The sequence below is a fragment of the Methanonatronarchaeum sp. AMET-Sl genome (assembly GCF_029854155.1).
GTDB lineage: Archaea > Halobacteriota > Methanonatronarchaeia > Methanonatronarchaeales > Methanonatronarchaeaceae > Methanonatronarchaeum.
Genome location: NZ_CP122958.1, coordinates 555,001 through 612,671 on the forward strand (window position 1 = coordinate 555,001; position 57,671 = coordinate 612,671).

General features: G+C 35.5%; 54 protein-coding genes, 1 tRNA gene and 1 pseudogene (2 of these 56 only partly in view). 33 read left to right on the forward strand and 23 right to left on the reverse strand.

Annotation, left to right across the window (positions count from 1 at the left end):
* Positions 1-549, forward strand: the 3' portion of a protein-coding gene (locus QEN48_RS02740) for a methyltransferase domain-containing protein (RefSeq protein ID WP_280108879.1). Its footprint begins 63 nt before the window's first position; 549 of the gene's 612 nt are visible here — the last part of the coding sequence; its start codon lies beyond the left edge, outside the window; its stop codon occupies positions 547-549.
* Between the two features lie 59 nt (positions 550-608).
* Here the strand turns inward: QEN48_RS02740 and QEN48_RS02745 are convergent, their stop codons facing one another.
* Positions 609-983: a carboxymuconolactone decarboxylase family protein gene (locus QEN48_RS02745; protein WP_280108880.1), complete on the reverse strand. Its 375-nt coding sequence runs from the start codon at positions 981-983 to the stop codon at positions 609-611.
* Between the two features lie 234 nt (positions 984-1,217).
* Positions 1,218-2,285 (reverse strand): ATP-binding protein, encoded by a 1,068-nt coding sequence (locus QEN48_RS02750; protein ID WP_280108881.1) that lies wholly within the window; start codon positions 2,283-2,285, stop codon positions 1,218-1,220.
* Positions 2,286-2,798: 513 nt separating this feature from the next.
* On the opposite strand from QEN48_RS02750, the gene QEN48_RS02755 reads away from it, so the two are divergent.
* On the forward strand, positions 2,799-3,050 hold the full coding sequence (locus tag QEN48_RS02755; protein WP_280108882.1) for a hypothetical protein: 252 nt from the start codon (positions 2,799-2,801) through the stop codon (positions 3,048-3,050).
* A gap of 130 nt (positions 3,051-3,180) precedes the next feature.
* Here QEN48_RS02755 and QEN48_RS02760 read toward each other — a convergent pair whose 3' ends face one another.
* Together QEN48_RS02760 and QEN48_RS02765 are read right to left on the reverse strand one after the other, a co-directional pair.
* Entirely contained in the window at positions 3,181-3,633 is a 453-nt protein-coding gene (locus tag QEN48_RS02760) for a hypothetical protein (protein WP_280108883.1), read from the reverse strand.
* Positions 3,611-5,140, reverse strand: a complete 1,530-nt coding sequence (locus QEN48_RS02765) for an EVE domain-containing protein (protein WP_280108884.1) — start codon at positions 5,138-5,140, stop codon at positions 3,611-3,613. The genes QEN48_RS02760 and QEN48_RS02765 overlap by 23 nt, the downstream gene beginning before the upstream one ends.
* Before the next feature lie 192 nt (positions 5,141-5,332).
* Between QEN48_RS02765 and QEN48_RS02770 the strand changes: the two genes are divergently transcribed.
* Together QEN48_RS02770 and QEN48_RS02775 are read left to right on the forward strand one after the other, a co-directional pair.
* Positions 5,333-5,674: a tyrosine-type recombinase/integrase gene (locus QEN48_RS02770; RefSeq protein ID WP_280108885.1), complete on the forward strand. Its 342-nt coding sequence runs from the start codon at positions 5,333-5,335 to the stop codon at positions 5,672-5,674.
* Positions 5,671-5,886, forward strand: a complete 216-nt coding sequence (locus QEN48_RS02775; RefSeq protein ID WP_280108886.1) for a tyrosine-type recombinase/integrase — start codon at positions 5,671-5,673, stop codon at positions 5,884-5,886. Before QEN48_RS02770 ends, QEN48_RS02775 begins: the two co-directional genes overlap by 4 nt.
* A 262-nt stretch (positions 5,887-6,148) precedes the next feature.
* On the opposite strand, the gene QEN48_RS02780 is transcribed toward QEN48_RS02775, so the two are convergent.
* Positions 6,149-7,042, reverse strand: a complete 894-nt coding sequence (locus QEN48_RS02780; RefSeq protein WP_280108887.1) for a DpnII family type II restriction endonuclease — start codon at positions 7,040-7,042, stop codon at positions 6,149-6,151.
* A 147-nt stretch (positions 7,043-7,189) separates the two neighbouring features.
* Between QEN48_RS02780 and QEN48_RS02785 the strand changes: the two genes are divergently transcribed.
* Complete coding sequence (locus tag QEN48_RS02785) at positions 7,190-8,281, forward strand: hypothetical protein (protein ID WP_280108888.1); 1,092 nt, start codon at positions 7,190-7,192, stop codon at positions 8,279-8,281.
* Here QEN48_RS02785 and QEN48_RS02790 read toward each other — a convergent pair.
* On the reverse strand, positions 8,267-9,166 hold the full coding sequence (locus QEN48_RS02790) for a DNA adenine methylase (RefSeq protein WP_280108889.1): 900 nt from the start codon (positions 9,164-9,166) through the stop codon (positions 8,267-8,269). The two genes, QEN48_RS02785 and QEN48_RS02790, sit on opposite strands and share 15 nt — an antisense overlap.
* A gap of 106 nt (positions 9,167-9,272) precedes the next feature.
* On the opposite strand from QEN48_RS02790, the gene QEN48_RS02795 reads away from it, so the two are divergent.
* Both QEN48_RS02795 and QEN48_RS02800 read left to right on the forward strand, forming a co-directional pair.
* A complete protein-coding gene (locus tag QEN48_RS02795) occupies positions 9,273-9,518 on the forward strand; it encodes a hypothetical protein (protein WP_280108890.1) in 246 nt (81 codons plus the stop codon).
* A complete protein-coding gene (locus QEN48_RS02800; protein WP_280108891.1) occupies positions 9,482-10,078 on the forward strand; it encodes a hypothetical protein in 597 nt (198 codons plus the stop codon). Before QEN48_RS02795 ends, QEN48_RS02800 begins: the two co-directional genes overlap by 37 nt.
* Before the next feature lie 151 nt (positions 10,079-10,229).
* On the opposite strand, the gene QEN48_RS02805 is transcribed toward QEN48_RS02800, so the two are convergent.
* Entirely contained in the window at positions 10,230-11,303 is a 1,074-nt protein-coding gene (locus QEN48_RS02805) for a hypothetical protein (protein ID WP_280108892.1), read from the reverse strand.
* A gap of 1,114 nt (positions 11,304-12,417) precedes the next feature.
* Between QEN48_RS02805 and QEN48_RS02810 the strand changes: the two genes are divergently transcribed.
* The gene (locus tag QEN48_RS02810) at positions 12,418-12,705 is read left to right on the forward strand and encodes a hypothetical protein (RefSeq protein ID WP_280108893.1); all 288 of its coding nucleotides are present in this window, start codon (positions 12,418-12,420) and stop codon (positions 12,703-12,705) included.
* A gap of 219 nt (positions 12,706-12,924) precedes the next feature.
* Here QEN48_RS02810 and QEN48_RS02815 read toward each other — a convergent pair.
* Positions 12,925-13,149 (reverse strand): annotated as a pseudogene (locus QEN48_RS02815) (type I restriction enzyme endonuclease domain-containing protein); the annotation flags it as partial.
* A 630-nt stretch (positions 13,150-13,779) separates the two neighbouring features.
* On the opposite strand from QEN48_RS02815, the gene QEN48_RS02820 reads away from it, so the two are divergent.
* Entirely contained in the window at positions 13,780-14,262 is a 483-nt protein-coding gene (locus QEN48_RS02820; RefSeq protein ID WP_280108894.1) for a DUF2321 domain-containing protein, read from the forward strand.
* A gap of 26 nt (positions 14,263-14,288) precedes the next feature.
* Here QEN48_RS02820 and QEN48_RS02825 read toward each other — a convergent pair whose 3' ends face one another.
* A complete protein-coding gene (locus QEN48_RS02825; RefSeq protein WP_280108895.1) occupies positions 14,289-15,995 on the reverse strand; it encodes a hypothetical protein in 1,707 nt (568 codons plus the stop codon).
* A gap of 244 nt (positions 15,996-16,239) precedes the next feature.
* On the opposite strand from QEN48_RS02825, the gene QEN48_RS02830 reads away from it, so the two are divergent.
* Positions 16,240-19,698 (forward strand): N-6 DNA methylase, encoded by a 3,459-nt coding sequence (locus QEN48_RS02830; RefSeq protein WP_280108896.1) that lies wholly within the window; start codon positions 16,240-16,242, stop codon positions 19,696-19,698.
* Between the two features lie 22 nt (positions 19,699-19,720).
* Here the strand turns inward: QEN48_RS02830 and QEN48_RS02835 are convergent, their stop codons facing one another.
* Positions 19,721-20,509 (reverse strand): hypothetical protein, encoded by a 789-nt coding sequence (locus QEN48_RS02835; RefSeq protein WP_280108897.1) that lies wholly within the window; start codon positions 20,507-20,509, stop codon positions 19,721-19,723.
* A 395-nt stretch (positions 20,510-20,904) separates the two neighbouring features.
* On the opposite strand from QEN48_RS02835, the gene QEN48_RS02840 reads away from it, so the two are divergent.
* The 7 genes from QEN48_RS02840 to QEN48_RS02870 all read left to right on the forward strand — a co-directional run bounded on the left by QEN48_RS02840 (position 20,905) and on the right by QEN48_RS02870 (position 26,305).
* Positions 20,905-21,273 carry a hypothetical protein gene (locus tag QEN48_RS02840; RefSeq protein ID WP_280108814.1) on the forward strand — a complete coding sequence of 123 codons (369 nt, stop codon included), beginning with the start codon at positions 20,905-20,907 and terminating at the stop codon, positions 21,271-21,273.
* A gap of 3 nt (positions 21,274-21,276) precedes the next feature.
* On the forward strand, positions 21,277-21,867 hold the full coding sequence (locus QEN48_RS02845) for a hypothetical protein (protein ID WP_280108898.1): 591 nt from the start codon (positions 21,277-21,279) through the stop codon (positions 21,865-21,867).
* A gap of 1 nt (position 21,868) precedes the next feature.
* A complete protein-coding gene (locus QEN48_RS02850) occupies positions 21,869-23,479 on the forward strand; it encodes a hypothetical protein (protein ID WP_280108899.1) in 1,611 nt (536 codons plus the stop codon).
* A gap of 45 nt (positions 23,480-23,524) precedes the next feature.
* Complete coding sequence (locus QEN48_RS02855) at positions 23,525-24,022, forward strand: hypothetical protein (protein WP_280108900.1); 498 nt, start codon at positions 23,525-23,527, stop codon at positions 24,020-24,022.
* 9 nt (positions 24,023-24,031) lie between these two features.
* Positions 24,032-24,289: a hypothetical protein gene (locus tag QEN48_RS02860; RefSeq protein WP_280108901.1), complete on the forward strand. Its 258-nt coding sequence runs from the start codon at positions 24,032-24,034 to the stop codon at positions 24,287-24,289.
* Between the two features lie 122 nt (positions 24,290-24,411).
* Positions 24,412-25,155, forward strand: a complete 744-nt coding sequence (locus tag QEN48_RS02865) for a hypothetical protein (protein WP_280108902.1) — start codon at positions 24,412-24,414, stop codon at positions 25,153-25,155.
* Entirely contained in the window at positions 25,145-26,305 is a 1,161-nt protein-coding gene (locus QEN48_RS02870) for a hypothetical protein (protein ID WP_280108903.1), read from the forward strand. Before QEN48_RS02865 ends, QEN48_RS02870 begins: the two co-directional genes overlap by 11 nt.
* Positions 26,306-26,475: 170 nt before the next feature.
* Here QEN48_RS02870 and QEN48_RS02875 read toward each other — a convergent pair whose 3' ends face one another.
* The 4 genes from QEN48_RS02875 to QEN48_RS02890 form a co-directional block, all read right to left on the reverse strand.
* On the reverse strand, positions 26,476-27,675 hold the full coding sequence (locus QEN48_RS02875; RefSeq protein ID WP_280108904.1) for a type IV pilin: 1,200 nt from the start codon (positions 27,673-27,675) through the stop codon (positions 26,476-26,478).
* A gap of 770 nt (positions 27,676-28,445) precedes the next feature.
* Complete coding sequence (locus QEN48_RS02880) at positions 28,446-30,617, reverse strand: PAS domain S-box protein (protein WP_280108905.1); 2,172 nt, start codon at positions 30,615-30,617, stop codon at positions 28,446-28,448.
* A 103-nt stretch (positions 30,618-30,720) separates the two neighbouring features.
* The gene (locus QEN48_RS02885) at positions 30,721-31,134 is read right to left on the reverse strand and encodes a chemotaxis protein CheW (protein WP_280108906.1); all 414 of its coding nucleotides are present in this window, start codon (positions 31,132-31,134) and stop codon (positions 30,721-30,723) included.
* Between the two features lie 18 nt (positions 31,135-31,152).
* Positions 31,153-32,382, reverse strand: coding sequence for a methyl-accepting chemotaxis protein (locus tag QEN48_RS02890; protein ID WP_280108907.1), 1,230 nt, complete (start codon positions 32,380-32,382; stop codon positions 31,153-31,155).
* 1,005 nt (positions 32,383-33,387) lie between these two features.
* Between QEN48_RS02890 and QEN48_RS02895 the strand changes: the two genes are divergently transcribed.
* From QEN48_RS02895 to QEN48_RS02930, 8 genes are all read left to right on the forward strand, one after another.
* Positions 33,388-34,158, forward strand: coding sequence for a HAMP domain-containing sensor histidine kinase (locus QEN48_RS02895; RefSeq protein WP_280108908.1), 771 nt, complete (start codon positions 33,388-33,390; stop codon positions 34,156-34,158).
* A 749-nt stretch (positions 34,159-34,907) separates the two neighbouring features.
* Positions 34,908-36,035 carry an ABC transporter substrate-binding protein gene (locus QEN48_RS02900; RefSeq protein ID WP_280108909.1) on the forward strand — a complete coding sequence of 376 codons (1,128 nt, stop codon included), beginning with the start codon at positions 34,908-34,910 and terminating at the stop codon, positions 36,033-36,035.
* A gap of 15 nt (positions 36,036-36,050) precedes the next feature.
* The gene (locus QEN48_RS02905) at positions 36,051-37,103 is read left to right on the forward strand and encodes an iron ABC transporter permease (protein WP_280108910.1); all 1,053 of its coding nucleotides are present in this window, start codon (positions 36,051-36,053) and stop codon (positions 37,101-37,103) included.
* The gene (locus QEN48_RS02910) at positions 37,100-37,882 is read left to right on the forward strand and encodes an ABC transporter ATP-binding protein (RefSeq protein WP_280108911.1); all 783 of its coding nucleotides are present in this window, start codon (positions 37,100-37,102) and stop codon (positions 37,880-37,882) included. Before QEN48_RS02905 ends, QEN48_RS02910 begins: the two co-directional genes overlap by 4 nt.
* Before the next feature lie 297 nt (positions 37,883-38,179).
* The gene (locus tag QEN48_RS02915; RefSeq protein ID WP_280108912.1) at positions 38,180-38,620 is read left to right on the forward strand and encodes a hypothetical protein; all 441 of its coding nucleotides are present in this window, start codon (positions 38,180-38,182) and stop codon (positions 38,618-38,620) included.
* Between the two features lie 677 nt (positions 38,621-39,297).
* A complete protein-coding gene (locus QEN48_RS02920) occupies positions 39,298-40,050 on the forward strand; it encodes a hypothetical protein (RefSeq protein WP_280108913.1) in 753 nt (250 codons plus the stop codon).
* 275 nt (positions 40,051-40,325) lie between these two features.
* A complete protein-coding gene (locus QEN48_RS02925; protein ID WP_280108914.1) occupies positions 40,326-41,066 on the forward strand; it encodes a hypothetical protein in 741 nt (246 codons plus the stop codon).
* A gap of 159 nt (positions 41,067-41,225) precedes the next feature.
* Positions 41,226-41,588 carry a hypothetical protein gene (locus QEN48_RS02930; RefSeq protein ID WP_280108069.1) on the forward strand — a complete coding sequence of 121 codons (363 nt, stop codon included), beginning with the start codon at positions 41,226-41,228 and terminating at the stop codon, positions 41,586-41,588.
* 13 nt (positions 41,589-41,601) lie between these two features.
* On the opposite strand, the gene QEN48_RS02935 is transcribed toward QEN48_RS02930, so the two are convergent.
* Together QEN48_RS02935 and QEN48_RS02940 are read right to left on the reverse strand one after the other, a co-directional pair.
* Positions 41,602-42,792 (reverse strand): site-specific integrase, encoded by a 1,191-nt coding sequence (locus tag QEN48_RS02935; RefSeq protein ID WP_280108068.1) that lies wholly within the window; start codon positions 42,790-42,792, stop codon positions 41,602-41,604.
* A gap of 242 nt (positions 42,793-43,034) precedes the next feature.
* A tRNA-Thr gene (locus QEN48_RS02940) sits at positions 43,035-43,107 on the reverse strand.
* Positions 43,108-43,307: 200 nt separating this feature from the next.
* Here QEN48_RS02940 and QEN48_RS02945 point away from each other — a divergent pair.
* Genes QEN48_RS02945 through QEN48_RS02955 form a run of 3 tightly spaced genes read left to right on the forward strand, consistent with a single transcriptional unit; the run spans position 43,308 to position 46,913 of the window.
* Entirely contained in the window at positions 43,308-44,483 is a 1,176-nt protein-coding gene (locus tag QEN48_RS02945; protein ID WP_280108915.1) for a thiolase domain-containing protein, read from the forward strand.
* A gap of 16 nt (positions 44,484-44,499) precedes the next feature.
* A complete protein-coding gene (locus tag QEN48_RS02950) occupies positions 44,500-44,934 on the forward strand; it encodes a Zn-ribbon domain-containing OB-fold protein (RefSeq protein ID WP_280108916.1) in 435 nt (144 codons plus the stop codon).
* A gap of 23 nt (positions 44,935-44,957) precedes the next feature.
* On the forward strand, positions 44,958-46,913 hold the full coding sequence (locus tag QEN48_RS02955; protein ID WP_280108917.1) for an enoyl-CoA hydratase-related protein: 1,956 nt from the start codon (positions 44,958-44,960) through the stop codon (positions 46,911-46,913).
* An 88-nt stretch (positions 46,914-47,001) separates the two neighbouring features.
* Here the strand turns inward: QEN48_RS02955 and QEN48_RS02960 are convergent, their stop codons facing one another.
* Positions 47,002-48,081, reverse strand: coding sequence for a nitronate monooxygenase (locus QEN48_RS02960; RefSeq protein ID WP_280108918.1), 1,080 nt, complete (start codon positions 48,079-48,081; stop codon positions 47,002-47,004).
* Positions 48,082-48,335: 254 nt separating this feature from the next.
* Entirely contained in the window at positions 48,336-49,388 is a 1,053-nt protein-coding gene (locus tag QEN48_RS02965) for a class I SAM-dependent methyltransferase family protein (protein WP_280109092.1), read from the reverse strand.
* A 44-nt stretch (positions 49,389-49,432) separates the two neighbouring features.
* Here QEN48_RS02965 and dph5 point away from each other — a divergent pair, with 44 nt between their 5' ends.
* Positions 49,433-50,194: a diphthine synthase gene (gene dph5 / locus QEN48_RS02970; RefSeq protein ID WP_280108919.1), complete on the forward strand. Its 762-nt coding sequence runs from the start codon at positions 49,433-49,435 to the stop codon at positions 50,192-50,194.
* A 48-nt stretch (positions 50,195-50,242) separates the two neighbouring features.
* Here the strand turns inward: dph5 and QEN48_RS02975 are convergent, their stop codons facing one another.
* A complete protein-coding gene (locus QEN48_RS02975) occupies positions 50,243-52,180 on the reverse strand; it encodes a molybdopterin biosynthesis protein (RefSeq protein WP_280108920.1) in 1,938 nt (645 codons plus the stop codon).
* Complete coding sequence (gene glp, locus QEN48_RS02980) at positions 52,173-53,366, reverse strand: gephyrin-like molybdotransferase Glp (RefSeq protein WP_280108921.1); 1,194 nt, start codon at positions 53,364-53,366, stop codon at positions 52,173-52,175. The genes QEN48_RS02975 and glp overlap by 8 nt, the downstream gene beginning before the upstream one ends.
* Before the next feature lie 79 nt (positions 53,367-53,445).
* On the opposite strand from glp, the gene QEN48_RS02985 reads away from it, so the two are divergent.
* From QEN48_RS02985 to QEN48_RS03000, 4 genes are all read left to right on the forward strand, one after another.
* Positions 53,446-53,625, forward strand: a complete 180-nt coding sequence (locus QEN48_RS02985) for a hypothetical protein (RefSeq protein ID WP_347985125.1) — start codon at positions 53,446-53,448, stop codon at positions 53,623-53,625.
* Positions 53,626-53,769: 144 nt separating this feature from the next.
* Positions 53,770-54,477, forward strand: a complete 708-nt coding sequence (locus QEN48_RS02990) for a TOBE domain-containing protein (protein ID WP_280108923.1) — start codon at positions 53,770-53,772, stop codon at positions 54,475-54,477.
* Positions 54,478-54,547: 70 nt separating this feature from the next.
* Complete coding sequence (locus QEN48_RS02995; protein WP_280108924.1) at positions 54,548-55,393, forward strand: shikimate kinase; 846 nt, start codon at positions 54,548-54,550, stop codon at positions 55,391-55,393.
* Complete coding sequence (locus tag QEN48_RS03000) at positions 55,390-55,674, forward strand: chorismate mutase (RefSeq protein ID WP_280108925.1); 285 nt, start codon at positions 55,390-55,392, stop codon at positions 55,672-55,674. Before QEN48_RS02995 ends, QEN48_RS03000 begins: the two co-directional genes overlap by 4 nt.
* 165 nt (positions 55,675-55,839) lie before the next feature.
* Here the strand turns inward: QEN48_RS03000 and QEN48_RS03005 are convergent, their stop codons facing one another.
* The 3 genes in view from QEN48_RS03005 to aroD are tightly spaced (each overlapping or abutting the next) and all read right to left on the reverse strand, a layout consistent with a single transcriptional unit that may run on beyond the window.
* Complete coding sequence (locus tag QEN48_RS03005; RefSeq protein WP_280108926.1) at positions 55,840-56,676, reverse strand: prephenate dehydrogenase/arogenate dehydrogenase family protein; 837 nt, start codon at positions 56,674-56,676, stop codon at positions 55,840-55,842.
* Entirely contained in the window at positions 56,673-57,497 is an 825-nt protein-coding gene (gene aroE / locus QEN48_RS03010) for a shikimate dehydrogenase (RefSeq protein WP_280108927.1), read from the reverse strand. Before aroE ends, QEN48_RS03005 begins: the two co-directional genes overlap by 4 nt.
* On the reverse strand, positions 57,494-57,671 hold the final stretch of the coding sequence (gene aroD / locus QEN48_RS03015) for a type I 3-dehydroquinate dehydratase (protein ID WP_280108928.1). It continues 554 nt past the right edge of the window; the window shows 178 of its 732 coding nt (coding positions 555-732); the start codon falls outside the window, past its right edge; it ends in the stop codon at positions 57,494-57,496. Before aroD ends, aroE begins: the two co-directional genes overlap by 4 nt.

The following is a 57,671-nucleotide window of genomic DNA, read 5'->3' on the forward strand; positions in this document are numbered from 1 at the left end:
ATGTTTTTGTTTGATTGGTTTTTGTTGGGTAGGTGTAGGAGGTTTTTGGTGGGTAGGGCGAGGGGTTGTGTGCTTGAGGTTGGTGTGGGTACTGGCTTGAATTTGCCTTTTTATGGTGGTGAGGTTGAGGTTGTTGGTGTTGATTGTAGTGAGGGTATGTTGGTTGGTGCTTTTGAGAGGTCTAGGGATATTGATTTGGATGTGGATTTGTTTTTGATGTGTGTTGAGTGTCTTGGTTTTAGGGATGGTTGTTTTGATACTGTTGTTTCTAGTTTTGTTTTATGTAATTTTGATCCTGTTCGGGGTTTAAGGGAGATTGAGAGGGTTTGTAAGCCGGGGGGTCGTTTGTTGATGTTGGAGCATGTTCGGCCGGATAATAGGTTTCTTGATTTTTTGTTTCGTTGTGTTAATCCGGTTAGTAAGTTTTTATTGGGTGAGGATTTGCGTAGGGAGCCACTTAAGTATTTAGAGGGGTCTGGTTTTGAGGTTGAGCGTGTTGAGAGATTTGGTTGGGGGTTGTTTATGTATATTGAGTGCTCCCTTGAGTGACCTCCTTCTCTCCCTAAAGAGAAGTAGGGTCTTAGTCTTGAGTGGAGATATTGGAGTCTTTATTTTTCTTGGAGGAGTTTTAATGCGTCTTTGCATGCGGCTACGGCTGGTGCTCCTGCTGTTATGAATATTACTTCCATTAGTTCCATTATTTCTTCTTTTGTTGCGCCGTGGTTTAATGCGCTTTTCATTCTTACTTTTGTACATGGTTCGCATTGTTGAGATGCTACTACTGCTAGTGAGATTAAGTCTTTTGTTTTTGCTGACAGTGCACCATCCTCTAGCAGTCTTTTATTGCACATATTGTATCTCTGGAGGTTTTCTGGGTCTACATCCTCGATTATTTTAAGGATTTCTGGTAAAAAACCCATTTTCCCTTCCATCTCACTCAACATTTCATTTGGATCTTTTTTACCTTCTTTATGTCTTGTCATATTTATCTCCTTATACTAAGGATTGAATGCATAACATAAATTATTTTTTATAGGTTTTTAATACACTATAAAACAGTTTTTATTTACTAATGGATTCAAGGGGGTTTTTATTTGCTTTGAATCAATTATAAACCCCTCTAATATCTCTATATATAGAACTAGAAATAGGTTTTTTGTTTTTTTGTGATTGTTTGTTTAACTTTTCTAGATTTTGTTTCGATGGGTTTTGATTGTTTAGGTTTTGTTTGGGTTTTTGGGTATTTTTAGTTTGAATTTTGTTTGGTTTTCTGTGTTTTTTGTTTGGATATCGATGTTTATGTGTTTTGCTATTTGGTTTATCATGTAGTATCTGACTCCCCAGACGCCGGTTGTGTTTCCTTTGTATGTTTGGCCTGAAAACAGTTTCTGGATGTCTTGATGTAGTTTCTTGCCGTCGTCTTGTATCTCGATTATATTTGTGTCTTTGTTTTGTTTTAGTGTTATTTTGATGTTTTTTGGTTTGGTTGTGTGTAATCGGGTTTTTATTATCTGTTTTATTAATGTTTTTAGGTCTTGTGTTGTCTCTCCGGTTAATGGTTTTTTGGGGAGGTTTTGTTTTATTTTTATGTCTTTGTTGTTTGTTTGTTGGTTTATTTCAATTATAGCTTCTTTTATTGTGTTTGTGATGTCTATCTTGGTTGTGTTGTTGTTTTCTTCGATTTTTTCAAGTTTTTTGGTTAGTTTTAGTGTTTCGTATATTTCGTTACATGTCTTTCTTGCTTCCTCTATGTGTTTTTGTTTTTCTTCAGGGAGGTCTTCTGTTGTAATGAGTTGGAGGTGGCCCCAAGTTGTCTGGTTTTTGCTTGATAGGTCTTGTCGGAGTAAGGTTGATAGGAATTCCTTCCTCCTTTCAGCGCTCCATCTTTTTTTGGTTTCAGATCTTTTTTCAGATTTTAGTTGTTCAAAAGTTGTGTTTAGGTGGCCTATTAAGACGCTTATCAATAAAGATAACAAGAAGAATAGGGATAGGTTTATTAAGGTTATTTCTATGGTTATTAAGAATAGTTCTCCATAATGTAGGATGTAGATTAGGGTTAGGGAGAGTGTTGCTAGGATACTTGGTATTAAATTTAGTGTTCTGATGTAGAACCCGCTTGTTAGTACTAGTGCTACTATTAGGAGGAATAAGGGGTATATTGAGTTAAAAATTAGTATTAAAAAATATATTGCTATGCTTGTTATTAGGAATATTATTGTAGATAGAATGTTTTTTTCGTGGAAGTTAAGGTCCCAAACCCTTTTTAAAAAATACTGACTATTCATGTTGTCTTTCCTTTTTTTGGTTTTTCTATCCGTGTTTTGTTCGGTGGTTATATTTTATCGTAAAAAACTATTTTAAGTGTTTTGGATATTTCTAAAATGTAGTTATTTATTTATACTTGAATTTAAAGTTTAATATGGTTATTTTAATGTAGAAAAAGGAGTAATCTGGACAATAAGTCCTTATGGTTTTTTGTTTTTTTTGGTTTTTATTTGAAGGCTGTATTTATGACATTCTATTCTCACTAAAGAAAAAGAGGATTTATTGCTATACCGAAAACTTTCCTGAGGGTTAAGGATTGTTTTGGTTTCTTTGTGTTATTTATTTGGCTTTTTTTAGGTGTATTATTGTTTTTCTTTGGTGTTTTTTGTAGTTGTTGTTTTTGTGGTGTTTTTGGTTGTACCATGTTATTTTGAGTTTTTTGGGTTGGTATCCATGTTTTTTTGAGATATCTGTTATTATTAAGTCTAGGGGTATTGATTCTTTTTTGTAGATGAAGTTTTCTACGACTATAAATGCCTGTGATTTGGGTTTTGTTGTTTTTGGTTAAGGCTAGTGAGGAACGTTTACCGTTACCGAATAATCCGTATAAGATTTATCGTGTAGAAGTTAATGGGAAGACTTATCCACGGGTGCCGTTACCTAGGTATGTTGCTTTGATGTTAGGGCTGGATCCTGAGTCTATGGTTGATGAATATCAGTTAGAAATTTACGTTGACAGAAAACGAAGGAAAGTAGAGTTTGAGCTAATTGAAGAGAAATATTAATGGTGCTTGTTCAATGGGGATTTACTAAGAAATAGAATTACACTTGGGAGTAGGGTTTCTCATTTTTTAGAAATTCTATTTCCTACCTAGAAACTCTCAAAAAATTTAGTTTAAGTTTTTAACAGTTCTTTTAAATTTCTTGTATATAATCTTCAATCTCATACTGGATTTGTTTTCCGATATCTAATTCAAAAAAATGTAAATCTTGATCTGATATATACTGAAAAGATTGTGGAGGATTGAAATTATCTAACTCTTTGAACGGATCTATCGGAGATGGGAACTCCTTGACCTTTTTTATTTTTATCGCATAAGCAGTATTGGTTCCTTTGAAGTAATTAAAAAATTTTTCTTCAGAAATATACGCCTTATTCTTAACTTTTTCCCATATTTCTTTCGGTTCTCCCTTAAGGATCTTTCCAAATGTAAAATACCCTCTTATTTTTTGTTCATCGGAGTTTGAATATAAATAAATCTTGTTTATATTATTTCGCTTAAATATTTTTCTTCGGAATTCATATTCTTTTTCTCCAGAGAATATGGCTTTTGCGTACTCCGGTTTAATTGATAGTAAAACGTTCATTAATACCCCCTATTTCTTTTATTTTTTGATACTTATTATCTTCTATTTCTTGTATAGATTGAATAGAGCCTCTTACTATCTCTTTTTCTCGCATTTTGTTGAAACTAATAGGTTCTTGTAAATGGAAATGCCATCTAAAAAATATGATTAAAGTTGGTTTTTGTAGTTTTTTTTCTACTTCCTTTTTTTTGTAGACAGTTCGTCTTTTGATGTCATCATAGATTTGATCGAGATTGTTTACGTCTTCTTTAACCTTATTAACGACACCGAGTGAAGTTACCTTTTTTTCATCTTGGGTTCTATAAAATAAAAGCAAATCACCCGGAGCGATTTTCTTTATTTTGCTATGGGATAAATATACTTTTTCAATGACATTTCCTTCGACAATAAACTCGTTAGAAAACTCCTTTAAGGTTTGTTGCCTCCCTCTCCAATTAGTGAATAACCTATCATGGTAATTTGGTTTGATCGGAACTAAAAATTTGTTGCATCCCTTAGTATCTTTGAAATAAGGCCAAAACTTTTCAGAAACTTTAATCGGTTTTTTAGTTTTTAATTTAGTTTTCTTTGGTTCTATGTCTTTTAGATAGATGTCTTCAATCCTTCCATCTTTCCATATTTTTACAGACTCTTTAAAAAATCCAAATTTCGATATTAGTTTTTCCAATCTATCCTTTTCTTTCGTAAAGTGAGTTAGATAAACCTCTTTTAGATTATTTTTTATTGCGTATCTTACTCCTAGCTTAATGAAGAGCTCCCCTATTTTGTTTCCATGCGCAGAAACTTTTAGTGTAGAAAGTTTCAGTCGAGGTTTTTTAGGGAGTTTTGGATCTTCTCCTATTTGTTCCGTTTCTTCTTTGTATATTAGCAAGGCACCGAGTCTATTTTCTTCTTTGTTATTTTTCCAATATACAAAACAGTCTCGACCTTCTTTTTTTATTTTTTTGAACCACTCCTCGAATTCCGGATAATCTTCTTTTAGTGAGTCGAAAAACGGATCATCCAAGTCTAGATTGTAAACTTTAGTTTTTTTAACAGGAATTGGTTTTTTAACCTCTTTCTCGCCTAGTTTTTCATCCAAAAACGAATTTGCTTCCTCGCAAGTTAGAACTCTATCTTCTAGTTCCAGTTTTTCAGAGTTCCTATGTATCCCCTGATCTTCGGTGATAAGATAATTAACACAGTCCTTATAAATCGCAAAGAGTAGATTATAATCAACCTCTTCGTTTTCGTTTTCGGGAGAGCCTACTGCATCTAAGAAGCTTTGAGTATAGGAAGTAGGCGGATCACTAAGCTCTCCATAAGTATCCGCTTTGGACTGGGTTATTTTCTTTCTTTCTTCGTTTCCATCTCTACGGATATCTAGACGTGAGCTAGGGTGAATTAGGGGCTCTACTTTCGGTCTTTGTATTTTATTCATTAGTTCTCGAATCTCTTCTGGAACAATGTGATTGTCTTCACGAGCTATGATAATATTTGTATCCAAGAGAAGCCTTATTTTATTCATAATGCTCTTTTAGGTTTCAATCTATTCCTTCTATTTCTTATCGTTTTCCCTTCTGCTTTTAAGTACCCTCTACGTTTTTAATTATTTTTATAATTTTTGTTAAACCAAAATCTGATAACTATAAATAATATCAAATTCTATGATTCCATTGTTTCCGTTTTCATAGAAAAACGGAAGAAAAAGAGGAATAAAATGAGTAAAACAGGCTATAAAACACAAAACCAACACCAAAAATTACCGAAATACCATAGAGAAACGGAAATACAAAGAATGCTAGAAAAAGCCGACCAAGAAAACCAAAGAGACTACCTAATACTCAAAATACTATGGACCACAGGCCTAAGAGGCAGCGAACTAACAACCCTAAAGAAAAAAGACCTCGAATTCAACGAAAAAAGAATAATAATCAGAGATGGAAAAGGCGGGAAAGATAGGGTCGTACCAATACCCCAAGAAATAAAGAACCTATTAAAAATGTGGACCAACAACCTAAAAAAAACGATAAAGTATTCAAGATCTCCCCCAGAACCTTGAGGAATATAGTTTATAAATACGCAGAAAAATGTGATTCCGAATCCAAACCCCATAAATGGCGACATAGCTTCGCAATTCACTGCCTCAAAAACGGAATGGATCTCAGGACACTACAAAAAATACTGGGCCACAGTTCACTTTCAACCACACAGATATATCTCGATGTAGTGGCCGAAGACATTCAAAAAGAATATGAAAAAATATGGGGTTAAAAACAATTTATAACAAAACTGATGGAACAAAACCTATTTTTTAATTAATTTTTTTTATTTTAGTTTATTTTTTGTTGATTTCGGTTTTAAAAAGGGTTTTTAATTTTAGGGCCTTATTAGGGTGTAAACTTATTTCGGGTTGTAGATGAACATTTAAAAAATAAAGGTACATTCAACCCTGGTTCATTTAAAAAATAAATAACTAATTTTGAACTCATCAAATGCAATAAAAATTAAAAAAATAGACTTAATATACTCGATTTTAGAATGACTGTTGTTTTGTTTGGATTTCTGGGTCTTTCTGTAGTATATTGATAAGATTGTTTTGTAGGAGTTCTAGGTTTAGTATGTAGTCTAGTTCTTTCATTGAGTTTTTGAGTGGGTTTTTCATTTTTTTCCAGGCGTCTCCGTCGGTAATCCAGATTAGGGTTAGGTTTTGTTTTTTTAGGTTTTTGTGTAGGTCTGTGTAGGATCTTGCTATTTCTATTGGTTTGCTGCCTGTGCTGGAGTAGAAGTTTGTTTCTAGGGCTACTATTGGTTCTCCGTTTTCTTTTATTATGAAATCGAATTTTTTATCTGAGTCTATTTTTTTGATTTTTGTTTGTTTTTTGTATGAATAGTTTCCAGCTTTCTCTAGTTCCTGTTCTAATACGTTTTCTATTATTTCTTCGAATATTTTTCCACTTCTGTTTTTACGGGCGTTTGAATCTAAGCCAACCTCTAAACCAAAAATATAGTCATACAAACTATCAATCTGATCAAATAAATCGATTATACCGGTTTTGTCACAGAAATCCACAATCTCCATTATATTAGATTTATCAGGTCCGTTGAAGCTATAACTTGTTATTTCCAGGGTTCTTTCATCCATAATCTTCATGTTGTAATCTCGGACTGCTATAATTAATGGAATAACTTTTGTGATTTTAGGATGTTTTTTTATCAAGTTATGTAGTTTTTGTTTACGTTCGTCTTTTTTCTTTTTTGACAGTACTTGTAACAACATAATCTCATCTTCATATTTCTCAGCCTTCCGCTGGATTTTATTCCAATCTACAAAATAAGAGAAAGTATGATTAGTGCTCTTCAAACAATCAAAAAACACATCAAAGTACTCCTGGAAACTGTCAAACCCAATAAGCTCAAATTTAACCATAACCAAAACCATAAATAAATAACTATAGCAGTCAAAAAACCCTTTCTTTAAACTCAAAAATCCATTAGTTTCTTTCTATTGTTATAAATATCCATTAAATTTATATTTACTGGTTATTGATGTTGCATAGGCTATTAATATTGGTTTATGGTTGAATCAGGAATATTCGTAACACTATATGACAAGGAAACACTAGACCTATATCTTGATAAAGGAGTTTATGGTCAACATATGCCTCCCGAGGATGGACAACCCTCTTCATACAGCAACTACTACAGGGTTTTAGGAGACTACGCATGCTGTCGTGAAAACGACCACGTATTCTTCTTTCTAAAAAGAAAGATCTACTATGGCGGCCAGATAAAAGGCTCCAAAGAAAAAGGAGCGTTCCACATAAACGGACAACACAGCCCCATGGGGAGAAAAGCCAATGCAAAACTAGTTTGGAATGAATCAAAAAGAGAAATATACGAAGAAACCGACACACCCGGAGTATTCAAAGTCAACGACAAAAAAAGATGCCAGCCATTCATAATCACGTTCAAAGACAAACAAAACCTTAAAGGCCGATACATAACCTCAGACAAACTCTACTTCAAACTAGGAGAATACCCCTACCCACTACCCTCAAACAGCATACAAGGAATGGGATTCTGCACAATAACACCAGGCGAAACCCAAACACTACTAAACCTACTAAAAAAACCAACAACAAACAAAAGAAACCCACAAAACAACGAAAACATAAAACTAAACGGAAAACCAACCCCATACAAAACAGAATACACAATTAAAAAAACTAGTGAAGCAGAAATAGAATCACAGCTAGAAGCGGCATTAACTGCAAACCCAAAACTACTACCACCCAAACTACAACCACCCAAAAAAGCAGCCATATGCCGACAAACACCAATCTCCCCCTTCAAACCCAGCCAGATGGATAAAGCCGATATAACAATCTACACAGAAAAACAAATCAGAGACGGAACAATACCAAACACAGTCATAGAACTAAAAAACGATAAAGCAGGAAAACAAGCAGCCGAACAAATAAAAAGATACCACAAATGGCTACACAAAAGACTAGGAAACGAAGCCAACAAAATCGATATCCATATACTAGCAAAAGACTACACAAAAACCTTCAACAACTACCTACCCCCCAAAACACAAAAACAAATACAAAAACACAAACTCACAGACACAAACAACAATCAAGAAACATTAAATATCCGATAACTTCTTCTGACGACGACCCCGCCTCTCACCAGGAGATACATTAGTAGCAATAACCTCATCAACCTCACCCCGGCCAGAAGCATCACAATTAATACTACGACTAACCCCCTTCAAATCAACATAAAAACCAGCGTCCTCATACCTATCACGCATCACACCACTATTACTAACAACCACAAACACATCCATCTCATCAAGCTCCTGCAAAACATCAATCAAACGAACCTGATCATCAAAATCAAAACCATCCGCACTATAATCAGTAAAATTAGCCGTAGCACTCACCGGCTCATACGGAGGATCAAAATAAACAATATCTCCCGACTCTACAACATCAACAACAAAACTAAAATCACGATTAAAAATCCTAGTATCCTGTAACGCCTTACTGGCTTCCAAAACCTCTTGTTCCCTCACCCAATCAGGATTCTTATAACTCCCAATCGGAACATTAAACTCACCACTACTATTAAGCCTGAACAAACCATTAAAACAAGTCCTATTCAAATAAAGCAATAAACCAGCCTCAACCAAAGGATCAAAATCCTCACCCCTCGGCCTCCGATTAAAAAGCTCCCTCTGCTGATAATAATAATTCTTAGCATCAGAATAATCTCTGTCAGGGTCAGGGTCAGACCGAGGATGCTTAAACCCCTTGACGACCTCGATTAACTCTTTTGGGTTATCACGAACCTGCCGATAGAAATTCATAAGCCTAGTATTAGTATCATTAATCGCCCCATCCTTAGGAGATAGTTCAAAGAAAACAGCGCCTCCACCAAAAAAAGGCTCATGATACCTATAGAAGTTAGCCGGAAACCTAGCTAACAAATCATCAAGAATCTCCCTCTTACCACCAGCCCACTTCAAAACAGGAACAACCATCAACAAAAAATACACCCCCAAACCATAAAAAACTTACCATTAAATATAGATTTAATGGATATCTAGGCAACAAAAACAAATACCAACAAAAAAACAACAAACAACAATGCCCAAAAAACGAGACAAAAAAACCGGACAATACAAAAAAACCTACAAAACACAACAATTCATAAAAGCAATCAAAAACACAAAAAACCCAACAACCAAAAAAATAGCCAAACAAGTCGGCTGCTCATACAACACAGCCTACAAAAAACTAAACCAACTACAAAAAAACCAAAAAATAACAAAACAAAAAATCGGAAACACACTAATATGGCAAACAAAAACACAAAACAACACAAAAAAATGAAAAACACAAAACAGCTCCAAAAAATCGGAAATGCACTCCAAAACCTATTCAAAAACGACGAATTCCTATTAAAAGAAGACGCAAACGAGAGAACTATCACTCACAAACTAGCCAGCCACCTACAAAAAGAATTCCAGAAATACACAGTAGACGTAGAATACAACAGAATGAAAAACAGAGAAAATGATGAACGAACAACCAAAAAAATAGAAAGAATAAAACAACAAACCGAGAAACAGGAGGATTGTTGGGGAAAAATAAAACCTGAAGATACCAATGCAAAAACAATCTACCCAGACATAATAGTACACCAAAGAAACACCAATAATAACTTAATAGCAATTGAAATAAAAAAATCAAATAACTCTGACAAAATATGCGATATAGCAAAACTCCAAGGATACAAAAACCAATTCAACTACGACACAACCATATTCCTAAAACTAAAAGTAAACGAAGAAAAAACAAATACCGATTATATAGCAGAAGCCATTGAAATAAAAAAAGAAAACGATGAACAACCAGAAGATATAACTACTCAAATGAAATCAAAAATTTAATCCCTTAAGTTTCTCTCAAAAAATACTTATTACTGTTATAAAGGTAAGCTTTTGAACATTAAAGTACGGATTATATAAATTAAAAACGTTTAATCTATATTTCAAATAATGTTTTAGAGAGTTTTTGAATTTATTTTTTTAAAATTATTTTTTAGGCTATTTCTTCCATTAGTCCGCTTTTTTGTAGTATTTGTTTTAGGTTGTGTAGGTTTTCTGATGCTTGTATGACTTCTTGGACTTTCATGTAGGATGTGAATTTGTTTAGTTCCCCTCCTACTGCTTCTATTTCTTTTTTTAGTTTTTCTAGTTCTTGTTGGTTGGATACTAGTATTAGCTTTTGGAGTGTTGGGTCTGCATTCTTAGCTTTCTGTAGGTTTAGTATTGCTGAGTCTCTGCTGCCGCTTTTGTGTACTTCGAATGCGTATGCTATTCTTCCTAGGTTTGCTATTTTAGTGCTCCATTTTACGTCGATTCGGGCGCCTGGGGCAGCATGATATTCTATGTCTACATCGAATCCTAGTCCATCTCCAATCTCCTGTAAAGTATCTCTTATCTCGTTGTGGTCGAAGTCTTTGATCTTTTTTCCTTCTTTTTCTTTTTTATCTATTTCTTTTTGTAGGTTTGTTTCTTCTGTTATGTAGTAGAGGAAGTAATCTAATTCTAGAAAATCATTTATATCCTGATTTTTCTCTTTTAATGTGTCTTTGAGGTCTTTCATAACTTTTAAGAACTCTTTATATTCTTTATCAGTGAGGGTGGTTTTTGTTAGTGGGAAAGATAGTTTATCGGAGTAGTTTAGCATTTGTAATCCATTTCGTGCTTTACGGTTCCATATAGCTGCTTGGTTCGGGTGATAATATGTTAGTAACTCAGAGACCACACCGGTCCCCATCATCGGGATATTAGTAAGAGCGGTATATTTTTCTTGTAAATCTCCATGTTTATGGAATGCATTTAAAAAAGATGTCCTGATGTCCTCTATGTCTTTCTCCATTATTTTATCAACAATGTAGTCTTTATTAGTCCACATCTGGAAAGCCCATAACTTTCTAACAATCTCCCTAATATCGCCTTCACCAAAATCCATTATACTCTCTTCAGAAAATTTTTCCCTAACCCAGTTTTTCCTAGAATTCCTTTCCTCAACATCATCTACAAGCTCCAACGATTCAGCTTCCTTAAACTCCTCAAACAACTCAACCAAATCCCCAACACCTAAAGACATTCAAACACACCTCAATACAAAACACCCAAACAATCTAAAAATAGATATAATTCCAAAAACACATATAATTAAGTCCCAAACCAACCAAAAAACCTAAATAAAGAAACTTATATCCAACATCTCTATAAAAACTCTAAGGAATATAGTTCATAAATACCTTGGGAAGTGTTATTTTGAATCTAAATCTTTTAAATGGCTACACAGCTTCGCAATCCGCTTTCTCAAAAACAGAATGGGCTTAAGGAAACTACAAAAAAATCCTGGAAAACATCTCACCATCAACACCCAAATATATCTATACGTATTAACCGAAGAGATTCAAAAAATATCAAAAAAATGTGAAATTAAAGAAATAAAAAACATCGAATATAAAGTTCATAATTTATTTTAAAAGTGTTTTCCAAGATCTCTACGACAATATTAGACTAAAAACGCAATCAAAAATGAATATTTTCCGATAAATACTTTGAAATTAAAAAAACAGGTGTTACGAATATTATTGTTAGCAAAAATGAGACATATTCTATTTCAAAAACTTCTATTAAATATAGATATATGTAATCTACAAATAATAAGGAAATGATTGAAGCAACCACTAAATTAAGCTTATACTCAGAGACCGGAGATCCTTTTTCCATAATATCGAGATTAAATGTTCTAAAGAACTGTTGTATTCGAATGAACGGAAGTATTAGTAGGCTTTTAATAAACATTACGAATAAAGGTATTGAAATAAACATTATTATTAGTAAGTGAAAACCAGTTGGTTCTATAATTAATTCTAAAAAATAGTTTTTAACTATAAAAGCGGTCCAAACAGCAATTAAGGTAATTAAAGCCTCTGGTTTTAGCTTAAATGACATGATATTTTCATTTTGAAAATCTTTTTTATTTTTACTAATTTATAAATTAACTAGAAAAATAGTTTTTAAAAATATTATTTTGGAATTTAATGCAAAGTTATTTTTATAAACAATATTTTAAAAAGATATATTAATGGTTGATATAACTGGCGGCACGATTTTTTCTTGGGTTATGAAATTTACAAGGATAAGAAATTTACTCGGTTTCTAGCAGTACTCCCTATCCTAACATTTTTCTACTAATTCCATCTTTGATTGTTGTAACAATATTTTGGGTTTTAATTGATAATTTGGTTAAAAAGATTAAAAAAAGATTAAAGCGGTTTAATAATCCTAATAAAGAAGATATAGTCAAATATCTTCGTAAAGAATTGAATAACTGGATATTAATTGTAAGTGGTATTACACTCCTTATATCACTACTCGCCCTAATTATGGTCTTTATAGAATTTATAAACACAGTTGGTGCAATAAGCTTAATTTTATTAGGAGGATGGATATCATCCTTCACATATGGTATAATAAAAACATTAATTTGAACACTTGATAATCTGAATTAGAATATGCAAGTTTTATCGTTTATAAAAGGTAAAGGTGGATACCTTATTTTTCTGTATATACCTATGGTTGGTTAAAAAAGGGAGAGTTTACAAATGAAATATAGAGAATATTAAGGTTACTATTAATTGAATATGGTTTTTTGTATGTTATTTGTAGTATGCTTGTTATAGTGTGCTTGGGTTTGGGTTTGGGTTAGGTTATGTTTTTCCGTAGAGGTGTTCTGCTTGTTTGACTATTGGTTGGATTAGGGGTTCGTATTCTTTGTGGGGGAATCCTTCGGTTTTTAGTATTTTTTTGACTTCTGATTTCATTTTTGCTTTGATTTCGTTTCTTGATGTCCAGTCTATGTCTGTTTTGTTTTTTAGTCGGTTTTTTATTTTTGTTGCTATTTTGGTTAGTTTTTCTTGGTATATTTCTTTTTTTTGTTTCTTGTTGTATTTCGTTGGCGTAGTTTTTGAGTTCTAGAACTATTATGTTGTTTTGGATTAGGGGTTTTTTATCGGTTTTTGGAGAAGAATGGAGCCGCAGAGAATAGTGATTTTATTTGATGTGACATAAGACTCGCCATAAATTCCTTGTGGATTGTTGTTGAGAAGTCTGTGGAATATTTTATGGGATTGATGTGGGACAGTGTCATCATGGATAGCGTCTTTAAAATAAAGGGTGAAGTAAGGTGAAGAGGGCTATAGGTGTTAAGAAAAATATAAAAGAGTTGTGGGAAGTGCTAATACAAGAAGGTATAATGAAGGCTGGATCACTGTATAGCAGGTCTATTAACTATGTGGTCGAAGTCTTTGATTTTTTTTCTTCTTTTTCTTTTTTATCCATTTCTTATTGCAGCATATTGACAAGGTTTTTTAGCAAACTCACTTAAGAAACTTTTATTTTTGGGTGTTCTTTGATATAGTTTTTATTATACTTAAACTGAGGATATTTGGGATTGTCTTTTGTTAAAATCTGAATATTTAATCTTTTTAACAAAGTTTTTTTTTTAAAAAAAAATAAAATTAAATATTCAAATAATTTTATTTTTCTAAAGTTGGTGTTTATGAATGGGTTATTATGATGTAGCTCAGATCTGTTTAAATGGTCATGTAATTACAGAGAGATCTAAGGGATTTCACCAAGCTACACAGGAGTTTTGTAGTAAGTGTGGAGAACCTACTATTGAAAATTGCCCTAATTGTGATACAAAGATTCGAGGGGAGTATGTGGTTGAAGGAGCGGTATTTTTTTCAGAATATTCGGTGCCAAAATTTTGTCACGGTTGTGGAGAACCTTACCCTTGGACAAAGGAGAAAATACAGGTTGCAAAGAAATATGCGCAGATGTTAGAGAATTTAGATGAAGAAGAGAAACAGACTGTGGAAAAAAATATCGATGACATTATAAAAGACAGTCCTAGAACTAAAATAGCGTCTTTACAATTCAAAAAAAATTTAGATAAAGCTAAAGGAAAAGCAAAAAAAGAACTAAAAGATATAATAGTGGAAATAGCAAGTGAAACAGCCGTTAAACTATTAAAAGGAGAATGATGATTAAAGAATATTTTAAATGTTTATTAATTGTAAAAAACTCCAACTAAAATACATTTTTCATTTTTTTCTCCAATAGGAACTGAGAAAAAATAGAATTTACTTACTATAGTATCTCCATTTCTTAATTTCTCGTTAACCTTATCTTCAAGTTTGCCGATTCTATCATCATCCCATCTTTGTTTTCTTAGACCATTTATAGATCGAGATTCTTCATCCACCCCCCATAAAAATACTTTATTATTAATTTTCTTGGATTCTTTCTCTATATTTTCAATTATGCTTTTACAAGGGTTATCTTTACTTAAATCGTCTCTATCTTTGTATTCTATCAGAATATTCTCTTTTGTTGTTATGGTTTCTTTGTGCCGAGTGTATCCTTGTTGAAGATTTATGATTTGATTTATTCCTGACTTAAAGGGTTTTTCAACCTTTTGAGAAATTATATGTAACAAAACACATCCTAAGACCCAAGATATAGTTTCTCCTTCGATATTTAGTATATTATTATGAAGTTTATTTAAGAAATTTATGTATTCAGGAGAAAGTTGGGTTTTTTCTATGTTTAAAAGGGATACATTATTGATTTCCAATTCTTTTGATGCTATTTTTTCAGACGGATGGAAAATTGAACATTTATTCCCATATACTATATCTCTGAAAATATTTTTAGCAAAATTAATATCAATATCTATGTGTTTATCGGCATATATGACATGGATATCTTGGGGTATACTACCTTTTTTCCTTATTTCTTTCTCTCCTTTTTTTTGGATTTCTACAGCCTTTCTATAATCAGTAATATCATTGAAAAAAGATGAATTATCCTTAGTAATACCCCGGAGTTCTTGATAACGTGTTTTTTGCCTTTCTAACCCATAAATGTACTCTTTAAATTCACTTTTAAAAAAATTAGGGTTTGAATAGTTTTTATTACCCCAGCGTATTTCTTTAATATGGTGTTGATGGTTATTTATTTTCAATTTATTCCCGTTTATTTTAATCTTATCACTTTGAATCCATTTCTTTTCTAATTCATGGTTTGAAAATTCAAATTTACATTCAATACCACTTGTGCCTTCATAAAATGAAATTATTCTTACATTTTTCTTTTGATAATGATACTTTCTTTCAGCCACACCTATAAAATCTCTAAAAGTACTTGATCCAGTATCAGTAAAATGTGAAAACTTTAATTCCCCATTCTTGGCTTCGAAAAGTGCTGCACTTAATATATTATCGATGTCCAAAAATCTCCTTATTAATTCTATTTCCTCTTCTGCTTCTCTAATAGATAAACCTTTTTCAGCCTTTACATGTGTTAATAAAAACGAAGATTTGTAAAGTATGAGCATAGCATATTTACCTTTTTCTCTCTGTCTTTTTTGTAGATGATCGCAAAATTCTCTTAGCAAATCTTCTATTATTCGCTTTTTAACGAGGTCATGTTCCTCCGTTTCCTCACCTAAAATTTGTGTCACCCATTTTCTATGGGCTTCATTCATTTTAGATTCTTGAATATGAGTCGGATACCTCAGTTTACTTTTTATATCTTTTAGTAAATTTTTTATATCTCTTATATCAGAAGACGAAGTAAGATTTTTGTTTTTTATTTCCGAAGCGTGGTTAGGTTTTACCTCCCTATAAAAAAATTTAGCTTCTTTTTTTTCACCATCTCCCGATAATCTATTTTGATGTTGCATATCTTGAAACCACTCTGTTTTTTCAATCAATAGATAATTAATTTTTTGTAACAACCCCAATATATAAAAACGGCCAAAAAAATAGACTTAATACAAGTAAACAATACCGCTAAGTATTTGAATATATTATAAAAACCTATACAAAACATTCTAATTAAAATTATGAGGTGTAGAGTAGTAGGTTAGTCCCTATTAAAATACCACTAAAGAGTATCAAGAATAAACAAAATAATGTAATTAAGATTGGATTTATATGCTGATGGTTGGATTATGAATGGATTGTCAAAATTTCCCTAAGAAAGTTTTTGATTCTTTTTCAGAGATATATGAGGAAATAGATGAATCTGGTGGAGAATTTGATTTTAGATATTCTTTGGCCAAAAGTTTTCTTGAAGGTGTTCTTGGTTGGAAAAGAAAAAAAGGAGAAGGCCATTTCAAAGTTGAAGAAGAAAGAAAAGATATACTAGCATTTGATGACAGTAATCCTCCTTTTCCAGTTTTAATTATAGAAACTAAGAAACCTTCAACTTCCTTAGGAATTAATGAAAAAGAACAACTTGATAGTTATTTTAGAGATGTTGGAAGTGCAAAATATGGTGTTCTAACAAATGGTAAAAGATTTATTTTATTTAATTATGATTCAAGCAAGGATGAATCAAATAAAGAACTAGAAATAGATTTAAAGCAAATAAAGAATTCTGAATTTGAAGAATTATCCGAAGACTATAAAAGTAAATTAAATAAACTACGTTATTTGAGTAGAAATCGATTTATTGGTTTTGAGGACTCAGAATATTTTAGAAATAATGTTAGGGAAATAGATGTTGAGTATAAAAGTGGAGAAAGTAGGGGATATGAATTATTTCTCAATAGCCTTAAGTTGTCTATAGGTAATTTAACCGAATTGATGGAGGAATTTTTTGTCTTTTACTCAGAAATCGAGGAGTATATTGGAGACTTTTTCGATTCCTCATATTCAGAATGGGAAGACTGGAGACAATTCACAGGATCAGAATCTAATCCAAAAGAGACATTTTGTAGAGAAACAGCGTATATAATGATAAACAGAGTTCTTTTTGCTAGAATACTTGAAGACAAAAAAATTGCTACTACCTCTAAATTATCAGGTGAGAGAATAGCTCATAAAATCGAAATTGAGAATGAACCATATCTAGATTCCTTTAAGGATTCAAAGGATGTTATAGAAAAACATTATCCGCATTTATCTGAATTAGGTATTTTTGATTGGTGGTGGGTTCCAGAAACCCAAAAATCAAGAATGTCTTATGAAATAAAGAATGAAATAAATAGTTTATATAATAAATTAGATTATGAATTAGGTCAGTTATTAAAGAAACTGAATCGATTTAATTTTGAAACTGTTAATCGAGATATTCTTGGTCATGTTTACGAAGATTATCTCCCACCACAAAAAAGGAAGGAACTAGGGGAGTTCTATACCCCTGTAGAAATAGTTAAGTATATTCTTGATTCTGTCGGTTATGTAGAGAACAAAAATAATTTAGGACAAAAGAAAATCTTAGATCCTGCTTGTGGGTCAGGTACTTTTTTAGTAGAATCAACAGACCGACTAATAAACCACTATTTAAATAAATTCCAAAAAGGAGAAGAGAAATTCCTCCAACCTGATGAAGCTAAGAAAATCCTTGAAAAAGTTGGAGAAAACATAGTTGGACTTGACATCAATTTTTTCGCTACAAACATAGCTGAACTAAACCTATTATTTAGAACAATAGACTTATATGAAATAACTAAAAAGAAATACAAAAATTACCAAATACCAAGATTCAACATACATTGTACGGATAGTCTAAAAGCATCAAGAAAACTAAGAGAAGCAAAAAAAACACAGTCCACATTTGAAGAATTTGCAAAATACAATGGAAGGGCAAAAGCCTTCATTCAAGATACAAAAGAAGCAGAAAAAATAAAAGAAAACCGAAAATTCGACTATGTTGTGGCTAATCCACCCTATGTAAAAATGCAAAATTTATCTGACATGAAAGAACATTATAGCAAAATATACGATACCACATATAAAAACTATGATATCTATGTCCCATTCATAGAAAAAGGTATAAAATGGCTAAAGGATAAGGGGGATTTAGGGTATATCACTCCTAACAGATTTTTGTTATCCGAATATGGAGAAAAATTAAGGGATTTCCTTTTAGATTACAAAATTTATCAAATTATCGATTTTAAAGAAACAGAGGTTTTTGATGCTTCTACACCATATCCCTGTATTTTAACCCTTAAAAAAACAAAAAAATCTTCAAATAAAATCAAATGTGCAAGAATCTCTAAGAAAGATGAAAGAATAACTACTAAACTCAAAAACTATTCAGGATCCCCATATCATAGAGAAAAAACATTTGATGTTTTTGAGTATGAACAATCTGATTTAGATTCAGGTTTTTGGACTTTAATGCCAGAAAAAGAATTAGAAGTTTTCAATAAAATAACAAACAAATCTCAAATAAAAGTAAAAAATTTTCTTAAAAACAACTTCGTAGGTTTACAAACCAGTGCTGATAAAATATATTTAGGGAGAATAATCTCTGAAAAAAATGAGTTAGCAGAATTTAAACCCAAAGGTGAAAAATCTAAATCTTTTTATATAGAAAAAAAATTACTTAAAAAGGTTTTGAAGGGCAAGGACATCGATAGGTGGATACCTGAGTGGAACGGATTATGGTTAATATTCCCTTACAGACTTGAAGAAACTAAAATGGAAGTTATACCTGAAGAAAAAATGGAAGAAGAATATCCTAAAGCTCTTGAATATTTCAAAAACTACGAATTCAAGTTAAGAAATAGAGCTGGATTGAAAAAAGGTGAAACTTTTTATAAATATCCTTACCGAAAAAATTTAGAAATGTTTGAAGGAAAGAAAGTCTTGGTAGAAGTATTAGCCCAAAAACCATCTTTTGCTGCAGATTTAAATGGAGAATTCTATTTTGTAGGAGGAGGAAACGCTGGCGGCTATGGAATGAACCCTAAAGAAAAACATCTAAAACACCCAGATTCTTTAAGTTTTTATATTGGTCTTTTTAATTCAAAAATAATCGAATTTTATCATAAACATAATAGTGTGATTTTTAATGACAAATATTACTCATTTAGAAAATCTTATACTAATAAAATACCACTAATAAAAGAAGAAAATACTAAAAAAAATTCAGAAATAAAAACAATTTCTAATGAAATTGTTTCAAGTTTAAACGAGAAAAATAAACTTAAAATAAAAGTCAACGATTTTTATAATAATTATAGAACAAATAAAATGGCAAAAAATGAACTAATCGATTTGGCAATCGATGTAAGTTTATCGGATGATGAATATAGGCACCAACCGATGCGTTATAATAAAGAAATGAAAGCTGACAGCCAAATAATTCATCAATTAGTTTTAAAGAGAGGACATAAGATTTCATTTGGTAATGAAGTTATACCAAAATATTTGCTTAAGTTATTGAAGTCTAGAGGAAAAAGAATTTCTAGGTCAAATCTTTTATCACTAAAGATACCTTCCGAAGGAAAAATAAAAGAAATAATGGAGGAGTATAGGTCAGACAAACAGAGAATTGGACAATTGGAAGATAAAGCCGAAAAATTAGAAGAAGAATTAAATGAGATTATTAGTAAAGAAATATATGATTTATCTGATTCAGATTTAGAAGTAATCAATAGTTTTCTAGAAGTTTGGTAAAATTAATTAGTTCTGATTTTTACTATATTTTGATAAAAGCATCAGGGTTGTAAACATCTTTTAAAACTGGGTGTTCCCAACGAATATTCAATCCCCAATACCCTCCCCCCTCCCTATCAGTTATTATGTAATCATATTCTCCCAATAAAAAAGGTATTTTTTGGTTTTTATATTTGAAAAAACGCTTAAGGGCTTCAGAATATTTCCTCAAAGTCTCTCTTTTTTTCATTTGAACACTTGGGTGCTTAAAATCTTCAATTAATTCTGATGGGGTTGGACACAAAACTTGTTCTTCGATTATCTTTTGACTATCATACCCATCATAAGAGCATGCTTCATAAAGTGAGACCCAATTAAATGGTTTATTATTTGCTTCTTCTACGACTATAATGGGGAACAATCTACCTTCACCACATTTATCACAAAAAGGAAAATTTATATCCAATATCTCAAATTCTCGGGCTTTTCTATCAAACAGAGCTATATAATAATCCCCCCAGTCATATTGACTTTTTTCATAATCTATAAGACTTTTATAATCTAGGTTTGTGGTCACATCGAAACGAGCAGGCCCATTATAATCTCCTGAAAAATCAGAATTATCACCAGCGTCTAAGGTTGGTGTGAGACTAAGTTTAGTTTCGAATTTTTTATAAAAAAATAGTTCCGCTTCCAACCCTGCTTTCCAGGTGGAAGGTATATCCTTAGTTTCTAGAAATTCTTTGGCTGATCTAATATTTTCTCCATTAAACTTATAAAAAAGGCGATTTCTTAATAGAAGGTATTTTTGAAAATTCTTTAAATCTTCCATAGCTACAAATGATGTTAAATATATTTTCATACTTAGTTTTTTTCCTTATTCAATAAGATAAATCTCTAAAAGAGTTTAAATACAGCTAAAGGATTAAAAACACCGTTAAAAAATAAAGAAACAAGTAAAAGATAACATTTTAAAATCAGCTCAATTCTAAATAAAAACGTAGAAACCATTGTTTCTGAAGAAAATAAATTAGAAAAATAACTTTTTAAGTATCAATAAAAAGCAATAACTTTTCCAAGCAACTTATTTTAAAAGTTTAATATTTAATTTATTTTTCCGTTAGCTCTATATAATTCATTCTTTCTGCATAAACTTCGTTGTTCTATTTGTTCTTTTGACAGATATTCCCTATTTAGATAGTTTTGTTTGGTGTTGTTATGGGTGTTTTGAATGGGGAGTCTATGTTTAGGAAGATTGGTCTGCAGGAAGCAGTTTTGTTGGCTGTTGTCTTGGTGAGTGGACTGGTGGCCTTCGGTTTAGGCCATTTCGAGATCTATGGCTATTCATTATCCGGTGTTTATGCTGGGTGGATTGTTATAGCCTTGATGATTGCTGGATATGCGTTGAATAAGAAAAGGGGTTGGCATCATTTTGAGGATTGGGAGAAAGGCCTGTTCATAGTCGCCGGCTTACTGTTGATCGGCCTAGAATACATTACGGAGGTTGGTAATACGTTTTATGGCAGTGAGTTATGGGGTACAGTCGGCTTAGCAATAGTTATCATTGCCTATGCGGTTCTGAGTTGGAAGGGATAAAGTATGGAAAGAAAGTTTCTTTTATTCTCCCTCCTACTCTGCGGGTTGATTGTTGCAGGTTCGGGGTCGGTGTATGCTGAAACAGGAACTCAAACGCATCAGGAGCTTGTTTGTGATGATGTTCTGGCTGTCGGTGAGTTTATCACGATTACTGAGGATGGTGAGGTCATTACCGATCTAACCACAATCACAGTTCTAAATAGCTCAGTTGACCTGGATAATAAATCTGTTTCTCTAGAGCTCAGCAGTTCTGAGTTGGTTGACGTTGTCTCAGTTTACATCGATAGTTCAGTTCTTGGTAATGTGAGTGTTGGTGATGTTGTTGTTTCTGGTGACCTTGAAATGGAGTTTGGTGAGCTTGAGGTGGTTTTAGAAGGCAATAACACTGCTTACTATGTTGAGGAGTTGGAGAATAACACGCATGTAGTGTTGTCTATTGAGTTTGATGGTGAATCTAAGGAGGTAGTGGTTATGGGTGGTTCTGGGTTTTTTGGTTGGCTTTCTGGTGATGTCGGTGGTTCTGGTGTTCCTGTTTGGGTTGTGTTGGTTGTGTTGGCTGTTGGGGGGTATATGTATTTAAATAGGGATGGTTAAGTTGCGGAAATCCTTTTTTCTATCCCTCCTCCTAATCTTTCTATTTATTGTGGGTGTGGGTGGTTCGGTTACTGCAGTTGATACTTCAGAAAACGAAACCGGTTTTTTGAGTGATTTTTTTCGGTTGATTACGGGGACGACGGTTCATGAGAGGTATGAGACGACTTATTTGGGTGCTGGATATACTTGGATAATGGATTTTTTCAGCAGTGATGATGATTGTGGTGATGGTGAGTTGAACAGTGTCATGATTTATGATTATGGGATGCAGTTGTCTAAGGATGATAGTTTTATCATCAGTGCTTTTAATAATGAGGTAACGAATACGGAGACGTTTGTTTGGAGTTTAGCTAAATCTGAGTTGCTTAAAGAACTTAATAATGGAAGTAGTTTGGAGGAAGCGCAGGTTAAAACTCAAAGAGTTATAGATGAATACTACAGCAACATAGAATATAACATCCTTCAACAGGTCAACAGCCAAGTTATGTCTATAGAGCATTTGATGGAGGTTAATGCAGAGATTGAAACTATATCCAACTATCCGTTTGAGGCTGAGTGGTATTATGATTATAGTAGTTGGCAGGATGGAAGCACTCAAACAGATACAAGGTATATGGATTTGAATTTGACGAAGTTTTATGATAGGGATGTTGTTTTGTTGAATGGGTCTAGTGTTTCAGTTCTTGATCACGAGCAGAAGGATGTTTCAAGTGTCCCCAACAACCATGGATCTAAAGTTTTCTATGTTTTCCCATACCCAGACAACGAACATGGCGTTGTCTGTGGTGGAGCCGCCAGTTCAAGAGATTCAAAAATATTGGTAAGCAATCCAATCGGTAGTGATGGAGAGGTAATAGACCTTGATATCTGGGAAGACGTATGGAAAGATCTATATTCCACTCATGAAATGATGAAAGACAACATGGAAGTCTACGTACATGAAGTCTACCAAGAATATAGCGACGGACTAAATCTAACTGGGGTTGTGGATCCATATGTTTTGGCGCAGCATTTGAATACATTGCATAATCAGACTGGGTATTATGGATATGCTGGAGCAGAACTAGCCTTACTCGGAATAAACACAACCATAAACGACCGATTCATCATCGAAATACACGAAAGCAATGTTCTGCAAGATAACAGTACCTGGGAAGGCATGTTATTTACAAATGCAGCCCTTCAAAACAATATACTTGAAACAGATAGGACCTATAACACGGAGAATTATTCTGCTCCATTTTATCTAGCAACTGATGAGGGCCTGTTCTGGCTTTATGAAACCAGTTTCGAAATTCTTGAAATCATAGGTTTTGATGGGGAAAGGTTAGAGGAGGTCGAGTTATACAAACCAATCTACCACACAATTAATGCTAGCCAGTTTGAGGATGAGCTTAAACAGATAGCTGAAATCTATGATTTGGTTAGCGATTGGAGTGCTGATAGTGGTGATGGTCAGGTTGATGGCATAACTGTTGGAGATCTTGGGGATTGGCTTAACAGGGATTTAGGTGGGGTGCCGTATTGGTTAATAATTTTAGGTATCGGAGCTTTCGTTTTCATTCGACGGGGTGGTTCTGGAGACAACGATATAATAGTCAGGCGGGAATAAAACATGCCTTCTTCGAACAGAAATGGTTGGTGTTGGGTGGGGGTTTTGTTTTTAATCTCCCTACTATTCCTTTCCTCCTTTCCATTAGTGTCAGCAGAGGAGTTGGAGGTGTCGGAGGGGTCTGTGGTTGAGGTTGATGAGGTAACTAGGGTTCTTGGTTATGAGTATAGTGGTGGTGTGCTTTTTATTGAGTTGGAGAGTGATTTGTCTCAGAGTGTTAAGGTTGTTGATAGTATGTTGGGTGTTGGTGGTGAGGGTGTTACTCAGGTTCCGGTGCAGAGTTTTTTGTTAGAGCGTGGCCATAACGTTATTGAGGTTGAGGTTGTTGAGTTCAGGGGTGATTTTGCTGTTTCTCTATCCACTTCTAGGGCGTTGGTGGTTGTTAGTGGTGACTCAGGTTTTTTGTTGTTTGATGGAGATGCTGATTGGAGTTATGTGCAGGTTGCTGGGGTAAGTGGTTTTTTATCCACACTTGTTTTGTTAGGAGTGTTAGCTTACAGAAAGAAGGGGGAGGAAGATGAAGAAGTATTTCAGAGGTATTGAGGTGTTGTTTTGGCGCCACCGATAATGCCCGTAATCATGGCAGGCCTGGTCCTGATAACTGGTTATCTACGGGATCCAAGGCATTTGGGTTTGTTGTTTTTGGTTTATTGGTTGGTTCCTTTTTTAGCAGGAGCTACGGTTATATCGTTTGAGTTGGGGTTGTTGGATGTTCTGGTTTTCCAACCAATGGATTACTGGATCAACATCGCTGTTGAGCTATCTGTTGGTTTTGTGACTGGGTTTTGGGAATCTTTAACTCCCTGGTGATTTTAGTTGATTGAGTTTATTTGTTTAGTCTGTGGCTGTAGGATACGAGGTTCTTTCTCGTATTCCTTTTATTTATGTAATGGCTGTATGAACGATTTGATTGAGTTATAGGGGTGGTTTGGTTGTCTAGGTTAACTGGATTTAATTTGGGTGTCGGGGAATGGATATCTGGTAACTTATTTAAGTTGATTTTGGTTTTCGTATTAGGGCTGGGTATCCTGTTTTTTGGTTTTGACTGGTTTGGGGTTGAATACCAGATAGCGTACTTTGTTTTTCTGGCTGGCCTAGTTGTTGGTTATCTTCCGATTCGAGAGGCTGTTGATTATTTATATAGTTCTGAGAGGGTTCCGTTGTTGGTGCTGGAGGCCGAGGCCTCAGGTATTGCAGTTTATGAATTATCTCGAGAAAAATTCCAGAGTATCGAGGTTATGGGTGAACTAACAAGTTATCGATGTGGAACCGGAGATCTCTATCTAGCAAGAAAGTATGACCCCGAGTCTAATCGAGCAGTTGGTGTTTGGATGGGCTATATAGATGACCTCGAACTAATGAGATCAAAAGAAGCAATCACAGAACTAAGAACAACATTAACAGAAGAAGCACAAAAAGGCTTAACACAAAGAGTCCGAATCCGATCAATCATCCAAAAATCCCTAAACAAAATTCTAGGACAAATCATCCAAGACATAGAACAAGAAACCATCTTCAAAGGAGAACAAATCGAAAAAACAATCAACGAAGTCTTCCAAGAAACAAAACAAAACTACAAAGAAAATCAAAACCGAGAGGAAATAAAACCAGAAAAAAAAGAAGAAAGGTCATTAGAGAACAAAAAAGAAAACAAGGAGCGGGGAAATGTCGAGTAAGGATAATTTAGCTTGGAGTAGCTTGGAGCTTCAAACTAAAATCAATGAGGACACAGAAACTTTACATAACCACACCGGTCTACTAAACCCAAAAGACAGATACAACAAACTACTCGAATACATATCCAACAACTATAACAACATGCAAAAAGAAACCCCCACACTAACCAACCACCAATACCAAGACCTACGGATCTACCGAGAAATACTAAAAAACCGATCCAGCAGGTATGTAGGCCAGGCATTACAAACCCACAACATCCCAGTAATAAAACGCATAGCCGGTAAACCTCCAGAAGGTAATGACCTCAGCGGATTACGAACCCTACAACTACTTGAAAATAGGTTGCGGCAGGAAATCTATATCTGTTATATTGCAGGGAATATGGGGAGTGGAAAAACAGACTTCGCCATCCTATTAGCCGAACTATACCACACATGGCTAAACGGAAAAGTAGCCAGCAACATCAAATCATTCAAAGAAAAAGATAGGTATTGCAGTGGGATACAAGAACTGGAGACATGGCTAAAATCAGACAAACAAAAAAGAGAAAAACAAAGCAATAAACTCTTCATCTTCGACGAAGCAAGTAGCCATGCCAGTGGATATTCAAAAGACAGTACAAAAGTGGAAAGACAGTTCTCAACCTTACTAAAAAAATTCAGAAAATACAAAGCAAGTTTAATAATAATCGGACACACCGGCAAAGACGTACACCCAGATATCCGGCGTTTACTGAATGATTATATTTTGAAGGTAGGGCGAAAGGAAGCAATCTTCTACAGATCAGTAACTGATGCGAAGGGGCGGGGACAGAGATTCAAATTACAGGGAATCCCTAAAACAAACTATACATTCAACACCTATGAAAACACAGAATGGAAATGGAGAAATCCAGAGATTGATGAAAGGTTGGCGCCGGAGTTCATGCCTGAAATCAAGAGAGCTAAAGAAGTAGTACATCAAATCCAGGAGAAAGGGATTGATGAATACGTAAATAGATATAAAAAGAACTACCACCCAGGCATGGAAGAGGGAACTATCAAAAGCTTCAGAAAAAACAAAATAATAAAAGACTACAAAATCAACAAAAAAATCTATAAATTTGTCCAAGAAGACTTAAGAGACATCTACGGAGTTAACAGCTAAAGAAATTTAGTAGAGAAAATAGAGTTTTTATGTGTATATTTGGGGTGAACGAAGTTTTGAGATATATGTGATCTGTAGGTTATTATTAATAATTTATTATTTCTTATATGCTAGTTATACTACACTTAAAATAACATGATTAAAATTAAGTTCATTTCTAACCTACACTTTCAATTTGATTTTGCTTCAAAAGTACTCCATTCTTCGTTGCCAATAAAGTGTATATAATAATTTCCATCAATTGGTTCTGGTAAATCTTGATTCCAGCTGTATTGGTTGGTAAAGTCTTCTCCATTTATCTCTACTATTTGAGCTCCCCAAGAGTTGACATACCAACTCCAATCTTGTTCTGGTGGGTCCTTTAGTACCCAATAATATTCTCCCTCTCCTTCATGTTCAAAATCAAGCTCTATAGGAGTGTAAATTTCATCTTCGAGCTCAAAAACTGCTATTAGCTCTATATCGTTATTCATTTCAATTGTTATTTCGCTATCTGTTTCTTGAATGTCTCCTGTCCATTCACTGAAAACCCAGCCTTCATCTGGGGTTGTTTCAATAGTTACCTCATCACCTTCTTCAAATATATGTTCGCCTGGTGCAGGGTTGGTAGTTCCTTCTCCCTCAACATCAATCGTCAAAGTATACTCTACAGGATCAGGGTCAGTTTCTTCGAATATTGCTGTTACCGTTTTGTCGCTATCCATGGTTATTGTTATTTCGCTATCTGTTTCTTGAATGTCTCCTGTCCATTCACTGAAAACCCAGCCTTCATCTGGGGTTGTTTCAATAGTTACCTCATCCCCTTCTTCAAATATATGTTCGCCTGGTGCAGGGTTGGTAGTTCCTTCTCCCTCAACTTCGATGTTTAGGCTGTATTCTTTAGTTGGGTCTTTAGGTTCGAGTTGTGTTACTGTTGTTGTCATTACTTGGATTGTTTTTCCTGATGGTTCGTGTATTACTCGGATCTCTATTTGGCTTGTTTGAGGTATCTTGTCTGTGGTTATCTGTATTTTTTCCCCCACCGACCATTTGTTGTCTATCCCATCTAATTTTGATAAGATGGTTGTATGTTGGTTTGATGTTTCTTCTAAATCGGTTATTGTTATCCTTGTGTTTTCTTTTGTTATTGAATCTCCAAATTTGTGGAACAATGTTATTGAGTGTTCTCCATCCCATGTTGCGTCTCTTATTTCAATAGAGGTTAGTGGGGATTTTTCTGAAGGTATTGCACCAAAGACTGCCACTGAAAAAATTCCTGCGAGGATTACTACTATAGATACCATTAAAATTACACCTAGAACTGGGCTAACTCCACCTTGACATCCTAATATCTTTTTTAATTTATCCAGCTCTAGATTGATTAGTGACATTTAGCGTCTAAAATATTCTATACGTTTAAGATATACTTTTGTAAGGTTATTTTTTTAGTTATATGCTTTATGTTTTTTAGTATACCTTTTAGGCATTATGTTTGTTTGAATTTTAGTTTTGTTTTTTGTTGTATGTTTTTGGATGTATGTGGGAGGATAGTATGTTATTTTTTATGGGAATGTTTTTATTATATTGGGTTATAGGTGTTTATTGTTAGGTTATTTAGGGGGGGAGAGGTTTTTTGGTTGGATATTCAGAAGCGTTTTAATTCCTATTGCATTATCCTCTCTCTTTAGCCTTAGCAAAAAATTTATTTATATTTATTAAAAGTGTATTTTTTTTAGGCACTACATCACCCAGTCTCTATTTTTTATGTAATTTTTGGTGGGTTTTTTGTTTGTTTTGTTGTGTAGTGCCTAAGTATAGGGTTTGTTCGGACTAAGGTGATGTAGAGTACAAGTGGTTTTTAGGTGGTTTATTTTTGTTTTTGTTTTTTGGTTGGGGTTTAGTCACTACTTTTTTATAAACGGTGTTGTGGGTTTTGGTTGTTTGGTGGTTAATTGTTAAAACAGTTCATTATTGTGGTTTGGTTGGTTTTTTCTTTTATTTTTTGGAGTATTTGGAGGTATTCTTTGGTTTCTGGTTCGTCTTTACCTATCTTTAAGGTTTTTAGGTGTTTTGTTTTTCATGTTGATTAGTTTTTTATCTTTGGTTATGTCTATTAAGTCTTTGTTTGCGTATTTTAGTGATTATGTTAGTTTTCTTGGTTTTATTGGTTTTTTATGGTTCTGTTTGTTGGATTGTTTTTTGGTTTTTTTAGGATTGTTTTGAATTTTGTTCCTCCTGTGTTGGAGTTTTTGATTTTTAGTTTGCCTTTGTATTTTTCGGTGATTTTTTTGGTTATGTATAGTCCTATGCCTGTGCCTGCGTTTTGTCCTGTTTTGTATCCTTTTTGGGTTATTTTGTTTTTTTGTTTGTCGGGTATTCCTTTGCCGTTGTCTTCTATTGTTATTATGCAGTGGTTTTCTGTTTTTTGTGATTTGATTTGTATTTTGTTTGCTTGGGAGTGTTGTATTGCGTTTTCTATTATGTTTGAGAATAGTTCTTTTAGTAGTGGTCCTCCGAGGACTTGGATGTTTTTTTCTGTATATTCGATTTTGATTCCTTTGTTTTGGGCTTTTTGCTCCATTTTGTTGATTATGTTTTTGAGTATTGGGTTTATGTTGGTTTTTTGTATTTTTTCTTCTATTTTGATTGTTTCTAGGGTTTCAATTTTATTTATTAGTTCTAGGGAGTCTTTAACTGCTTTTTTTGCTTTTTCTAAATATTTATTGGGTTTTTGAGGTATTTCGCAGTTGTTTAGGAGTTCTAGATAGCCTGCTATGGTTTGGGTGTTGTTTCTTATATCATGTTTCAGTAGGCTGTGTAGGAGTTCTTTATGTTTCTCCATTTTTTTGCGTTTGGTGATGTCTAGGGAGGTTCCTACGATTTTCTTCACTTCGTCTTCGATTATTACGGGTGATAGTTTGGTTATCAATGTTTTTTTTCCTGTTGGTAGGTCGTGTTGTTCTTCGTATGTGATGGGTGATTTTTTCTCTACACATTCTCTATATTTTTTTTCCAGTTTTTTTCCCATTTCTCCTAGGGCTTTTGTAGGGGTCTTGCCTATGATTTCTTTGTTTTTTATTCCTGTGGTTTCTTCGTGGTGTGGATTTAATCTTTGAATTATGAATTGATCGTTTTTTATATCTACTAGGAATATGTTGTTTTGTATGTTTTGGAAGATGGTTTTGTATTCAGCTGAAATTTTTTTCAGTTTTTCTTGATTTTTTTTGCATTTGGTGATGTTTCTTGAGGTGACTAAGATGTTGTCGCTATCCGGTAGGATGGTTCCGCTGGCTTCTTTCCAGATATAGGAGCCGTCACTTTTTTTCCATCTAAGTTCGACTTTTTCTTCTAGGTTTTTGGTTTTAAAATTAACGAATTCTTGAAATTTCTGTTTAACCCAATCTCTATCCTCTGGATGGACAAGTTTGAAAACGTCTTTACCTTTAAGTTCACCTTTGTCATACCCTAAACCAATCTCTCCGGCTTGATTTACGAAATGGATGGTTCCTTCGAAATCTATTATATAAATATAGTCGTTGGCTTCTTCAACCATTCTTTCGTATTTCTTCAGCTTTTTCCTTTTTTCTTTTAGTTTTGTTATGTCTAGGGCGGATTCGATAACTTTTTCAATGTTTCCTTCATTATCTTTTAGAGGTATTGCTGTGATTAACCAGTTTTTATCTCCTTCTGTAGGGGATATCTCTCCTTTTTCTATCTTTCCTGATTTTAAGGCTTTTTCAGTTGGACATCCTTTACAGGGTTTTTTCCGTCCGTACCAAGCTTCAAAACATTTCTGGCCTTTCAGTTCTTCTAAATCCATTTCTAGTGCATTTTGGTAGGAGTTGTTGGCCCAGATAAGGTTGTGTTCTGGGTTGTGGAATGCTATATAGTCGGATGTTTGTTCTAGTATTATTGATTGTATTTTCTCTGTTTTTTTCAATTTCTTTTTAGACTGCCAATTGTTATATTCTTGTTTTATGGCTTGGGCTAGTATTTCGTATTGGGTTTTCGGGTTACCTTTCTTTTGAAAATATCTATCAGCCCCTAAATTGAGGGCTTTCATCGCCACCTCTTCACGACCTCTGCCGGTGAATATAATGAATGGGATATCACTATTTCTTTTCTCTCTAATAATCTCTAAAAACTCGAGGCCATTCATGCCAGGCATTTGATAATCAGAAACAATTACATCAAATCTAGAGTTATTTAATCTCTTAAGAGCTTTTTTTGCGGAATTAACAGGTAGAATAGTTATCTGGCTATCTATTTTTTCTAAAAATAACTTGGCTTGTTCTGAGAAACTAGGTTCATCATCTACAAATAGAACTTTCATTTATCTATCACCTAATAAGTTGGTTTTTTATGGAGTTCTGTTTCTGGTTTTTTTGTTTTTTGATAAAAAAGGGAAAAGAGAGTTTTTTCCCTTTTTGTTGTGTTTAGTTTTGTGTTTTTGGTGGTTCTACCCAGATTACGAAGTCTGTTTGTTCTTTTATTACGCCTTTGACGTTTTCTGTTTTTATTGGGTTGTCGATTTCTTCGTTGGTTATTTGTCGTACTTGGTGGACTTCGTCTACTATCCATCCGATGTTGTCGTTGTTGTTTTGGTTTGTGTTTTCGAATACGATTATTCGTTTGCCGTTTTTGTTGTTTTGTAGGTCGAAGACGGTTTTTGGGTTGATTATTGTGGTTGTTTCTCCTCTTAGGTCCATTACTCCTTCTATGTGGTTGGGTGTGTTGGGTATTTGGGTTAGGTCGTCTTTGTCTACTACTTCTGCTACGTGGTTGAGGTCTACGCAGTATTTTTTGTTGTTTAGTTTGAATTCTATGACTTGTGTTTTGTTTTCGTTCATTTTTGATCTTTTTTGGTTTTAGAGTTGGAATTTGTTTATTGTTTTTTTGTTTTTGTCTGCTCTTTCGAGTGTGTCTTGTGCTATGTCGGCTATTTCTTGTATGGCTTCGTTTTGTTCTTCGATTCCGCTGTTTATTTGTTGTATTGCTGCGTTGATTTCTTGGGTTAGTGCTGATGTTTCTTCTGCTAGTTCGCTTACTTCGCTTGTGTTGTGTGCTTGTGTGTCTGTTGCTTCTGCTATTTCGTTTACGCCTTGGTTTATTTCTTGGATCATTTCTTGGATTTCTTCGAGTATGTTTATTACTTCTACTGCTGCGTTTGTGCTTTCTTTTACTTCTTTGTTGGTTTGTTTTAGTCGTTCTGAGTTTCTTTTTGTGTATTCTTGTAGTTCGTTTATTATTTTTTCTATTTCTTGTGCTGATTCTTGTGAGTCTTCTGCTAGTGATTTTACTTCGTTTGCGACTACTGCGAATCCTTGTCCTTTTTCTCCTGCTCTTGCTGCTTCTATGTTTGCGTTTAGGGCTAGTAGGTTGGTTTGTTCTGCTATGTTTGAGATTACGTCTGTTATTTCGCTGACTTCCGCCATCTTCTCTTCGAGTTCACTTATGTTTTCTACGTTTTCGTCTGCGATTTTGTCTAGTTTTTCTAGTTTTTGAACTGCGTCTTCTGCTTTTTCTGCGCCTTCTTGGCTTATTTCGGCTGCGCTGTCTGTTTCGGAGTTTATTTGTTGGGCGGCGGATGTGATTTGTTGTATTGATGATGATAGGTTTGAGATGTTGTTTTTCATTTCTTCGGCTTTTGTGCTTTGGTTTTGCACGCCGTTTGTTATCTGGTTTGTTGAGGAGTTTATTTCGTCTATTGAGCTGGCGAGCTCTTCTGTTGAGGCACTCATGCTCTCACTATGTTGACTGAATTCTCTAGCTCCTTTCTGAGCTTTTTTTATCGCTTTTTTCACTTTGTTCATTGCTTTGTTGAAGTCTTCCTCAAACTCTTTGTTTATCTTATGTTGTTCTTTAACTTCGTCAATATCTGTTTCAGGTTCAGGTATCTCCAGTCTGGCGGTAAGGTCAAGATCTCCAAAACTATCAAATGTTTTAACAAGCTCCTCCTGTAGTTGTTTCCATTGCTCTTCTTTAGCCCTTAAAACCTCAACCTCATTCCTCAAATCATCTAATTCATCAGTATAACCATCTTCATCTGCACTTGACTCGATATCCACTTCTTCCATAACTTCAGAACCATCAGACATAAAAAAACACTCCAAAATGGGTTATTAGGTTAGTTAACTGGCCAATAAATCTCAAACCAGCTAAACTACACCCAAAAAGTAGCTATACTGAATATATAAATTAAATGAGTGGTTATCAAAAATGAAAAGTAGGGAAAAGTTTTTTAAATGATTATGAAGTGACTGACTGTTTTGTGTTTGATTTTGGTTTTGCTTTATTTTCTTTGGAGTTTTTGGTTGTTTTTTGTTGTATGTTTTTGGATGTATGTGAAGGATAGTATGTTATTTTTTATGGGAATGTTTTTATAGTATTGGGTTATAGGTGTTTATCGTTAGGTTATTTAGGGGGGAGAGGGATTTTCTGGCTGGATACCCAGAAGCTTTTCAATTCCTGGCATTATTCTCTCTCCTTTTTTTAGCCTTATCAAAATCTATCTACAGCATTTTTTAGGCACTACGCCACCCAACCTCTACTGTTTTATGTAATTTTTGGTGGGTTTTGTGGTTTTTTTGGTCGGAATGAAAACTAGAGGATAAGGTTGTTTATATTTTATTTATCTCTTTTTTACTTTTTTTATATGTTGGATTAATATATTGGATGGGGTTTTTCAGATGTTTTTAGTTCATAAAGATATTGTTCTCAAGTGTTCTCCGTAAGTTTGATGTTGGTTGTTTTGTTATTTTTAGTAGAGTGGTTTGTCTGTGTTGGGGGGTGTGGAGTTTCTCTATGGTTGTTTTATGTTAATTTGAATGAGGTTTGCAAAGATGGGTTTTTCTGGTTTTTTGGATGATGTTAGTGGTTTTTTGATTGTTTTGGTTGGAGTAGTGTTACTTTTTCTCAAGTTATTTTTTCATTTGTTTTATTTGAGTCATGAGGGGTTTTTTGAGTTATTTTTGGCTTTGTTACCTTTTGTTTTTCCTGTTGTTATTATTTATATGGGTTGGTTTTTACATAGGCATTTTTCTGGTGAGTATTGTTTTAGGATTTTTATTTTTACTTTTGTTGTTTTAGTGTTAGTTGTCTTGATGACTTTGGTTAATTTATTGTATATTGTTGTTCGTGGTGGTGTGTTGCATGAGCCTTTTGTTGCTATTATTAATAATGCGTCTGCAGGGGCTTTATTGGGGTTATTTATTGGGTATTTTTATGTACAGGTTCTTCGGGAAAGAGATAAGAATCGGTTGTTGGAGTTGACTTTGACACATGATTTTAAGAATAAATCTCAGGTGGTATTAGGGCAACTATCGCTTTTAAAGGAGGAGGTTAATCAAGGTAGTAAGAAACGTGTCGATAAAGTGTTAAAAAATATGAGCGATTTATTCGATCTGTCGGATAAAATCCGGCTACATCTCAAAGATCAATATAGAACCCATATAACCTCTCTAGATGAACTAAGAAGGAAAGTAAGAGGTATTGTTGAAGAAAAAACCAAGGATGGTATAGAGATATTTTTTGAAGATAAAACAAAAAGCAATACTGAAATAATGGCTGGACCCCTAATTGAAGAGATAATTCTTGAAATCATTGATAACGCCATAACCCATGGGAACGCAAGCAAAATAACGATTAGGTTAAATGAAGATCTTGAAAAGATTAAGTTGGTTATATCAGATGATGGAGAAGGAATAAAACATAAAGAAAAGATATTTCAAAAAGAATATACCACAAAAACCAGTAGCCATGGATTAGGACTACCCCTAGCTCAAAAAGTAATAAAAGACTACAATGGCGACATAAAAATCCATGATAATGAACAAGGAGGAACCGATGTCAACATATACCTAACAAAACTATAACGCATGACGATGCATAGAAAATCTATTGTTTTCTCCGTTTAATAGCCATCTTTAGTTTTAATTAAGGATTTTGGCTTTATTTAGGCATTAAATCGATTTAACGTTATTGATTGGGTACTGAATATAATGGTATTTCTGGCAGAGTTTTATTTATAGTGTTAGTTCTTTATGTCTGGGTTTTTTGAATGGAAAATTTTTTGGACCGGTTTTAAGAATAGTTTGTTGAATCTTTTGAATCATTTTATACTAAAATAGCTATTCTCCTATTAATTTGATGTATATTTGGTTTAGGTTTAGGCACTACATAAATCCGTTTTAATAAGAATTTGATATACTTTCTGTTGTAACTGGACTTGGGAAGAGGATTTTTTGGATTGTTGGTGTTTATTCAAATTTTTTCGTTATTTATGTAATTATTCTTTTTCCCACACCCTCCGTAAACTAGTTTTAGGAGTGGTTTTAGTTTGTCTTGATTGTTTTTAGTCACTACATTTTTTCAGGTTCTTGGGGAGAGGTTTAAAAAAAGGATATGTGTTTTTGTGTTTGAGTTGCTTCTTTGTCGTTTTCTGTTGTCGTTTCCTGGGTGCATAGCCCTATGTGGGGAGGGTTGGTGTGGTTTTTGTATTGGTTGTTTTTTATTTATATTTGCTTGTTTTTATATCGAAAACCTTTAAGTGTTATTTTTTTATTTATATTAACACATATTAGCATGGAAATTATATTCGTGATACTATTGGGTTGGGTTTTTGATGAAAGGTAATGAGATTTCGAGGAGGAAATTTATTAAATTAACGGGTGGGCTAGCTTTAGCATCGACAGTACCAGGTTGTCTCAAGGAAATTGATTTTAGTGGGGATGAGGTTTCGTTTACGGATTTATCCGGGAGGGAAGTAAGTGTTGAGGCACCTGTTGATAGAATCGTTTCTACGTATAATTTTGATGAGTTAGTGGCTGTTGGTGGTGAGGGGGTTTTTGATAAGACAGTTGGCCATTCAGAATATTGGGATAGGTTCAGTCCTAGTGTTTGGGATAAATATACGAACAAATTTCCACAGTTAGAGGAAATACCAAATGTTGGTTATAGAGATGATGTTGATGTAGAACACGTGATATCTCTTGATCCAGATGTTGTGATTACCTCTAAAGGCCATTATGGGTCTTATACGAATATTTATAATCGTATTAGCAATGCGGGTATACCTGTTGTGGCCTTAAATTATCACGAGGAAAGTATAGAGGATAGGAAAAAAAGCACGGAGTTATTAGGGGTTATTTTAGGTAAAGAAGATAGAGCTCAGAAATTATGGGAATATTGTGAAGAGAGATATAATGAAGTTTTCAGTCGTTTAGAGACAATAAATAACTCAAAACCAAGAGTTTATCTCGAATGTAGATTCATGGACTACAGCGATGATATAGGAACTACTTATGGAGATACTAATTGGGGCGCCATGATCAAACAATGTAGAGGAGAAAACATAGCAGCAGGGAAGGGAGAAAACCCAACACTGAGTGAGGAATATATCCTTAAAATGAATCCTGAAGTATTCATCGTTGAAGGAGTTAATTGGACTGATGCATTAGGATATACCCCTGATTTAGAGGAAAGGGATGTACTAGATAACATAGAGGAGACGTATTTCAATAGAAGTGGCTGGAGAGATTTAACAGCCTGGAAAGAAAGAAATTACCACGCTATACATCACGCATTTTTCCGAAGCATATCTGACTTTATTGGCTATCAATTTATCGCAAAAGTATGCTATCCCTCAGAGTTTAAAGATATTAATCCAGAGAAATCGTGGAAAGAATTCCATAATGAGTTTTTACCAATTGACTATTCAGGAAGCTGGCTCATAGACTCAGAAACTGCATAATAACAGAGTGATCAAATGGAAAACGAAGAAAACGTAGATATAAACTCAGTTTACAGCGAAATAACAGGTAAAAAAACAATAATAACATCTGCATTACTGTTAATATGCATCTTTGTTTTCCTAATCGATATTGCAATAGGTTCCGCAGGGCTATCAATTGAAGAAGTAATACTAGCAATATTCCACCAAAGCACAGACATAAACAACATTATAGTTTGGGAAGTAAGACTCCCGATGACAATAGCCGCCCTACTGGTTGGAGCCAGTCTAAGCATAGCGGGAGCAGAGATGCAGACAATACTTGACAACCCCCTAGCAAGCCCATTTACATTAGGATTGGCCGCAGGAGCTGGATTTGGTGCTGCCTTAGCCATCGTGATGGGGGCAGACCAACTACCAATAGTACAAGGGTCATTTGTAACTTTAAACGCCTTCTTTTTCGCCTTAATCGCAAGTTTAGCCATATACTACATCGCCAAACTCAAGAAAGCAACCAAAGAAATGATGATACTTGCAGGAATAGCAATTCTCTTCCTATTCGAATCAGGCATATCACTTCAACAGTACTTAGCAACAGAAGATGCCTTACAAGAAATAGTTTTCTGGTTAATGGGCAGCCTGCAGAGAGTTAGCTGGATAGACATAGGAATATTAATCTTAGTATTAATACCAACCACAGCATGGCTCACAAAAAAAGGATGGAAACTCACAACACTCAAACTAGGAGACGAAAGAGCAAAAGGCCTTGGAATCAACGTAGAAAGCTTAAGACTAAAAACAATGATAGTAGTCTCACTTTTAACAGCAGTCGCAGTAAGCTTTACAGGAATAATAGGATTCATAGGTCTTGTAGGACCACATATCGCAAGAATGCTCGTAGGAGAAAACCAAAAGTTCTTTCTAATCGCCTCAGCATTAGCAGGATCAATACTACTCATATCAGCCTCAATAGGATCCAAACTAGTAATAGAAGGAGTAATCTTCCCAATAGGAATACTAACCTCAATAATAGGAGTACCATTCTTCTTAGCATTAATACTAAGCCAAAAAGGAGGATACTGGAGATGAACAAAATAGAAATAGAAAACCTACATTTCAACTATTCATCTAAAAAAATCCTAAAAAACATAACATTAAAAGCAGAACTTGGAGAACTAACCGGATTAATAGGTCCGAACGGAGCAGGTAAATCCACATTACTCAAATGCATCGCTGGAATCCTAAAACCAAAAAAAGGAAAAATCAAAATAAAAGGCAAAAACATCCACGAAATCAGCAAAAAAGAACTCTCACAAATTTTAAGCTACCAACCACAAAACCAAAACACCAGCGCAGCACTACCAGTACTAGAAGCAGTATTACTAGGAAAAGTACACACACTATCATGGAACATATCGCAACAAGACCTACAAGAAGCCTGGAACATACTCCAAAAACTCGAAATAGAACACCTAGCAGAAAAAAACCTAAACGAACTCAGTGGCGGCCAACAACAAATGATAAACATGGCACAATCAATGATAGGAACCCCAGACACCTACCTACTAGACGAACCAACTTCAAACCTAGACCTACCAAACCAACTAAAAGTAATGGAAATAATAAAAAAAATCACACACAACGAAAACATAACAACAATAATAACATCCCATGACCTCAACCAAATCTCCAGATACGCAGACAACCTAATAATCCTAAAAAACGGAGAAATATACTCAACAGGAAAACCCAAAAACGTAATAACCAAAAAAATGATGAACTCAGTATACAACGTCAAATCAAAAATAGAAATAGACGAAGAAAACAAACCAAAAATCACACCCCTAAAAGCCTTAAAAAAAGGATAAAACGATAAAAATATCTAAAAAACCTCAAATATACCATCTAACGTGGAGTTTTGGTTGGTTTTTATTAATTTTGGTTTATAGTGCCTAAGTATGGGGTTAGTTAAGACTAAGGTGATGTAGATTACAAGTGGTTTTTAGGTGGTTTATTTTTGGTTTTGTTTATTTTGGTTGAGGTTTAGGCACTCTTTTTTTGTGAAGGGTGTTTTGGGTTTTGGTTGTTTTTTTTATTTAGTTTAGTTTTTGTCAAGTTATATTGGTTTAAGTATCTTTAGGTTGTATTGTGTTTTGGTGGGTGGTATGAGAGTTGCCGGTATTATCCGGCTTCCTGATAGAGATCCTGAGAATCATCAGGTTGATGTTATTCAGGATAGATATGGTGAGGCTGATCTTGAGCTCTACATAGAGTTTGAACAACCTGGCTTCACAGAGACGGCTTATGATCAATTGAAAGAGGATATTTGTGATTTCGATGTTATTGCTGTTCCCCGTATAGAAAATATCCTTTGGTCACCTAAAAAACTGAAAGACCTAATTAGGCTATCCAACAAACACCATACCAGGATAGAGATAATAGATGAATCAAGTTCTGGTGATGACGACAGGGTGAAACAAGAATATATATTATGTTCAATAGCACTATTCATCCAAAAAGAACGTAAAAACAAACTTACAGTAAACATAATTAAAAACTGGATAGAAGACTCAGCCACAACCAGGAAACAAGAAAACCTAAAATAAAACAACCAAGAACTTTGATGGGGACTCTATTAGGGTTGATGTTAAGTTAGGTTCTGGTATGGAGCTCGGTTGTTTATTCAAAAACTTTTTTTTGGTGATGGTTATTTTGTTTTCTTAACTCCATATTTCTTGATTTTCTTTTTGTAGGTATTTGGCCACTGTATCTATATGGATTTGAGTGGTGGGTAGTGATTTTTAACCTATTATCTTTAAAAGGAAAAATTTTATTAGATGTATTCTGGAGGAGTATGTTTTTAGATTTTGTTTCTGTAAAGGCGGTTGTTTTTTTAGTTTCTCTGTCTTATGGGGGCCGGGGTTTTTAGATATTTTTTAGATAGTTAGTGGGCCTTTGTTTTTGGGGTTTTGGTTGTTTGGTGGTTAATTGTTAAAACAGTTTATTATTGTGGTTTGGTTGGTTTTTTCTTTTATTTTTTGGAGTATTTGGAGGTATATATTTGGTTTCTGGTTCGTCTTTCCCTATCTTTAAGTTTTTAGGTGTTTTGTTTTTCATGTTGATTAGTTCTTTATCTTTAGTTATGTCTATTAAGTCTTTGTTTGCGTATTTTAGTGATTATGTTAATTTTCTTGGTTTTATTGGGGTTTTAAAATCCATTTATTTTCTTTTTTGCATAATTTTGTTTGTTTTTTATTTGTTTTTGTTGTGTGGTGCCTAGTGTATGGTGTTTGTTAGAACTAAAACGATTCATGGTATTGATTATGCGTATTTGGTTAAGTCTGTGAGGGAGGGTGGATCTGTTAGGCAGGTTCATTTAAAGTATTTGGGGCGGGCTGACCTCTATAATGAGAGGGAGCGGGAGGAGATTGTTGAGATGTATGAGTCAGGCGATCTATCTGAAGCCGAATACATAAAAAAGAGGGTTGTTGAAATAGAGGAAGGTGCAGAGGAGGTTCATGGTTTATGTGGGTTGGATGTGGTTGGGGTTGAGGAGAGGTTGTTTGGGGTTTTTGATGAGTTTATTTATGGCCGGCCGACTGATTTTAGGGGTGTTTTTGATACGAATGAGGTGGAGGAGATTCATAGGGCTACTGGAGTTAAAGAGGAGTTTTTGGGTGGTTCGGAGATCGCAACCTTCAAGTCTTCAGGTGGTATGACCTGGCTTGAGATTAATCCGGAGGTTTGGGGTGGGTTGTCTGGGGAGCAGCAGGATTTGGTTTTGAGGCATGAGGCATTACATCTGGAGACCAGTGGGCATGGCCGTAGGTTTAAGAGGAGGGCTAGGGAGATTGGGGCTCCTCTTAGTTTGAAGGAGGTTTTGGGTGAACCTGTGGAGTTGCAGGCAAAAACTGAGGATGAATGGCGGTATAAGACAATTAAGAAGTTTGATAGTCCAGAAGAAGCTCATAGGTATGTTGATGAGAACAAGGATAGGTTGTTGATTGAGTTTGATAAACTACGGTTAGAGAGATAACCCAGCTATCTTTTTATCTCAATTATTAGAGGTGGATGATTGTTTTTTTTGGAGTTTGTAAGTCTTTTTTTGGTTTTTAGGCACTACAGATTAATTGGAAAAGTTGTTATCTTTTTTTAGTCACTACATTTCTTAGTTTATTTTTTTTTGTTTTCGATATAGGGTTGTTTAGTTTCTATTTGTTCTATGATTGGGTTTTTGTATGTGGGGTTAATTGAAGATAGTGAGGTTTAGTTCCAAAGTTTTTTCAATCTGATATTATATTATTTTTGTATATGAAACGAAATTTAGTTATTGGTGTTTTTTTGGTGTTTTTAATTGTTGTTTCTGCGGGTGCTGTTGCTGCAATCCCAGCAGCAGACAACTCACAAGCAAATGAAAATAACCAGGCACCAGATACACCAGATATGGATAAAGAAGCACCGGGCCAGTCAGATAGCCATCCGCTTGATGATCCTGAACATCCAGGTAATGTAAACCAGAATGCAATTGAAAACGTACCGGATCATGTTGATGTAGTTTTACCTTTCACTGTAGTGATTGAAGGAACTTACATGATTGATGGTGCAACTGTAGATTACGAGCAAACAGCAGATGAAATAGAATTTGTAGTGGATATTACAGATGAAGAAGCAATGACTGGACAAGGACAAGACAGAATTCCTGTTGCTCTGTTCTTTGCAGATGGTGAAAACGATATTGTAGCTCAAATCCATAACAACGATGGGGTAAACCATGATTTCGATGTTGGTGAATGGCTATTTGATACAGGTGTAGAGGAATGGCATGATGAGGGTGTAGAGAAGGTAACAGATAACGATTATATAACAGTTGAAGGGGACTCAACAGAAGATAGTGAATTCACAATAACAGTAGACAAGGATGCAGAGTTCTTACCAGACGGTGAATTTGGGTGGGCTGTAAGCCTTATAGTTGACAATACAGTTCCAGAGGATGCAGAGTTTGTTGATGGCTGGACAAGTATTGAGAATCCTGTTGAATCGGTGATACTGTAAATAAAGCTGCAGGAAACTTTTGATTTGGTTTCCTTATTTCCTTTCTTTTTTATTTTTTTTGGTTTTTAGGCACTACTTTTTTAAGTTTGTTTTTTTATTAGTTTCGGGTATCTCTCTTGTTTGTTTTTATATGGGTTGTGGTTGTTATGTTGTTTTATTATGAAATCTATGTATTGTTGTAGGTATTGTGGTAGGTTGCAGGTTGTTTCTGTGTTTAGGGATGAGGTTAGGGAGTTGAAGAAGAGTGATTCGAATTTTAGGGTTGTTTATAGGGAGGATACTTGTGATTTGGTTTTTGAGGGTTTTGAGGTTGAGGAGTATTTTTGGGGTTTGTGTTGTGATTTGAGGGCTCGTTTTGGTAGTGAGGTTGAGATGGAGGGTTTGAATATGTATTTTGATTCGTTGGAGTGTGGGGAGGGTGTTGTTTTGTCTTTCCGTGAATGGGTTTTTAGTAATGGTGGTTATGAGAAGGATGGTGTTGTTTATCTTCCTGGAGAGGGAGAGGGTGGGGGAGAGGATTGAGGTTTTCCTCTCTTTATTTTTTTGTTAGTTGTTGGATTAGTTTTGGGTGTATTTTTCCGTTTTGTTCGTAGTTTTGTATCATTTGGATTAGTTCGTTTTTGTTGTTTTGTTGTTTTTGTTGTTTTTCTGCTTTTTCGAGTTTTTTTAGTGCTTCTTGGTTTAGTGCTTTTCCGCAGTAGTTGCAGGCGTTGGCGTTGTGGGGGTTGGTGTTTGTGCAGGTTGGGCATTTTTGTGGTGCTAGTTTTGATTTTTCTGTGTTGTTTTTGGTTTTGATTCCGTGGATTTGTGCGTATGCTCCGTCGATGTCTCTTCCGGATAGGTGGATGTATCTTGCTGGCATGTCGGATCCTTGTACCCATCCGAACCATTCGCACATTTGTGCGTCTGTGAATTTGTTTGCTAGGTATGTGGCTCTTGAATGTCGGAAGTGGTGTGGGTTTACTGGTTTGTTTATATCTGTTTTTTGTTTTGTTGTTTGTAGGCTTTTGGATAGGTTTCTGTAGGTGCATTTTTGGCCGTGGCGTGGGTTTCCTATGTTTACCCAGAGTGGTTGTTTGTTTTGTGGGTTTGGGTGTATATCTATCCAGGTTCTTAGGTGGGGTACTGTTTGTATTAGGGGGAGTCTTCTTTGGCCTGTTTTTCCGTCTATTGTTATTTTTTTGCCGTAGGGGTGTTCTTCTATGTGTCCTATTGTTAGGTCTATTAGTTCTCCGATTCTTGCTCCTGTTTCCCATAGTATGCTTATGAGTGCTTTTGTTCTGGGGTGTGTTGCTGCTTCTAGTAGTTTGTGGATGTCTTGTTCTGTGAGTATTTTTTCTGGTAGTTTTTTGGTTTTGTTGTATTTTAGTTCTATCCAGTTGACTGTGTCTGGGTAGTCTTCTTCGTTGTTGAGCCATTTGTAGAATCGTCTGATTATTACTTTGTATGTTCTTTTGGTTGATTCTGCGTAGTTTTTTGAGTTTATTTCTGCTACTAGGTCTTTTATGTCGTTTTTGGTTGCTTCATCGAAGTTTGTGTTCATTATTTCTCCGATTATTTTGGTTGTGTTGAGTAGTTTTAGGATTCTTGCTTCTGAGTAGTCCATTATTCGTAGGTCTCTGTAGAATTCTTGTATTAGTTCTTTGTTGTGTGGTGTCAGTTTTTCGTGTGTTTGGATGTTGTTTAGTTCGTTTTTTATGTCTCTTTTAAAGTTTTTAGTTGGCATTTCAAACCTCGGTGCCTTTTATTTGTTAAAAATAGAAGGATAGTGGTTTTTGTAAGGCATCTGTATTTTATCGATGGTTTGAACCTAACATTACTGTAGGGAGTTGTCCGAAAGTGTTGTTGTTTTGTGGGTTTTTTGGCTGGTTTTTGGTGGTTTTGTTGGCTTTTTTCTTTAATCGGTGTTTTTGAGGAGGTATATAAGGTTTGTGGCTATAGAAGGAGGGATATGAACCTTAAAGATTAAGCCCCGGGCGGGATTCGAACCCGCGATCTACGGTTTACAAGACCGTCGCTTTGCCGGCTAAGCCACCGGGGCGTTTATAGAATTAGGTTTAGTAGTTGGTTAAGTACTATTTTGTTGAGGTTTGTTGAATTTATATTTTTTGTTTTTCTTAGTTGAGTGGTTTCGATGGTTTTTTTGTTAGAGGTTGGTTTTTTTTGGTTTAATGCAGTGTCATTTAAATGGGTTTGAATACTATCTATATCTGATTTATTTTGATAAGTGGGGTTTTTTGATTGGATAGAAAGGTTGGTGTTGTTGCGTCGGGACAATCGGATTTTGGGATTCGTAAGGATGTGGATATTAGGGAGTTGGCGGCTGAGTCGTTTATTGAGGCATTGGATTCTGAGGGTGATTTGTCTAGGGGTGATATAGAGTTTGCGTCGGTTGGGTCGTTTGGTTCTGGTATTTATAATGAAGAGTTTTTGCCGGCTCCTCTTGTTTGTGAATATCTTGGTTTAAATCCGATTGGGGCTCAGAGGACTGAAGCTGCTTGTGCGACCGGTATGTCAGCTGTATATTTGGTGTATGCTTTGATTAAGTCTGGGTTGATTGATGTTGGGGTAGCGTTAGGTGTTGAGAAGATGACTGAGGTTCCTAAGTCTAGTATGATTGAGTTTATTGGTAGGCCTGGGTCTTATCTTTGGGAGTTTCAGAGTTTTGGAGCGACTTTTCCTGGGTATTATGGTATTTATGCTACTGCGCATATGGATCGTTATGGTACAACTGAGAGGGATTTTGCGGAGGTTGCGGTTAAAAACCATAGTTATGGAGCGTTGAATGAGAAGGCGTTTCTCCGTAATGAGATAGATGTGGAGGATGCGTTGAATTCGAAGATGATTGCTTATCCACATAGGCTGTATTATTGTTGTCCTATTAATGATGGGTCGGCTACGGTGGTGTTGGCTTCTGAAGAGAAGGCTAAGGAGTTGTCTGAGGATCCTGTTTGGATTAAGGGTTTGGGTTCTGGTACCAGTTCGGTTAACATTTCGAATAGAAACTCTTTTGTTGGGTTTGAGTCGGCGCAGGTTGCTGCTGAAAAGGCGTTTGATATGGCGGGTGTGGAGCCGTGTGAGATAGATGTTTCTTGTTTGCATGATTCCTTTACAAGTGCGGAGATAATTGCTTATGAAGATGTGGGTTTTTGTGAGAAAGGTAGGGGTAAGGAGTTGGTTAGGGAGGGCCAGACTTATGTTGGTGGTGATTATCCGGTTAATCTAGATGGGGGGCTTAAGGCAAAAGGCCATCCGATTGGTGCTACAGGTATTGCAATGATTAATGAGTTGACTGAACAGCTTAAAGGAGAGGTTAAGCCAGGTAAGAGACAGGCTTCGATAGATAATGGATATGCATTGGCTCATAATGTTGGTGGAACGGGACATTACAGTTATGTAACGGTTTTGGAGAGGTAGTTAGGGAGGGTTGTTTATGCCGAAATCACTTGAAGATATTAGGGAGATCTGTTTTAAATATGAAATACCGGTTGAGAAGACCAAGGTTTTTTGGGAAAAACTTGAAGCTAATGAATTAGTCACTTCAAAATGTGTTGATTGTGGAAAAGTGATGTTCCCCCCTCAGAGTTACTGTCAAAGTTGCTTAAGTTCAGATATTGAGTGGATAGATTTAGATGGTGAGGCAGTAGTTCAAAGTTTCACACATATCGATGTTCGACCAAAATCATTCAGAGATGAAAAACCCTATACAATTGTTGTTGCGGAGTTTAAGAAATATGATTCGGTTTCTGCATTAGCTTGGATTGAAAACGTTGATAGAGAAGATGTTGAGATAGGTCTGGAGGTCGAGCTTTTTCCAAAACAAAGAGAGAAGGGACCTCCATATTACGTATTCAAACCAATAGGGTAAATAGTGTAGGAGGAGAGGTTTGTATGGTGGATATAAAGAAGGTTGCAGTTATTGGAGCGGGTGTGATGGGGCATGGCATCGCTGAAGTTGTTGCTATGTCGGGTAGAGATGTTAATATATATGACCACAAAAAACAAAATCTCAAGAACGCGTTGAAGGAGATAGAGAAAAGCCTTGCAAAGCTGGAAGAAAAAGACAGGATATCGGAAACAGAGGCTATAGACACATTAAACAAGATAGAGACCGTTAATGATTTACAGAAAGCTGTTATAGATCGAGATTTCGTAATTGAAGTTGTTCCTGAAAATCTAGAGCTGAAACGCGACCTATTCGCTCGTTTAGATAGATATACACCAGAACACACCGTTCTTGCATCCGGAACCTCCTCCCTACCCATAACTGAGATAGCGAGGGCTACAACTAGACCTGAGAAGGTTGTTGGGATGCATTGGTTCAACCCCCCAGTATTAATGGACCTTGTTGAAGTGATCTATGGTGAGAAAACATCGAAAGAAACCGCAGAAACTACCTATAAATTTGCAGAAACAATGGATAAAATCCCTATTTACTGCAAAAAAGATGTACGTGGTTTCATTGTCACCAACATAATCGGAGCTTTTTATGGAGAAGCAATGTGGATGTTTACTAATGGAGAAGCAGAGATAAAGGAAATCGATGCAGCAATGGTTCACCAAAAAGGATACCCAATGGGTCCATTCGAACTACTCGACCTTACAGGAATAGATATCGTCTATGACGTCAGAAAAGAAGCCGGATTAAAAATCCCCCCAGTAATGGAAGACAAAATTAATAAAAAACAGTTTGGCCGGAAAACCGGAAAAGGCTTCTACAACTACAGAGAAGGCCAAGGAGCAGACTATAAAGAAAGAGACGGAGAAAAAGTAGATACCCTTCAGATCGAAGCTAGAATGGTCAACGAAGCATCAAAACTAATCGAAATTGACGCAGCCACACCAAAAGACATCGATACCGGAATGAAGCTTGGCGCAAGATTTCCAGAAGGCCCATGCAGACGTGGTGACAAAATAGGCCTAGATAAAATCACCAACAAACTCCAAAAACTACACGACAAATATAAGGAAGAACGTTACAAACCCACAGAACTACTAAAAAATAAACTAAAAACAAATAAAATCGGAGAAAGAAAAGGAGAAGGTTTCTACAACTACATAGAACCAACCAAAAAAACTTACCACGCCATTAAAACCCAAAATCCTGATGAAAAAGGCGTTGTAAAAATCACGCTAGACAGACCCTCAAGAATGAACGCCCTAAATGAAGAAATGATGACAGAGATCCCAGAATTCATTAAAAACTTAGACCAAAACAATGTTCGATGCATCGTTATAGAAGGAAAAGGAGATAAAGCATTCTCAATCGGCGCAGAAATAGATATGCTGAAAAAAACCAAACCAACTAGGCTAAGAAAACTATTAAAAGTCTTCCAAATTCTCGAAAACTACCCAACACCCGTAATAGCTAAAATAGATGGATACGCATTAGGAGGAGGACTAGAACTAGCCATATCCTGCGACCTACGAATAGCAACCAAAAGATCAAAATTCGCAGTACCAGAAATAAACATAGGATTAATCCCTGGCGGAGGAGGAACCCATAAACTCCCAAGACTAATCGGAGAAACAAGAGCCAAACAAATGATCTATTTAGGAGAAAAAATCAACGCAGAAACCGCTGAAAACTGGGGACTAATAAACAAAACAGTACCAAAAGAAAAACTCAATGAAACAGTTAAAGAAACAATAAACAAAATAACCAAAGGCCCACCAATAGCCCTCTCACAAGCAAAAAAAACCATAAAAAAAACCAGACAACAAAAACACAAAAAAGCATTAGAACTACAGATAGAAACCCTAACACATTTACTCGAAACACAAGACTTCCAAGAAGGCATAAAGGCCTTCAAAGAAAAAAGAGAACCCAACTTCAAAGGAAAATAAAAACCCACCCAAAAACCATGAGTATGGGTATTTAATTAGTTTTAGTGGGGGGGAGAGGCTGTCTGGCTGTCTAAATACTCTATATTTTTTATGGGTTTGTTGGTTCTAAGCTCTTTTTTGCTTCTGTCATCATGTTGTGGATTATTTTTTTTACAGGGATTACTTCATTTATTCCGCCTATAGCTTGTCCAGCCATGATGGCGGCTTCTTCGGTATTACCTTCTTCATCAAGTATTTGGAATCTTTTTCCTTCTTCTCTAGCAATTTCTCCCCAAGAAGCTTTTTTTTCCGCCATCTTTTTTAGTTTCTCTGATCCTTTTGTTTTATAGAATCTAGCGTTTCCTAGCAGGCTTGGTGCGACAATACTGTCTTCGAACCCTGTTTTTTTGTTTGCTAAAAGGTTTTTAGCGTTTACGTGGTAGTCCGATTCTCTGCTAACTAGGAAGCGGGTTCCAATGTAAACTGCTTGAACTCCCATTGCCATTAAGGAGGTTATTTGAGAGCCATGGAAAACACCACCTCCTGCTGTAACGGGAACACCTAAATCCATTTGCATAACCCCTGCTACGAGTGGAAAAGTATTGATTGGATAATGGGAGATATGCCCTCCTGCTTCATAACCGGTTACGTTAACAACGTCTACACCTGACTCTACAGCTTTTTTTGCATGGTATGGTAAAGCACAGGTGTGTAAATGTAGTAAACCAGCTTCATGTATTTTTTCAGTGTATTTTGGAGGTCCTGCAGAAGTTAAAATCCCTTTACATTGATTGGCAAACTCTTCATCATCTAAAGCTCTTTGAATTAAAGCTTCCAATAGTACTGGAGCATCAACCTGCTTTTCATGCACCCGTATATTAACAATGAAAGACCCATCGGTCTTTTTCAAAACAGTATCAATAATTGAGTGTTGACGTTCAACTAAGTCATTAATTAAATCATCACTCCACTCTCCAGCAGTGATTTTATCCATAACTTCAATAGCCCCTCTACTAGAGGTCGCAACCGGGTGTTGAACATGACCCAGAGCACCAGCATCAGCTATCTCTGCTGTCAACTCGGCCATACTCCATTTTGTACCACCCATCGCAGCTTGAATCAATGGATATTTGACGTCAAACATCCTACAGATTTCAGTACGGAAAAAACTGGGTAAATCGTTTTTCATTTTCTATACATCAAAATTACACTCTATAAATTAAAAATTATCGATTATTAACTTTTGTGAGAGTTTGAGAGATCAGTAAGTCCCCCCCTATTTAGTAGTAAGATGTCACTAACAACTATAAATCCCATACAAAATCCCAGTTAATAACCTAAGAAAGGGACTTCAAACCATAGATAGTTATATTTTAGTTAGGAAGTTTTTTATTATTTTTTTTGATGTGTTTTGGTTGGGTTTTGGTTTTTTTGGTGTGTTTGTTAGTGTATTTTGATGTCTATTGCTATGTTTTGGGTTCCTGGGGAGTATGATCTTATGTTTCTTTTGTTGAGTATTTTGAGGTTTAGTCCTCTTTGGTGTACTTTTTTTGTTATTTTTTGTATTGGTTTTTGGTATAGGTTTTCTTTTTTTGTTATGTCGTAGTAGTGGATTATTCCTTTGTCTTTGTGGAGGAGGTCGATTGCTTCGTCTAGGAATTCTATTGATTTGAATGGGAGGTTCATTATTGTTCTGTCGCTTGTGCCTTTGTACATTTTGGCTATGTTTTTTATGTCGCCTTCGATTGTTTCGATTTTTTGTGTTACGTTGTTCATTTCTGCGTTTGTTTGTAGGTATTTTATTGCTTCTGTGTTTTTGTCTACTGCGTATACTTTCTGGCATTCGGTTTTTTTGGCTATTAGTATTGAGAAGGGGCCTATGCCTGCGAACATGTCGAATACTATTTCGTTGGGTTTTATTTGGTTTGTTATTATTTCTCGTTCTCTTGCTAGTCTGGGGGTGAAGAATACTTTGTTTATGTCTAGTAGGTATTTTATTCCATGTTCTTTGTGTATGGTTTCTGTTTTTGGGGTGCCTGTTATTAGTTGGTGTTCTCTTGTTCTGTATTCGCCTTGTACGTTTGTTTTTGGTTTGTATATGGAGGTTAGGTTTGAGTGTACTTTCATTAATGCTTTTCCGATTAGTTCTTGTTTGGCGGTGAGTTCTGGGGGGATTTCTATTATTGCTATGTCTCCTATTATGTCGAATGAGGAGGGGACTTTGTTTAGTTCTTTTTTTGTTAGGTGGGGTTTTAGGTAGTCGTTGAGGTTGTTGTATCCGGTTTTTCTTTCTTTGAGTTTGGTTTTTGTTATCTCGATTTTGTTGAGGTTTTGTTTTAGTTTTTTTAGTTGGTTTTGGTTTGGTTTTTTTGTTGGTATGTATAGGTGGTTTTTTGTTTTTTTGATTTTGTAGTCTCGGTTGAGTAGGTCTAGTTTTTGGAGTAGGTTTCTTGTTTTTTCTCCTTGTTTTTTCTCGACTTTGATTGTGTATGGCATTTCTAGCAAGAAATATGTCGTAGTAGTTGTTAAATTGTAGTGTTATGTCGCTTGTTTTTATTGGATTAGGGTTGTTTGATGTTAGGGATATTACGGTTAAGGGTTTGGAGAGGGCTAGGGAGTGTGACTGTCTTTTTGCTGAGTTTTATACTTCTAGGTTGATGGGTTCTGATGTTGGTGAGATTGAGGAGTTGGTTGGTATGGATGTACGTGTTTTGGATAGGGATGAGGTTGAGGGTTCTGATTTGATTTTGGATATGGCTGAGGACTGTGATGTTGGTTTTTTTGTTGGTGGGGATAGTATGATTGCTACTACTCATAATGATATTCGTTTGAGGGCTTTGGAGCGTGGTATTGATACTGAGGTTGTTCATGCTCCATCTATTTATACTGCGGCTCCAGGGCTTGCTGGTTTACAGAATTATAAGTTTGGTAGGTCTGCGACGATTGCTTTTCCTTATAAGGGTAATGTACCTAAATCTGGGTATAAAGCGGTTCGTGAGAACCGTGAACGTGGTTTGCATACTTTGTTGTTTCTTGATATTAAGGAGGATCGTTTTATGTCGCCTGTTGAGGGTTTAGAGTGTTTGTTGGAGGTTGAGAGGTTGGTGGGTGATGGTGTGGTTACTGATGACTTGCCTGTTGTTGTGGTTGGTCGGGCTGGCTCTAGTTCTCCTGAGGTTCGGGCGGGTCGGGTTGGTGAGTTGGTTGACTGTGAGTTTGGGGGTCCGATGCATATTTTGATTGTTCCAGGCGATCTACATTTTTTGGAGGAGGAGGCGTTGCAGATGTTTGGTTTGGATTGATTTTGTTTATTTTGAATTAGAGATATATCCTTTTTTTTGGGAGGGGTGTTATGGGGGGTGGCCTGTTTTTTTATGTGGTTTTAGGCCGGGTATTTTGGTTAGTTTTTGTTTGAATTGTTGGGATCTGAGTTTTTGTTTGAATTGTTTTGTTGTCTTGTTTTTTGTTATTATGAAGTCGTATTCTTCTTCTGTTATTTTATGGAAATCTAGGTTGTTTTGGGTTGCGTATGGTTTTATTGCGATTCCTGCGTCTGCTTTACCTGTTTTTATTGATTGTGCTACGGCTGAATGTGTTGTTGGTGTGTTTTTGTAGCCTTTTATTTGGTTTTTGATTTCTCTGGCTGGTTTTTTTGTTTTTTTGGATATTTCCTGTATTTTTTGGTCTAGTAGTGTTCTTGTTCCTGAGCCTTGGTTTCTGTTTGTTATTGTGATGTCTTTTTTGATTAGGTCTTTTATTGTTTTTATGTTGTGTGGGTTGTTTTTTTGTACGAGTATTCCTTGTTCTCTTTTGTATCCTTTTATGAGTTCGGCGTTCTTGATGTTGTATTCCTTGATGTAATTTTTGTTGTATTCTTTGTTTTTGTTCAGTAGGTGTATACCGATTATGTCTGGTATGTTGCTTGCCATCATTTCGAGGCCGCCTCTTGATCCTGTGTGTATTGTTTTGTTTGTTTGGGTTAGCATTCCGGTTATTATGTCTGTTCCATAGCAATGGCTTCCCATTATCAATAGGTTTGGTATCTCTAGGTGTTTTGAGTGGAGTTGGGCTTTTTTTGTTTCTCCTTTCTGGATGTATTCTTCGTTTTGTTTTGCTGTTATGATTCCTTCTGAATCTGATAGTGATTTTATTGCTCCTGAACCACGGTAGACGGGGTATGCTTTGTATTTGTTTTGTTTTTTGGTTATTCCGATTGGTATTAGGTGTTTTTTTCCTGGTACTGACTGTATTTTGGTTGCTGTTTGAACTGTGACTGTGTTTTGTTGTCTTTTTTTTCCTGTTTTTTCTTGTAGTATTGGTTCTATTAATGCTTTGAATATTGTTAGGCTGGATGTTGGGTATCCTGGTAAGCCTATTATTGGTGTTTCGTTGATTTTTGCTGCGAATGTTGGTTTTCCAGGTTTTATTTTTAGGCCATGGAAGAGTAGTTTGTCTTCCAGTATTCTGTAGAGTATGTCTGTATGTCCGGCGGATGTACTTCCTGAGGTTAGTATTAGGTCTGATTGGTTAGCGGCTTTCTTTAGAGTTTGTTTGATCTGTTTTTCGTTGTCGGGGAGTACTCCAATTTTTTTGGGTTGTCCGCCTGCTTCTTTTACTGCGCTGTATATCGTGTTTTGGTTTACGTCGTATATCTGGCCTGGTTTGAGTTTTTTGTCAGGGGTTGTGATTTCATCTCCTGTTGAGATTATGGCGGTTATGGGGCCTTTTTTGGTTTCTATGGTTTCATGTCCTGTTGCTGCTAATAAACCTATTTCTCTTGGGGTTAGTGTTTTGTCTTTTTTTAGTATTTTTTCTCCGGCTGTTATGTCGGTTCCGGCGTGCATAACGTTTTGTTCTGGGTATACTGGTTTTCTTATGTTTATTGTGTTGTTTTGTTGGTCTGTGTGTTCGATCATTACTACTGCGTTTGCGCCACTTGGCATTACGGCTCCTGTAGCGATTTCTATTGCTTCTCCTTGTTTTAGGGTTTGTTTGGGTTTTTCTCCTGCGTTTATAGATCCGGTTTTTTTGAGTTTTTTTGGGTTGTCTTCTTCGGCACCGTATGTGTCTTCTGCTTTGACTGCGTATCCATCCATTGCGGATCTATCGAATGGGGGGACATCTATTGGTGACTGGATGTCTGTTGATAGTGTATGTCCACCTGCTTTATGGATGGGGGTTGTTTCTGTCTTGGTTTTGATGAGTGGTTTTATTATTTTTCTTGCTTTTTTAATTGAAATGAGTTTATGGAACTGTTTTCTATTGTTTTGGTTTGGTTTTTTATTCAATTGGAACCACCTCTACATTTTCTCCTTTGTCTTTTCCCTCGCTTTCGCTGGGTATTATTGCGATTCCGTCGGCTTGGGTTATTGAGGTTATTATTCCGGATCCGGAGGTTCTTAGGGGCGTGGCTTCTCCATTTTTTAGTTTTACTCTTGTGTATGTTTGGTAGCCTGGTGTGGAGTGTATTTTTCTTGTAAGTTTTGCTTTGGTTCTCCATTCTTTTTTCGTCTTTATTTTTCCTTTACGTTGGATTGTGGGTTTTAAGAATATTTTTGCTGCTATTGCAGCGGCTACTGGATATCCTGGTAAGCCTATTATTGGTGTTTCTTCGATTTCTCCAAGGATTGTTGGTTTTCCGGGTTTGATTGCAACTCCCTCGATATGTACAACACCGTTCTGTTTTATTACTTGTGAGGTGTAGTCTCGTGCTCCTACGGAGCTTCCTCCAATAACCACTATTATATCTTTATCGAGGTTTTTTGTAATGGCTTTCTGTATTTTTTTAGGTTGGTCGGGAGTTATCTGGTGTGTTTTGGGTTTTCCTCCCCATCTTTCTATCAACATTTCGATTGTTATTGAGTTGCTTTCGATTACTTGGCCTGGTTTTGGTTCTTGGCCTGGTTTTATGACTTCGTTTCCAGTTGGGATGATTGTTGTTTCCGGTTTTTTCATTACTTCTATCTCTTCTATCTGTAGTGTTCTGAGTAGCCCTAGCTCCATTGGCCTTAGTTGATGGCCTGCTTTCAATATTTTTTCGTTTTTTTCTACGTCTTCTCCGATTGGACTTACGTTTTCTCCTGGTGAGACTGGTTTATAGGTTTTTATTGTTTGGTCGGTTTTTTCTGTGTCTTCTATTTTGATTACGGCGTCTGTTTGGCTTGGTATTTCGGAGCCGGTGTGGACTCTTACGCACTCCATGTCATTGGGGTTTTTTTCAACCATTTTTAGTGGTATTGGGCTTGTGTTGGTTGCTCCGTATGTGTTTTCTGCTTTTACTGCATATCCATCCATGGCGGACCGGTTGTAGTGGGGTACATTTTTTGGTGACTTTATGTCTTTTGCTATGGCCCGATCTAATGCTTTAGTTATTTTTATTTTCTCAGTAGTTTTTATCGGTTTTATTGTCTTTAAATAGGAGTTTAATGCTTTTTTTATGGGGGTGAGGGTTTTGAATCCATTTTTTTTCTTCATTTTATCAATTCCGGTTATAGAAATCAACATAATTTTTTTGTTTTTTTTGGTTTTTTAGGTGGTTGTGGTAAGTTTGATTATGGATGAGGTTTTAGTTTTCTGTATGCGTGTTGAATTATTTATTGATGGTGAGAAGGTTCCCATTAACGGTTTTGTTCAGAGGATGATTGGTAACTCTATGGAAGGGATGATTGAAGCCCTTCATGGGGTTGATGAGGATTGGGATGGCGCTGAGATAAAGGTTGTTCGTGAAGAATAACCGTTAGTGTTTATGGTTATTTCTCTTTTTTGTTGCTACATAACTATCGTTGCGTCCGAAACGACATAATGGTTTATATCCAAACACCGATATAATAACACGGTAAACCAAGTCAAAATAAATTTTCCCTAGAGAGAAAACAAAATGAAAAAAGAAGCTAAAGTCGAGGTCTACATAAAATCTAAAAACACAAAATTCAAAACTAAAGACCTAGAACTACTTAAATCGATTAAAAAAGAAGGCTCTATCAACAAAGCAGCTGAAAAACTCGGTAGGTCTTACTCACACTCCCAAAAAAGAATCGATGAACTAGAAAATGCATTTGGAAAATTAATAACAAGACAACGAGGCGGATTAAATGGAGGAGGAAGTAAACTAACATCTATAGCCAGTGAATTGATACAGACACTTGAAAACAAAATAACTGATTTAGCAATAACCGCCAACACAGAAATAACAGAAATAAATGGTGAGATAAAAAACACAGAAGGAGATCTCGCCGAAATAAAAACATCCATAGGCACCCTAAAAACAAGAAAAAACCCTTGGATGGAAACTGGAAAAAAAACAAGAGTTTTAATAAGAGCCGACACCATCACACTCCTAGAACCAAACAAAAAACAAAAAACAAGCGCATTAAACACAATCGAAGGCATAGTAACAGACATAGAGAAACCAGAAACTAAAGGAACTGTAACAATTAAACTAAAAACAAACAACAATGAAATAAAAGCAATAGTAACAAAAAACAGCCTCAAAAACCTCAACATAACACAAGGAAAAAAACTAGCCGCCACATTCAAAGCAACAGCAACAAAAGCAATTCCAACAAAACCCAACCAAAACCCATAAAACATTTCCCAATACAACCCCACCAACTAATTATAAACCAAAAAAACCCGAACCACCCCAAAGTGAAAAAATGAAAGGTAAAGCAAAAGCCTGTGGAGCAATAACCATAGTAAACGCCATAGCAGGATGGAGAGGAGCAGCACTAGCAATAGACCTACATACAACAGCCGAAGCCACACTAGACCCAGAAACAAACGAAATAATAGGAGACGCAGGCGGCCTAGACCCCACATTAATAGAAACCTGTGTAAAAAAAACACTCCAATGGTTCGACAAAGATATGGGTGGAGCAATAAAAACCGAAACCGAAATACCTCCAAGCAGAGGCCTGAAAAGCAGTAGTGCTGCAGCCAATGCAGCAGTACTAGCAACAGCAAAGGCATTAAACAAAGAAAACGAGATAACCAAAAAAGAAATACTAGAAATCGGAGTAGAATCAGCGATTGAATCAGATGTAACGATAACCGGAGCATACGACGATGCATCAGCATCCATATACGGCGGCCTAACAATAACAGACAACTGGGACCGAAAAATCCTTAAACAAAGAAAGATGGATGAAGAAATATTGATATTGGTTCCAGAAAACACCTCACACTCATCCGAAACAAACGTCGAGAGAGCCGAACTACTTGAAACACTAGTAAAAAAAGCACATAAAATGGCCTTAAACGACTCAGTTTATGACGCAATGACATTAAACGGAATATTATATTGCGCAACACTAGAATACAGCCAAAAAATACCATTAGACGCATTAGAAAACGGAGCAAAAGCAGCAGGACTATCTGGAACAGGAACCGCATACGCAGCAATAGTCGACAACGACTCAAAAAGAGATGTCAAAAAAGCCTGGAATAAATATGGAGATATAATACAGACTAAAACAAACAACAAAGGAGGAAAAACACTTTGAAACTTGAAGAAATCCGAAATGAAATAGAAGAAATAGATCAAGAAATAATAAACCTAATACACAAAAGAACCGCCATGGCAGGAGATATAGCTAAAATAAAAGACAAAAACGACATCCCAATAAGAGACGACCAACAAAACAAAAAAGTAATCTCCCGAGCCACCGAAATGGCCGTTGAAAAAGGAATCGACACAGGATCGGTCAAAAAAATATTCGAAACCCTAATCGAAATGAACATAGAAAAACAAGAAAACCTATTAGGAAAAGGAAACCTACCATAAAAAACCTCCAACACCCCTCCGAGACCTATCGAATTTAACTTTTGTGAGAGTTTGAGAGAGCAGTAAGCCCTATCCTCTTTAGGGAGAGAAGGGATCTCACATTAATCGATATAGAAAAAACATACCTCAAATAGGTAGAATAGAATTAAAAACCCGTATGTTGGTTTAGCTTGGTTTCTCTCGCTGAATGTATCTATCTATTTCTTCAATAAACTCACTTAGTTTCTCGGTATCTCCTTTTTCTATAATCTTCTCTATCTCCATGTATCGTTCTATTGTTTCTTGGTGTATCTCAGGGATGTAGTTGTTGTGTGTCTGTATCGATGCGTAGAGACTTGGGTTTTGAACCAAAACTCGATCAAGGTCTTTTAACAATAACTGGAATGTAGGTGTTGTTAGGTCTTTGTTTTTCTCTATCTCATATTCTTGGTCTTTTAGTATTGAGCCGAACAGAATTAGTAGTAGGTGGGAGGCCCCCTGTACAACCGCCATAGCTTTATCATGTTCTTTGGCGCTCATTATACGTACATTGCCGCCATCTTTTTCTATATACTCTTTAACTCTCTCTAAACAACCTCCACTATCTACTGGAACTAAAACTACGTTTTTGTCTTGGAAACCGGTTTCTTGAGGCCCAAATAAGGGGTGTGTACCTATGGTGTTGACATAATCTGGTACATGTTTCTTCATTGCCTCTACAGGCTCTTCTTTAACTGAGGTTACATCCATCAGTAAGGAGCCTTCCTTCATTTTTGGACCAACTTCCTGAATTATTTTGGGGGTTATCGCTATTGGTACACTAACTATGACTATGTCTGAGTATTTAATTGAGCTATAATCTTCATGGAAGGTTATGTCTTTGTTATCTACGTATTTGAGTCCGGCTTTTTTGTTTTTATCTGTTATATGGATTTCGTGTTTCGGTGTGTTTAGGGTTTCAGCTATCCATTGACCCATTCTTCCGGCTCCACCGATGACTGTGATTTTATGTTTTTCTGTCATTCTTTTAGCTCCTTAAGCACCGCTTCTCGCATATCTTTGGTTGGTGGTTTTTTACCTGTCCATATCTCGAATGAGGCTGCGCCTTGTTGGACCAACATCTCGACGCCGTTTATCGTTGTTGCACCAACCTTTTCAGCTTCTTTTAGAAGTTTTGTTTTTAGAGGTCTGTATACTAGGTCGAAAACGGTTAGGTCTTTATGTAGGTTTTCTTCTGTTGTTATTGATTTGTCGGTGTTTGGATGCATGCCGACTGGGGTTGAGTTGACCAGTAGGTCTGCATCGACCAACTCTTTTTTTAGTTTATTTAGTTCTCCATAACTGGATTCGACATCCTGTGTAGTTAGTAGTTCACTTATTTTTTTGGCTTTTGTTGGGGTTCTGTTGAGGACAACAACTTTGTTGGCTATGTCTTTTAGGGCTATGCAGACTCCTCTGGCTGCTCCACCTGCCCCTACAACTACTGCTTTATTGTAGTGTTGGTTTTTTTGGGTAACTGCTTTTTTAGCTCCGATTATGTCTGTGTTGTATCCTTTTATTGTTTTTTTTAGGTCTATTGTGTTTACTGCGCCTGCGAGTTTTGCTTCTTCGCTGACTTTGTTTGATATTTCTAGTGCTTTCTCTTTGTGTGGGATTGTTACGTTTAAACCGCCTAAGCCTAGGGCTTTTGCGCCTTTAACTGCGTCATAAACGTTTTTTTCTTGAACCTGAAATAAATGGTAGGTATGTGGTAAATCTAGTTTTTTGAATGCTGTGTTTTGCATAGGTGGTGATAGGCTGTGGCTTACTGGATCTCCGATCAATCCATATATTTTTTGTTTCAATAGATATCCCTCAACAACCCCTTGATCTTGTTAATTGGTATTTGTCCAGGAGCTGTTTCTTCTCCTATCGGTGCGTATATGATGTCTGAACCATATAGTGGACCGATTACTCTTGAGTGTTTTCCAACATCACCCATTGATATTGAGCATAATGGCTTGCCTAACTCTTTTTTA

Coding starts and splice junctions, on each gene's coding strand:
- QEN48_RS02955 (WP_280108917.1), top strand. CDS start 44,958: ATGGTGGATATAAAGAAGGTTGCAGTTATTGGAGCGGGTGTGATGGGG.
- QEN48_RS02880 (WP_280108905.1), bottom strand. CDS start 30,617: ATGAAAGTTCTATTTGTAGATGATGAACCTAGTTTCTCAGAACAAGCC.
- QEN48_RS02785 (WP_280108888.1), top strand. CDS start 7,190: ATGGTTGAATCAGGAATATTCGTAACACTATATGACAAGGAAACACTA.
- QEN48_RS02950 (WP_280108916.1), top strand. CDS start 44,500: ATGCCGAAATCACTTGAAGATATTAGGGAGATCTGTTTTAAATATGAA.
- QEN48_RS02780 (WP_280108887.1), bottom strand. CDS start 7,042: ATGGTTAAATTTGAGCTTATTGGGTTTGACAGTTTCCAGGAGTACTTT.
- QEN48_RS02910 (WP_280108911.1), top strand. CDS start 37,100: ATGAACAAAATAGAAATAGAAAACCTACATTTCAACTATTCATCTAAA.
- QEN48_RS02895 (WP_280108908.1), top strand. CDS start 33,388: ATGACTTTGGTTAATTTATTGTATATTGTTGTTCGTGGTGGTGTGTTG.
- QEN48_RS02890 (WP_280108907.1), bottom strand. CDS start 32,382: ATGTCTGATGGTTCTGAAGTTATGGAAGAAGTGGATATCGAGTCAAGT.
- QEN48_RS02765 (WP_280108884.1), bottom strand. CDS start 5,140: ATGAATAAAATAAGGCTTCTCTTGGATACAAATATTATCATAGCTCGT.
- QEN48_RS02900 (WP_280108909.1), top strand. CDS start 34,908: ATGAAAGGTAATGAGATTTCGAGGAGGAAATTTATTAAATTAACGGGT.
- QEN48_RS02770 (WP_280108885.1), top strand. CDS start 5,333: ATGAGTAAAACAGGCTATAAAACACAAAACCAACACCAAAAATTACCG.
- QEN48_RS02965 (WP_280109092.1), bottom strand. CDS start 49,388: ATGCCATACACAATCAAAGTCGAGAAAAAACAAGGAGAAAAAACAAGA.
- QEN48_RS02820 (WP_280108894.1), top strand. CDS start 13,780: ATGGGTTATTATGATGTAGCTCAGATCTGTTTAAATGGTCATGTAATT.
- QEN48_RS02995 (WP_280108924.1), top strand. CDS start 54,548: ATGAAAGGTAAAGCAAAAGCCTGTGGAGCAATAACCATAGTAAACGCC.
- QEN48_RS02755 (WP_280108882.1), top strand. CDS start 2,799: ATGCCTGTGATTTGGGTTTTGTTGTTTTTGGTTAAGGCTAGTGAGGAA.
- dph5 (WP_280108919.1), top strand. CDS start 49,433: ATGTCGCTTGTTTTTATTGGATTAGGGTTGTTTGATGTTAGGGATATT.
- QEN48_RS02845 (WP_280108898.1), top strand. CDS start 21,277: ATGGAAAGAAAGTTTCTTTTATTCTCCCTCCTACTCTGCGGGTTGATT.
- QEN48_RS02960 (WP_280108918.1), bottom strand. CDS start 48,081: ATGAAAAACGATTTACCCAGTTTTTTCCGTACTGAAATCTGTAGGATG.
- QEN48_RS02875 (WP_280108904.1), bottom strand. CDS start 27,675: ATGTCACTAATCAATCTAGAGCTGGATAAATTAAAAAAGATATTAGGA.
- QEN48_RS02985 (WP_347985125.1), top strand. CDS start 53,446: ATGGATGAGGTTTTAGTTTTCTGTATGCGTGTTGAATTATTTATTGAT.
- QEN48_RS02905 (WP_280108910.1), top strand. CDS start 36,051: ATGGAAAACGAAGAAAACGTAGATATAAACTCAGTTTACAGCGAAATA.
- QEN48_RS02795 (WP_280108890.1), top strand. CDS start 9,273: ATGCCCAAAAAACGAGACAAAAAAACCGGACAATACAAAAAAACCTAC.
- QEN48_RS02885 (WP_280108906.1), bottom strand. CDS start 31,134: ATGAACGAAAACAAAACACAAGTCATAGAATTCAAACTAAACAACAAA.
- QEN48_RS02835 (WP_280108897.1), bottom strand. CDS start 20,509: ATGGAAGATTTAAAGAATTTTCAAAAATACCTTCTATTAAGAAATCGC.
- QEN48_RS03005 (WP_280108926.1), bottom strand. CDS start 56,676: ATGACAGAAAAACATAAAATCACAGTCATCGGTGGAGCCGGAAGAATG.
- QEN48_RS02915 (WP_280108912.1), top strand. CDS start 38,180: ATGAGAGTTGCCGGTATTATCCGGCTTCCTGATAGAGATCCTGAGAAT.
- QEN48_RS02925 (WP_280108914.1), top strand. CDS start 40,326: ATGAAACGAAATTTAGTTATTGGTGTTTTTTTGGTGTTTTTAATTGTT.
- QEN48_RS02745 (WP_280108880.1), bottom strand. CDS start 983: ATGACAAGACATAAAGAAGGTAAAAAAGATCCAAATGAAATGTTGAGT.
- QEN48_RS02990 (WP_280108923.1), top strand. CDS start 53,770: ATGAAAAAAGAAGCTAAAGTCGAGGTCTACATAAAATCTAAAAACACA.
- QEN48_RS02790 (WP_280108889.1), bottom strand. CDS start 9,166: ATGGTTGTTCCTGTTTTGAAGTGGGCTGGTGGTAAGAGGGAGATTCTT.
- QEN48_RS02920 (WP_280108913.1), top strand. CDS start 39,298: ATGGTGTTTGTTAGAACTAAAACGATTCATGGTATTGATTATGCGTAT.
- QEN48_RS02760 (WP_280108883.1), bottom strand. CDS start 3,633: ATGAACGTTTTACTATCAATTAAACCGGAGTACGCAAAAGCCATATTC.
- QEN48_RS02805 (WP_280108892.1), bottom strand. CDS start 11,303: ATGTCTTTAGGTGTTGGGGATTTGGTTGAGTTGTTTGAGGAGTTTAAG.
- QEN48_RS02800 (WP_280108891.1), top strand. CDS start 9,482: ATGGCAAACAAAAACACAAAACAACACAAAAAAATGAAAAACACAAAA.
- QEN48_RS02935 (WP_280108068.1), bottom strand. CDS start 42,792: ATGCCAACTAAAAACTTTAAAAGAGACATAAAAAACGAACTAAACAAC.
- QEN48_RS02870 (WP_280108903.1), top strand. CDS start 25,145: ATGTCGAGTAAGGATAATTTAGCTTGGAGTAGCTTGGAGCTTCAAACT.
- QEN48_RS02830 (WP_280108896.1), top strand. CDS start 16,240: ATGGATTGTCAAAATTTCCCTAAGAAAGTTTTTGATTCTTTTTCAGAG.
- QEN48_RS02750 (WP_280108881.1), bottom strand. CDS start 2,285: ATGAATAGTCAGTATTTTTTAAAAAGGGTTTGGGACCTTAACTTCCAC.
- glp (WP_280108921.1), bottom strand. CDS start 53,366: ATGAAGAAAAAAAATGGATTCAAAACCCTCACCCCCATAAAAAAAGCA.
- QEN48_RS02930 (WP_280108069.1), top strand. CDS start 41,226: ATGAAATCTATGTATTGTTGTAGGTATTGTGGTAGGTTGCAGGTTGTT.